This window comes from Kitasatospora sp. NPDC022785 (assembly GCF_055561295.1).
In genome coordinates this window covers 1-57,406 of the sequence record NZ_JBVHHB010000037.1, presented here as the reverse complement: position 1 = coordinate 57,406, position 57,406 = coordinate 1, and the positions used below count along the sequence as shown (strand labels likewise).

General features: G+C 74.4%; 46 protein-coding genes and 1 rRNA gene (1 of these 47 cut by a window edge). 11 read left to right on the top strand and 36 right to left on the bottom strand.

What is annotated here, in order from left to right; all coding sequences use genetic code 11:
• On the top strand, positions 1–334 hold the final stretch of the coding sequence (locus ACZ3YO_RS36940) for an APC family permease (RefSeq protein ID WP_465578263.1). The gene continues 1,076 nt to the left of window position 1, outside the view; only the last 334 of its 1,410 coding nucleotides appear in the window; its start codon lies off the left edge, out of view; its stop codon occupies positions 332–334.
• 91 nt (positions 335–425) lie between these two features.
• Here ACZ3YO_RS36940 and ACZ3YO_RS36935 read toward each other — a convergent pair whose 3' ends face one another.
• The 6 genes from ACZ3YO_RS36935 to eccB all read right to left on the bottom strand — a co-directional run bounded on the left by ACZ3YO_RS36935 (position 426) and on the right by eccB (position 6,328).
• Entirely contained in the window at positions 426–1,676 is a 1,251-nt protein-coding gene (locus ACZ3YO_RS36935; protein WP_465578261.1) for a hypothetical protein, read from the bottom strand.
• Between the two features lie 158 nt (positions 1,677–1,834).
• The gene (locus ACZ3YO_RS36930) at positions 1,835–2,377 is read right to left on the bottom strand and encodes a SigE family RNA polymerase sigma factor (RefSeq protein ID WP_396326075.1); all 543 of its coding nucleotides are present in this window, start codon (positions 2,375–2,377) and stop codon (positions 1,835–1,837) included.
• Between the two features lie 87 nt (positions 2,378–2,464).
• A complete protein-coding gene (gene mycP, locus ACZ3YO_RS36925; protein ID WP_465578259.1) occupies positions 2,465–3,694 on the bottom strand; it encodes a type VII secretion-associated serine protease mycosin in 1,230 nt (409 codons plus the stop codon).
• Between the two features lie 116 nt (positions 3,695–3,810).
• Complete coding sequence (locus ACZ3YO_RS36920; protein WP_465553077.1) at positions 3,811–4,104, bottom strand: WXG100 family type VII secretion target; 294 nt, start codon at positions 4,102–4,104, stop codon at positions 3,811–3,813.
• Between the two features lie 75 nt (positions 4,105–4,179).
• Positions 4,180–4,470, bottom strand: a complete 291-nt coding sequence (locus tag ACZ3YO_RS36915; protein ID WP_396325588.1) for a WXG100 family type VII secretion target — start codon at positions 4,468–4,470, stop codon at positions 4,180–4,182.
• 178 nt (positions 4,471–4,648) lie between these two features.
• Positions 4,649–6,328: a type VII secretion protein EccB gene (eccB, locus tag ACZ3YO_RS36910; protein ID WP_465578256.1), complete on the bottom strand. Its 1,680-nt coding sequence runs from the start codon at positions 6,326–6,328 to the stop codon at positions 4,649–4,651.
• A gap of 275 nt (positions 6,329–6,603) precedes the next feature.
• Here eccB and eccE point away from each other — a divergent pair, with 275 nt between their 5' ends.
• The 3 genes from eccE to ACZ3YO_RS36895 all read left to right on the top strand — a co-directional run bounded on the left by eccE (position 6,604) and on the right by ACZ3YO_RS36895 (position 11,360).
• Positions 6,604–7,902, top strand: a complete 1,299-nt coding sequence (gene eccE / locus ACZ3YO_RS36905; protein ID WP_465578254.1) for a type VII secretion protein EccE — start codon at positions 6,604–6,606, stop codon at positions 7,900–7,902.
• Positions 7,902–8,669, top strand: coding sequence for a hypothetical protein (locus tag ACZ3YO_RS36900; RefSeq protein WP_465553070.1), 768 nt, complete (start codon positions 7,902–7,904; stop codon positions 8,667–8,669). Before eccE ends, ACZ3YO_RS36900 begins: the two co-directional genes overlap by 1 nt.
• Before the next feature lie 240 nt (positions 8,670–8,909).
• Entirely contained in the window at positions 8,910–11,360 is a 2,451-nt protein-coding gene (locus tag ACZ3YO_RS36895) for a MinD/ParA family ATP-binding protein (RefSeq protein WP_465578251.1), read from the top strand.
• 76 nt (positions 11,361–11,436) lie between these two features.
• Here ACZ3YO_RS36895 and ACZ3YO_RS36890 read toward each other — a convergent pair whose 3' ends face one another.
• The 10 genes from ACZ3YO_RS36890 to rimP form a co-directional block, all read right to left on the bottom strand.
• Positions 11,437–12,381: a bifunctional riboflavin kinase/FAD synthetase gene (locus tag ACZ3YO_RS36890; RefSeq protein WP_465578249.1), complete on the bottom strand. Its 945-nt coding sequence runs from the start codon at positions 12,379–12,381 to the stop codon at positions 11,437–11,439.
• A 66-nt stretch (positions 12,382–12,447) separates the two neighbouring features.
• Positions 12,448–16,422, bottom strand: a complete 3,975-nt coding sequence (locus tag ACZ3YO_RS36885) for a hypothetical protein (RefSeq protein WP_465578247.1) — start codon at positions 16,420–16,422, stop codon at positions 12,448–12,450.
• A gap of 284 nt (positions 16,423–16,706) precedes the next feature.
• On the bottom strand, positions 16,707–17,636 hold the full coding sequence (truB, locus tag ACZ3YO_RS36880; protein ID WP_465578245.1) for a tRNA pseudouridine(55) synthase TruB: 930 nt from the start codon (positions 17,634–17,636) through the stop codon (positions 16,707–16,709).
• 22 nt (positions 17,637–17,658) lie between these two features.
• Positions 17,659–18,762: a DHH family phosphoesterase gene (locus ACZ3YO_RS36875; RefSeq protein WP_465578243.1), complete on the bottom strand. Its 1,104-nt coding sequence runs from the start codon at positions 18,760–18,762 to the stop codon at positions 17,659–17,661.
• Positions 18,763–18,764: 2 nt separating this feature from the next.
• Entirely contained in the window at positions 18,765–19,205 is a 441-nt protein-coding gene (rbfA, locus tag ACZ3YO_RS36870; protein ID WP_209416822.1) for a 30S ribosome-binding factor RbfA, read from the bottom strand.
• A 153-nt stretch (positions 19,206–19,358) separates the two neighbouring features.
• Entirely contained in the window at positions 19,359–19,655 is a 297-nt protein-coding gene (locus ACZ3YO_RS36865; RefSeq protein WP_396325598.1) for a DUF503 domain-containing protein, read from the bottom strand.
• 141 nt (positions 19,656–19,796) lie between these two features.
• Positions 19,797–22,973 carry a translation initiation factor IF-2 gene (gene infB / locus ACZ3YO_RS36860; RefSeq protein ID WP_465553059.1) on the bottom strand — a complete coding sequence of 1,059 codons (3,177 nt, stop codon included), beginning with the start codon at positions 22,971–22,973 and terminating at the stop codon, positions 19,797–19,799.
• Between the two features lie 251 nt (positions 22,974–23,224).
• Positions 23,225–23,473, bottom strand: coding sequence for a YlxR family protein (locus tag ACZ3YO_RS36855; RefSeq protein ID WP_241002778.1), 249 nt, complete (start codon positions 23,471–23,473; stop codon positions 23,225–23,227).
• 146 nt (positions 23,474–23,619) lie between these two features.
• Positions 23,620–24,648, bottom strand: a complete 1,029-nt coding sequence (gene nusA / locus ACZ3YO_RS36850) for a transcription termination factor NusA (RefSeq protein ID WP_465578239.1) — start codon at positions 24,646–24,648, stop codon at positions 23,620–23,622.
• A gap of 81 nt (positions 24,649–24,729) precedes the next feature.
• Complete coding sequence (gene rimP / locus ACZ3YO_RS36845) at positions 24,730–25,284, bottom strand: ribosome maturation factor RimP (protein WP_465578237.1); 555 nt, start codon at positions 25,282–25,284, stop codon at positions 24,730–24,732.
• A gap of 302 nt (positions 25,285–25,586) precedes the next feature.
• Here rimP and ACZ3YO_RS36840 point away from each other — a divergent pair, with 302 nt between their 5' ends.
• Together ACZ3YO_RS36840 and ACZ3YO_RS36835 are read left to right on the top strand one after the other, a co-directional pair.
• Complete coding sequence (locus ACZ3YO_RS36840) at positions 25,587–26,753, top strand: ferritin-like domain-containing protein (RefSeq protein ID WP_465578280.1); 1,167 nt, start codon at positions 25,587–25,589, stop codon at positions 26,751–26,753.
• A 241-nt stretch (positions 26,754–26,994) separates the two neighbouring features.
• Positions 26,995–27,912 carry an aminoglycoside phosphotransferase family protein gene (locus ACZ3YO_RS36835; protein WP_465578235.1) on the top strand — a complete coding sequence of 306 codons (918 nt, stop codon included), beginning with the start codon at positions 26,995–26,997 and terminating at the stop codon, positions 27,910–27,912.
• Here ACZ3YO_RS36835 and ACZ3YO_RS36830 read toward each other — a convergent pair.
• The 5 genes from ACZ3YO_RS36830 to dxr all read right to left on the bottom strand — a co-directional run bounded on the left by ACZ3YO_RS36830 (position 27,885) and on the right by dxr (position 33,520).
• A complete protein-coding gene (locus ACZ3YO_RS36830) occupies positions 27,885–28,460 on the bottom strand; it encodes a GNAT family N-acetyltransferase (protein WP_465553050.1) in 576 nt (191 codons plus the stop codon). The genes ACZ3YO_RS36835 and ACZ3YO_RS36830 overlap by 28 nt on opposite strands.
• 74 nt (positions 28,461–28,534) lie before the next feature.
• Complete coding sequence (locus ACZ3YO_RS36825; RefSeq protein WP_465553102.1) at positions 28,535–29,410, bottom strand: GNAT family N-acetyltransferase; 876 nt, start codon at positions 29,408–29,410, stop codon at positions 28,535–28,537.
• A gap of 137 nt (positions 29,411–29,547) precedes the next feature.
• A complete protein-coding gene (gene ispG / locus ACZ3YO_RS36820; protein ID WP_396325604.1) occupies positions 29,548–30,708 on the bottom strand; it encodes a flavodoxin-dependent (E)-4-hydroxy-3-methylbut-2-enyl-diphosphate synthase in 1,161 nt (386 codons plus the stop codon).
• Between the two features lie 142 nt (positions 30,709–30,850).
• Complete coding sequence (locus ACZ3YO_RS36815; RefSeq protein ID WP_465578232.1) at positions 30,851–32,155, bottom strand: M50 family metallopeptidase; 1,305 nt, start codon at positions 32,153–32,155, stop codon at positions 30,851–30,853.
• Positions 32,156–32,290: 135 nt separating this feature from the next.
• Positions 32,291–33,520 (bottom strand): 1-deoxy-D-xylulose-5-phosphate reductoisomerase, encoded by a 1,230-nt coding sequence (gene dxr, locus ACZ3YO_RS36810; RefSeq protein WP_465578230.1) that lies wholly within the window; start codon positions 33,518–33,520, stop codon positions 32,291–32,293.
• Positions 33,521–33,606: 86 nt separating this feature from the next.
• Between dxr and ACZ3YO_RS36805 the strand changes: the two genes are divergently transcribed.
• Positions 33,607–34,272 carry an NAD(P)H-binding protein gene (locus ACZ3YO_RS36805; RefSeq protein WP_465553044.1) on the top strand — a complete coding sequence of 222 codons (666 nt, stop codon included), beginning with the start codon at positions 33,607–33,609 and terminating at the stop codon, positions 34,270–34,272.
• A gap of 135 nt (positions 34,273–34,407) precedes the next feature.
• Here the strand turns inward: ACZ3YO_RS36805 and ACZ3YO_RS36800 are convergent, their stop codons facing one another.
• From ACZ3YO_RS36800 to ACZ3YO_RS36790, 3 genes are all read right to left on the bottom strand, one after another.
• Entirely contained in the window at positions 34,408–35,850 is a 1,443-nt protein-coding gene (locus ACZ3YO_RS36800; protein WP_465578228.1) for an aldehyde dehydrogenase family protein, read from the bottom strand.
• Positions 35,851–36,084: 234 nt separating this feature from the next.
• Positions 36,085–37,650 carry a PucR family transcriptional regulator gene (locus tag ACZ3YO_RS36795; protein ID WP_465578226.1) on the bottom strand — a complete coding sequence of 522 codons (1,566 nt, stop codon included), beginning with the start codon at positions 37,648–37,650 and terminating at the stop codon, positions 36,085–36,087.
• 171 nt (positions 37,651–37,821) lie between these two features.
• Positions 37,822–39,891: a type IV secretory system conjugative DNA transfer family protein gene (locus tag ACZ3YO_RS36790; RefSeq protein ID WP_465578224.1), complete on the bottom strand. Its 2,070-nt coding sequence runs from the start codon at positions 39,889–39,891 to the stop codon at positions 37,822–37,824.
• Between the two features lie 240 nt (positions 39,892–40,131).
• Here ACZ3YO_RS36790 and gabT point away from each other — a divergent pair, with 240 nt between their 5' ends.
• Both gabT and ACZ3YO_RS36780 read left to right on the top strand, forming a co-directional pair.
• Complete coding sequence (gene gabT, locus ACZ3YO_RS36785; RefSeq protein WP_465553038.1) at positions 40,132–41,487, top strand: 4-aminobutyrate--2-oxoglutarate transaminase; 1,356 nt, start codon at positions 40,132–40,134, stop codon at positions 41,485–41,487.
• Positions 41,488–42,012: 525 nt separating this feature from the next.
• Entirely contained in the window at positions 42,013–42,618 is a 606-nt protein-coding gene (locus ACZ3YO_RS36780) for a phosphatase PAP2 family protein (protein ID WP_465578221.1), read from the top strand.
• Here the strand turns inward: ACZ3YO_RS36780 and ACZ3YO_RS36775 are convergent.
• Positions 42,615–42,950, bottom strand: a complete 336-nt coding sequence (locus ACZ3YO_RS36775) for a DUF2218 domain-containing protein (protein WP_465578219.1) — start codon at positions 42,948–42,950, stop codon at positions 42,615–42,617. The two genes, ACZ3YO_RS36780 and ACZ3YO_RS36775, sit on opposite strands and share 4 nt — an antisense overlap.
• A gap of 245 nt (positions 42,951–43,195) precedes the next feature.
• On the opposite strand from ACZ3YO_RS36775, the gene ACZ3YO_RS36770 reads away from it, so the two are divergent.
• Positions 43,196–43,804 carry a MarR family winged helix-turn-helix transcriptional regulator gene (locus tag ACZ3YO_RS36770; protein WP_465578217.1) on the top strand — a complete coding sequence of 203 codons (609 nt, stop codon included), beginning with the start codon at positions 43,196–43,198 and terminating at the stop codon, positions 43,802–43,804.
• On the opposite strand, the gene ACZ3YO_RS36765 is transcribed toward ACZ3YO_RS36770, so the two are convergent.
• Positions 43,695–44,636 carry an EamA family transporter gene (locus ACZ3YO_RS36765; protein ID WP_465578278.1) on the bottom strand — a complete coding sequence of 314 codons (942 nt, stop codon included), beginning with the start codon at positions 44,634–44,636 and terminating at the stop codon, positions 43,695–43,697. The two genes, ACZ3YO_RS36770 and ACZ3YO_RS36765, sit on opposite strands and share 110 nt — an antisense overlap.
• Positions 44,637–44,742: 106 nt before the next feature.
• Between ACZ3YO_RS36765 and ACZ3YO_RS36760 the strand changes: the two genes are divergently transcribed.
• Positions 44,743–45,648, top strand: coding sequence for a LysR family transcriptional regulator (locus ACZ3YO_RS36760; RefSeq protein ID WP_465578215.1), 906 nt, complete (start codon positions 44,743–44,745; stop codon positions 45,646–45,648).
• 24 nt (positions 45,649–45,672) lie between these two features.
• Here ACZ3YO_RS36760 and ACZ3YO_RS36755 read toward each other — a convergent pair whose 3' ends face one another.
• The 10 genes from ACZ3YO_RS36755 to rrf all read right to left on the bottom strand — a co-directional run.
• Positions 45,673–46,422 (bottom strand): ZIP family metal transporter, encoded by a 750-nt coding sequence (locus ACZ3YO_RS36755; protein ID WP_465578276.1) that lies wholly within the window; start codon positions 46,420–46,422, stop codon positions 45,673–45,675.
• A 475-nt stretch (positions 46,423–46,897) separates the two neighbouring features.
• Positions 46,898–48,580 (bottom strand): restriction endonuclease, encoded by a 1,683-nt coding sequence (locus tag ACZ3YO_RS36750; protein WP_465578213.1) that lies wholly within the window; start codon positions 48,578–48,580, stop codon positions 46,898–46,900.
• A 113-nt stretch (positions 48,581–48,693) separates the two neighbouring features.
• Complete coding sequence (locus tag ACZ3YO_RS36745) at positions 48,694–50,430, bottom strand: hypothetical protein (protein ID WP_465578211.1); 1,737 nt, start codon at positions 50,428–50,430, stop codon at positions 48,694–48,696.
• Between the two features lie 194 nt (positions 50,431–50,624).
• Positions 50,625–50,939, bottom strand: coding sequence for a cupin domain-containing protein (locus ACZ3YO_RS36740; RefSeq protein ID WP_396325619.1), 315 nt, complete (start codon positions 50,937–50,939; stop codon positions 50,625–50,627).
• A gap of 157 nt (positions 50,940–51,096) precedes the next feature.
• Positions 51,097–51,753: a YigZ family protein gene (locus ACZ3YO_RS36735; RefSeq protein ID WP_465578209.1), complete on the bottom strand. Its 657-nt coding sequence runs from the start codon at positions 51,751–51,753 to the stop codon at positions 51,097–51,099.
• Between the two features lie 92 nt (positions 51,754–51,845).
• Positions 51,846–53,135: a DUF6986 family protein gene (locus ACZ3YO_RS36730; protein ID WP_465578207.1), complete on the bottom strand. Its 1,290-nt coding sequence runs from the start codon at positions 53,133–53,135 to the stop codon at positions 51,846–51,848.
• Between the two features lie 132 nt (positions 53,136–53,267).
• Entirely contained in the window at positions 53,268–54,908 is a 1,641-nt protein-coding gene (locus ACZ3YO_RS36725) for a DUF2637 domain-containing protein (RefSeq protein ID WP_465578205.1), read from the bottom strand.
• Positions 54,909–55,111: 203 nt separating this feature from the next.
• Positions 55,112–55,777, bottom strand: a complete 666-nt coding sequence (locus ACZ3YO_RS36720; RefSeq protein ID WP_465553014.1) for a response regulator transcription factor — start codon at positions 55,775–55,777, stop codon at positions 55,112–55,114.
• Positions 55,729–57,105: a sensor histidine kinase gene (locus ACZ3YO_RS36715; protein ID WP_465578202.1), complete on the bottom strand. Its 1,377-nt coding sequence runs from the start codon at positions 57,103–57,105 to the stop codon at positions 55,729–55,731. Before ACZ3YO_RS36715 ends, ACZ3YO_RS36720 begins: the two co-directional genes overlap by 49 nt.
• Before the next feature lie 233 nt (positions 57,106–57,338).
• Positions 57,339–57,406: ribosomal RNA gene (rrf, locus tag ACZ3YO_RS36710) — 5S ribosomal RNA — on the bottom strand; the annotation flags it as partial.

Below are 57,406 nucleotides of genomic sequence, written 5' to 3'. Positions count from 1 at the left end.
GCCCGGCGCCGCGCTCTGCTTCGTCAAGGGCGAGCTGCTGAGCGAGATCACCGGCGTCGCCGTCACCGGGATGTACCTGCTGGTCGCGGTCGCCGCACTGCTCTCGCGCCGCAACCACCACAAGCACGCCGCCGCCTGGCGGATGCCGCTCTGGCCGGCCATCCCGGTCGTCCTGATCGTGGTGCTGGTCTACGTCATCACGCAGCTGGACACGGTGCCGCTGCTCTGGACCGGCGGCATCACCGCCGTCGCCACCCTCTACTGGCTGTTCTACCTGCGCCCCCGGCAGGCCACCCGCTGGGTGATCACCCTCCCCGAGGACCAGCAGGCCTGAGAACGGCCCGTCAGGACCCCCACCCCTCCCCCACACGGCAGTGCCCCGGGCTCCCCCAGGCCCGGGGCACTGCCGTTCGCCGTGCGAGGCCCTACTTCGCGGCCTGCCACAGCGGGCTGCCGGCGATCGCCGTCAGCTGGTCGAGGGTGAGCAGCGGCTTGCCGGTCGGACCCTGGGCGACCAGGACGCGCAGGTTGCCCGGACGCAGGACGTCGGCCATCGGCGTGCCCTTGGAGTTGGCCGTCCCCGGGCCGTAGAGCTTGAGCCTGCTCCCGTCGGGCAGCGCGGTCGAGCCGTCGAACAGTTGCTCCGTCGACTGGTCGCCCGGCACCAGCTTCTGCACCCGCAGGACCAGGGATCCGGCGGCCGACCCCTGAGCCAGCTGGACGTCGGCGAAGACCTCGTTGCCGGTGATCTTGGTCACCGTCACCCCGGCGGGCAGCAGCTTGGCCAGGATCGCCTGACGGTCCTCCAGGGGCAGGCCGGTGGCCTGCGCCGCGTAGTCGACCCCGTCGTACTGGACCGCCGCGACGATCCGGTCCCAGGACTTGTCGGTGACCACGGCCTTCAGCTGGTCCAGGGTGAACGGCGGGTTCGGACGGCTGTCCGGCGCGCCCTTCTCCTGCGGCGCGTTCCACTCGCTCAGCATGATCTCCCGGCCGTCCGGGCCGGTCAGTGTCGCGTACCACTCCTTGGTGTCGGCGCGGTTGTCCGAGTACTCGTAACCCTGGCTGAGGACGAGCTGGGAGCCGTCCGGCAGCGTGGTGGCGGCGCAGGAGTCGACCCGGGCGAGCTTGAGGTCCGTCGGGCAGGTGTGCGGCTGCGACTGGCCCTTGCGGTGCTTCTGGATCCCGATCTGCACCAGCGACTTGCCGTGGCCGTCGTCGAAGACCAGGTCCGCCCCGGCGAAGGTGCCCGCGGCCGGGCCGTCCCCGGTGCCGCGCCCCTTGCCGTCGGACACCTGGCCCTTGGGCAGCAGTGCCTGAAGGGTGGCGAGCACCTCGTCCCCGCTGACCACGGCCTTGGAGGCGGAGGCCGACGGCGCCTGGGCGGCGGGCGCGGCGCCCGAGCCGCCCGCGGCGCCGCTGCCCGAGGCGGCCGCGGTGAGTGCCGTCCCGCTCCCGGGGCCGTCGGCGCTGCCGGAGAGGTATACCGCGCCCGTCCCGACCAGGGCCAGGGCGGCCGCGCCGCTCACCACGGCGGCGGCCGAACGGCGGCGCCAGCGACGGCGCCCGCGGGCCAGGCCGGCGGTGACCAGTGAGGCCTGCTCGGCACGGAAGCCCTCCCCGGTGCGGGTCATTGCGTAGAGAAGATCGTCTTCGAACTTGTCCTGTTCGGACATGCGCGATCACCGTTTCCTTCGGTCACGGGATGGGTCGATGGGCGGGGCGCCCGCACGCGGCGGGCAGGGAATCCGACGGCGGCGGACCGGTACGCGGCAGACCCGGTGCGCGGCGGACGCCCGGCGTCCGCAGGCCGCGGGCTCAGTGGGCCGCGGGCTCAGTGGGCCGCGAGTTCGGCGAGCGAGTCGCCGAGCAGGGTGCGCAGCCGGCCGAGGGCACGGTTGGTCCGGGTGCGGACCGCGCCCGAGGAGGCGCGCATCACCTCGGCCGTCTCCTCGACGCTGCGGTCCTCCCAGTAGCGCAGCACCAGCACGGCCCGGTCCTTGGCGGGCAGCCGGCCGAGCGCGTCGAGCAGGGTCAGCCGCAGTGTGCTGTCCGCCTCGCGGCCCTCGGGCTCGGGCAGCTCGCCGGTGGGCCGCTCGCCGCTGGAACGGCGGCGCTGCTGGGCGAGGAAGGTGCGCACCATCACGGTGTGGGCGTACGCCCCGGGGTTGTCGATGCGGTGCCGCCCGCCGGTCCACGCGCTGCGGCGCCACAGCACGTACATCCGGCTGAGGGCCTCCTGGACGAGGTCCTCGGCGTGGTGGGTGTCGCCGCTGGTGAGCAGGCAGGCGGAACGGTAGAGGTGGCCGGTTCGGCTCGACACGAGTTCCAGGAACTCCGCGTCCTTGCTCTCACGTGTGGCACCGATCCGCCCCATCCCCCGCGCCCCCTGCTCTCGTCGTCGACATCTCTTGGATGCGGCGGGCAGGGCCGGATGTTACAGACGGGCCGGAAAGTCTCCGGTTCAGTTCGAGGGGCGGCGGCGGTGGTCGCGCAGCACGATGCCGCCGCCGACGAGGAGCGCGACGAGCAGGGCGCCGATGCCCAGCACGTAGGTCGCGGTGCGCCCGTCGCGGTCGGCCTGGGTCTCGCCGAGGCCGACCGGCTGCGGCACGATCGGGGCGGCGGCCAGCTCGACCGGCGGGTCCTCCTGCGCGGCCTCCGGCGCCACCTCGGGCGCCTTGGTGACGGCCTTGACCGGGTCGACCACGCCCCAGCCGACGTACTCGTTGGCCTTGCGGTCGGTGCGCTGCGCGGTCTGCTCGATCCAGGCGCGGACCTGCCGCGCCTTCCACTTCGGGTGGGCGCCGACCAGCAGCGCCGCCAGGCCGGAGACGTAGGGCGCGGCGAAGCTGGTGCCGTTGTCCACGCACTGGCCGCCGTGGGGAACGGTGGAGAGCATGTCGACGCCGGGCGCGGCGACGTCCACGAAGTCGCCGTACTGGGAGAAGGGGGCGCGCTCGTTGTTGCGGTCGGAGGCGCCGACGGCGAGCACGGTGGGGAACGCCGCCGGGTAGGTGTCGCCCTCCTTGCCGTCGTTGCCCGTGGAGGCGACCACCACGACGTCCTTGGCCTCGGCGGCGTCGATCGCGGCCTTCAGCTCGGGGTAGCCGGCGAAGCCGGCGTCGCCGGCTCCGCGCACGTCCTGGGAGATGTTGATGACCTTGGCGCCCTGCTGGACCGCCTGGCTGATCGCGGCGGCCAGGGTGTGGACGTCCCCGCTGCCCTCCGCGTCGTTCTGGCGGATCGACAGGATGCGGGCGCTCGGGGCGAGCCCGACGAAACCGGTCACGTCGCTGCGGGCGGCGGCGGCGACGATGCCGGCCACCTTGGTGCCGTGGCCGACCGGGTCGACCTTGCCACCGCCCTCGGGCTTCTGCCCGTCCTTCTCCTTCAGCAGCGAGCCGCCGTCGAGGACCTTGTCGGCAAGCTGCGGGTTGGTGTCGTCCACCCCGGTGTCGATGACGGCGACGGTCACGCCCGCGCCGGTGGTCCGGCCGCCCTGCCAGAGCTCGTCGAGCACCATGCGCTGGAGCGACCACGGGACGGCCATCACGTTCTGGGCGGACTTGGAGCAGTCACCGGCGGCGGCGAGGCCGGGGCCGTCCGCGTGCGCCGGGCCGGCCAGCGGGCCGCCGAGCACCGCGAGTGCCGCCGCCGTCGCGGCCGCCTTCCGGTACCTGACTACGGACACCCTGCCACCCCTCATGTCTTCCACCCCGTGGTTGCGCGTCAGGGGCGGGTGCCCGGTACCGGGCACCCGCCCCTTCGGCGGAGTCACTCATGCCCCCGACGGGGGCTCAGGCTCCGTCAGGTCCAGAGCTTCTTGTTGCTGTTCTCGGTGTTGTTGTAGCTCTCCGCCGCCTGGTCCAGAGCGGTGGCGATCTTCGCCAGCGTCTCCTGCAGGTGGGCGGCGCGCTGGTCCCACTGCGTCTGGTGGGCGCGGTAGCCCTCCTGCGCAGCACCCTGCCAGCTCTGGGCGATCTTGTTGACGCCGCTCTTGAGCTCGTCGAGCTGGTTCTTGATCGTGTTGGCGGTGTTGCGAACCTGAGTACCGGCACCTCGCACGGTCTCGAAGTTCACCAGAATCTGGCCGTCGGACACAGTGTCTCCTTGTCGAGATGGCGACGTCGACCCTCAGCCGGGGACGTCGATGACTGACCTGGCAGAAAGCAGGGATCAGGCCTTGAACGCGGTCTGCTGGTCCGCGTCGGTCTGCGAGTACTGCTTGGTCGTGATCTCGATCGCGCCCTTGATGGCCCGCAGCGACTCGTTCAGCTTGGCCGCGTCCTGGTTGAACTCGGTCTGGAGGTTGCCGTAGGCGGCAGCCGCCTGGCCCTTCCAGCCGCCCTTGACCGAGTCGACCAGCGCGTTGAGGCTCTTGATCTCGCCGTCAATCTTGCCGATGACCTCGTCCATGTGCTTGGCGAAAGCCAGCATCTCCTGAGCGGTCGTCGTGAACTGACCCATGCTCTACCGTCCCCCATGAGACAGACATTGTGTCCGGGCAGCCGTTTCCGGCCACTCCGCGCATCACGGTGTGATGTCCTGCAGCACTGTAGTCGGCGTACGCAGCTGGCCCAACACCGGGCAACTGCTAGTTACGAGACCATGACACTGTGACCAATTCCTTTACCGGGCAGGGCCGTCACGCGTTCTGCTGCTGGGCCGCGCTCTTGGAGTTGAGCGCCGGGCCGGCCGGCACCAGGTTCGACCACTGCTGCGGCACCGGAACGGGCTGAAGCCCCTGGTAGCCGAGCCGGGCCTGGTTCCCGCCGGTCTCCTCCTGCTGCGGAGGCGCGGCCGGGTCGGTGGGCTGGGCCGACGGGGTCTTGGTGGCGCTGGGGCTCGGCTGCCCGGGCGGCGCCGTCGCCGAACCGCCCTTGCCGCCGGTGCTGTTGGCCGGCACCGCGTAGCGCAGACCGGTCTCGGTGATCAGGTAGTCGCTGCCGGAGCCGTCCACGCCGCTGTCCAGCGCCCGGTAGAACAGGCCCAGACCGGGCGTCACATGGGCCGAGACGGCCGCGCCGGTACCGGACTTCACCGGGTAGTCGGAGCCCGCCCAGACGCTGCGACGGGGGGTCTTGCCGTCCTCCGCCACGCCGTCGAAGGTGCTGCAGAGCACCATCTTCGCGTCCTTCTGCGCCTGCCAGTTGTTGGCGGGCGCACCGGTCCTGCTGGGCCAGTCCTTGCCACCCTCCCCCATCAGCGGCGCGTCGCTCTTGAGCGCGGCGTGCTCCGCCGGCGTGATGTCGTCGATCCGGGGGTTCTTGTTCGCGTCCTGGTTGTACAGCGGCTGCAGCGCCGGGTTCTGACGGATCAACTCGGCCTGGAACTGGGTGATCAGGTACAGCTTGTCCTTGCCCACCACGTAGTACCGGTCGCCGGCCTTGACCAGCCGGCCGACCTTGCGGTCCTCGGCGTTCTGCAGCGCCACCGAGGAGTTGGGGGCCTTGGCGTCCGGGACCAGCCCGTCGATCTTCGGGAAGGCGATGTCGCTGCCGTTCGACAGGGTGTCCAGCCACTCCTTCTTGACCGGCTGGGAGGTCGCGGTCGTCCCGAAGATGGCACCCATCAGCTGCGTCTTGGTGTCGTCCGGGTCGTTCGGCGCGATGGCGTGCTTGCGGCCCTTCGCGTCGATCAGGAAGAGCTTCAGCTTGCTCTGGCCCGCCGCCGGCTGGCCCGCGCCGGGCTGCACGGTCACCTGCTGGTCGTCCTTCTGCTCCACCAGCAGCGCCTGGTCGACGTCGAGCACCCGGTCCTTGGCCTCCAGCGCCTTGGCGTCGGCGCCGCCCGCCACGAACACCGCCTGGTTGACGGTCGCCTGCTTGTCGTCCGAGCCGGGGCGGTCACAGACCGACCACTTCATCGCCCTGCTGACGTTGTCCTTGGTCGGCAGCTTGTCCGGCGCGTACGGGATGCCGATCGTCGGGCCGTGGTTGGGGTACTTGTCGAGCACGTCGTCGGCGACCACCACCACCTTGGCGTCGGCCGCCAGCACCAGCCGCGCCGAGGCCATGTTGAGCACCTGGTGCAGCCGCTTGGTCTTGCCGTCAGGGTCCTTCAGCACCACGTAGCGGGTGGTGCTCTGCTTGCCCTGGATGATGTTCTTGCCGTCGTCCCAGCCCACCGGCGCGCTCGGCTTGAACACGCCCCAGAGCCCGAACCCGCCGACCACCAGCGCGCCCACCACCACACTCGGCAGGATCGCCTTGACCGGACGCGGCGCGTCCTCGTCACTGCCTCCGCCGCCGGGCAGCAGAAAAGCCCCGACTGTGCGCTTGCGGGCGAACGTGTAGGCGTTCAGCTCGTCCCGGCGTGATGCCATCCTCGTCGTCTCCCCTGTCCGACCGACCTGCCCCGTGAGTCCGCACCCGCCGGGCGAGAGCGACCTCGAACCCTCTACGATGCGGCAGCAGACGGTGAGTACGGTACGGGTACGGTTCGCGAACCGGCCAACCGGGCCGCGACAACTGATCAGAGAGGGCCACTCGGGGGATGCCAAGCCAGACCGCTCAAGGGCGCCGCAGCACGGCACAGGGCAGGGGGTCGCGCCGGTCCGGCCGGCGGGCACAGCACGACCCGGGCTCCGCCTCCGCGCCCGTGCCCACGCCCGCCGGCGGGCCCGGCTCCGCCGTCCCGGTGCGCGTCCACCCCCGGCCCGGGCTGCTCGGCGGCCGGCTGAGGCTCCAGCAACTCGTACTGGTCGAGGTCGCGGTGGCCCTGGTGGCGGTCGGCTGGACCATCAGCAAGCCGATGGCCGGCGCCTTCGGCGCGGTCGCGCTGACGCTGGTCGTCCTCGCCGTGATCCCGCTGCGCGGCCGGACCATCCCCGAGCTGCTGCTGGTGCGCTCGACCCTGAAGGCCCGTCGCAAGCAGGCCCGGACCAACGTGCCGCCGGCCGGCACCGACCCGGCCCTCGCCCCCGCGCTGGAACTCGAACCCGCCCTGCGCACCTACACCCACGCCACCGAGACCGACTTCGGCGGCCGCCCGATGCGCCGCGAGACCGGCATGGTCGGCGACGGCACCTTCCTCAGCTCGGTCCTGCTCGTCCAGGCCAAGGACCAGCCGCTGCGCCCGGTCCGCACCGCGCTGCCGCTGCCGCTGGACGTGGTCTGCTCGGCGCTGCAGGTGGACGACATCACCCTGGAGTCGATCCAGGTCGTCCAGCACACCCAGCCCGCTCCCGCCCCGCACCTGCCCGAGCAGTCGCTGGCCTCCCGCGCCTACCGCGAGCTGCCGGACGGCACCGCCACCCCCGGCCTCCGGCTGACCTGGGTCGCGCTCAAGCTCGACCCGGAGCGCGCCGCCACCGCCGTCCTCGCCCGCGGCGGCGGCGAGGACGGCGCCCGCAAGGCGCTCCAGCGGGTCACCGACCAGCTGGCCGGGCGGCTCAACAGCGCCGGCTTCAACGCCACCGTGCTGGACGAGCGGGAGCTGATCGCCGCACTCGCCATCTCCAGCTGCGCCAACCCGCTCGCCGTGGCCGGACGCCAGGGCACCGGAAGCGGCGGCGGCAGCGGGCGCCGCACCCAGGAGAGCAACCGGTTCTGGCGGATCGACGACCGCTGGCACAGCACCTACTGGGTCTCCCGGTGGCCGCAGCTCAGCCGCCCCGGCGGCTCCCCCGGGCGGATCGCCGCCCCCGACCTCGTCAACCTGGTCACCGGCTCGCCCGCGCTGGCCAGCACCTTCAGCCTGACCGCCGGTCACGGCACCGGCGGCTCGGTGACGATCAGCGGCCACGTCCGGGTGACCGGGCGCAGCGAGAGCGAGGTGGTCCAGGTCGGCCGCCAGGTGGAGGCCCGGGCCCAGAGCGCCGGCCTCGGCCTGACCCGGCTCGACCTGGAGCAGGCCCCCGGCATGCTCGCCACCCTGCCCCTGGGAGGTGTTTCCTGATGGCTTACCAGACCTATCCGGCCCCCGGCCCGCAGCCCGGCGCCGAGCAGCCCCGGGTCCGGCCGCGCATCCTGCCCGGCTTCGGGCTGCGCGGCCCGCGCCGGGAGAAGCACGTGCTGACCGTCGAGGACCTCGGCGCGCTCTCCTTCCCCGTCGGCGACGACGGCGTGCTGATCGGCGAGGACGTGCAGCAGCAGCCCGCCGTCCTCGGCCTGTTCCGGCCCAGCGCCTACGACCTCGTCCTGGTCGGCGGCGTCTGGACGGCCCAGATCATCGCGCTGCGGGCGGCCGCCACCGGCGCCCGGATCGCCGTCGAGACCGCCCGCGCACAGCTCTGGGGCCCGATGGCGCAGGCCGCGGGCGGCGGCCAGCCGTGCGTGACGATCCACCAGGTCGGCCGGCTCGGCCCGCAGGGCGCCTCGGTGAACTCGCCGGTGCTGGTCGTGCGCGACCTCGGCGTCCGCCCGCCGCGCAGCAGGCTCTCCGCCGCACCCTGGCAGACCACCCTGACCCTGCTGCCCTACCTGGGCCCGAACGCGGCCCGGGTGCTGAACGCGGCCGACCTGGTCGGTGTGCAGCGGGTCTCGCCGCAGGAGGCCGAGCTGATCGGCCGGGTGCTCTCGCTCGGCCCGCAGGACGTCGCCTCGCTGCCCACCCTCGGCGACGACATGACGCTCTGGACGACCCGGATGCGCCGCCAGTACGTCCGGGCCATCGCCGGGCAGGCCGAGCAGCAGGTCCTGGGCGGTCCGCGCCGGATCGACTGACCGCGGTGCGCGCCCCCGCCGGTGCCCCGGTGCTCCCCGGCCGTGCTTCCGGCCGCGCCCCCGCCGTTGTGCCGGTGCCGCCCCGGTGTCCGCCCGGATTCCCCCGGTTCCGGCCCGGTGCTCGCCCGCCGGTTGCCCGGCGAGATGAGACTCCGCCTTCAACGGGGGCTGGTGCACGGCCTAGTCTTTGATGCGGCAACGGCACCGCGAACAGCGGCGGCGAACACGAGGGAGCCCTAGGTGAGCAGCGATCGGGACGGCGTCTACGTCGGCGACAACGCGGCGGAGGACGACGACGACTGGTCCGACGCGCCCGACTACTCTCCCCCGTCCTGGTACGTGCAGACGGAGGCCGCCGCGGCTCCGGCCGCGCCGGTGACGCCCGGGCCTGCGGCCGGAGCGGCGGGCGGGCCACCGGGTACGGTGGGCGCGCCGGCGGCGGGGGCCGCCGCGGCGGGGGCTGGTTCGGGAGCTGCGGCCGCACCGGTGCCCGCTCCTTCTCCCGCACCCGTGCCCGCCCCTGCGCCCGTACCCGCGTCGGAGGCGGCGCCGGTGGCGACGCCTGCGCCGACCCCGGTGGGCGCGCCCGCGCCGGTGGCCTCGCCCGAGCCTGCGCCGACCGTCCTGGCCGCGCCGCCCGTCGTTCCGGGGGTGGACGGTCCTGCGGTGCCGCCGCAGGCGGTCGCCGGTCCGGCCCCCGTCCCGGGCCCGGAGACGGCCGCGGCCCCCGCGCCCGCCACCCACGTCGAGGCGCAGCACGTCCCGTTCGCCGCGCCGTCGGCCGAGGCGGCCGCGCCGGTCCCCGGCCCCGCGCCGGTCCCAAGCCCCACGCCGGAGCAGCCGCAGGCCGCCGCGCAGTCCTGGCCGCCGGCCGCCCCCACGACGCCCCAGCAGCCCGGGCCGTACGCGGACCCGCAGCAGCAGCCGCAGCCGTACGCGGACCCGCAGCAGCCCGTGCAGCAGCCGGTCCCGCAGGTGCAGCCGCACCAGGTCCCGCAGCAGGCACACCCGTACGCCCAGCCCGTGCCGCCGCAGGACCCGCAGGCCGCCTGGGCCCAGGCCCAGCAGGCACCGGGTCCGCAGGCACCGGGTCCGCAGGCGCCCGGTCCGCAGGCGCCGCCGGTCGACCCCCGGCAGGCCGGCTGGCCGCAGCCGAACACCTACCAGCAGCCCCCGCAGCAGGTGCAGCCGCAGGCGCAGCAGCAACCGCAGCAACCCCAGCAGGCCCAGCCGCAGCCCCAGCAGGCCCAGCAGCCGGGTCCGGCCCAGCCGTGGCAGCAGGCGCAGCAGCAGCCCCAGCAGCAGGCTCCGGCGGCGTTCCAGCAGGCCGCAACCCCGCAGCAGACCGCGCACGGCGCCCCGCTCGGCTACACGGCCGCGGTCGAGCTCTCCTCGGACCGCCTGCTGCGCAGCCAGCCGAAGCAGCAGCGCCAGCAGCCGCGCTTCCAGTTCGGCGGCAAGGCCGCCGCGGCCGAGAAGGCCCGCAAGCTGGAGGTCATCCGCACCCCGGTGCTGAGCTGCTACCGGATCGCCGTGATCAGCCTCAAGGGCGGCGTCGGCAAGACCACGACCACCACCGCGCTCGGCGCGACCCTGGCCAGTGAGCGCCAGGACAAGGTGATCGCGATCGACGCCAACCCGGACGCGGGCACCCTCGGCCGCCGGGTCAAGCGCCAGACCGGCGCGACCATCCGCGACCTGGTGACGGCCATCCCGCACCTGCGCAGCTACATGGACATCCGCCAGTTCACCTCGCAGGACCTGCACTCGGGCCTGGAGATCCTGGCGAACGACGTCGACCCGGCCGTCTCGACGACGTTCAACGACTCGGACTACCGCCAGGTGATCGACGTGCTGGGCCGCCAGTACCCGATCATCCTGACCGACTCCGGCACCGGCCTGCTGTACAGCGCGATGCGTGGGGTGCTGGACCTCGCCGACCAGCTGATCATCGTCTCCACGCCGAGCGTGGACGGCGCCTCGTCGGCCTCCACCACGCTGGACTGGCTCTCCGCGCACGGCTACGCGGACCTGGTCCAGCGCAGCATCACGGTGGTCTCCGGGGTCCGCGAGACCAGCAAGATGATCAAGGTCGAGGACATCGTCGCGCACTTCCAGACCCGCTGCCGCGGCGTCGTCGTGGTGCCGTTCGACGAGAGCCTGGCGGCCGGTGCCGAGGTCAACCTCGACATGATGCGGCCCAAGGTCCGCGAGGCGTACTTCGATCTGGCCACCCTGGTCGGCGAGGACATCATCCGCGCCCAGCAGTCCGCCCAGCAGTCCGGCTGGCAGCAGCAGGCGCAGCAGCCCCCGCAGGCCGCCGCGCCGTACCCGGGCCAGCCCCAGCCGTACGCGGACCCGCAGCAGCAGGGCTACCCGCAGCAGGCACAGCCGCAGCCCTACCCGCAGCCGGGCCAGCCCGGCCAGGGCGGCTACCCGGCCAACCAGCCCGCGCCCGGCGCGCCGTGGTCCCCGCAGCCGGGGCAGACCCCGCCGCCCCCGCCGGGCTACGGCTACCCGCAGGCCCAGCCGCAGCCGGGCACCCAGCCGCCGCAGCAGGACTGGCAGCAGCAGGCCCAGCCGCCGGCCGGCTACGGCTACCCCCAGGGGCAGCCGCCCCAGGGCCAGCCGCAGCCGGGTGCGCAGCCGCCTGCCGGGTACGGCTACCCGCAGCCGCCCCAGCAGCAGTAGCAACGCGGAAGGGCCCGCCGGCCGTCTCGGGATCGAGACCGGCCGGCGGGCCCTTCGGTGTCCGCGGACGCGGGCGTCAGTCGGCGTCGGTGAGTTCGCGGGCCTGCTTGACGTCGTCGGCCATCCGGTCCAGCAGCGCGTCGATGGAGTCGAACTTCTCCATCCCGCGCAGGTACGCCAGGAAGTCGACGGCGACGTGCAGCCCGTAGAGGTCCAGGCCGACCCGGTCGATCGCGTAGGCCTCGACCGTGCGGGCGGTGCCGTCGAAGGTCGGGTTGGTGCCGACCGAGATCGCCGCCGGCATCCTCTCGCCGTCGGCCGTCAGCCAGCCCGCGTAGACGCCGTCGGCCGGGATCGCGCTGTGCGGCACGGTCTCCACGTTGGCGGTCGGGAAGCCCAGCTCGCGGCCGCGCTGCGCGCCGCGGACCACCACGCCCTCGACCCGGTGCGGGCGGCCCAGCACCTCGCCGGCGCCGGTCATGTCGCCGGCCGCGACCAGCCGCCGGGTCAGCGTCGACGAGAACGGCTCGCCGTCGCCGGCCGCCCCGCGCACCTCCAGATCGAGCACCTCGACGCCGCAGTCGGCCGCCCGGCCCAGCTCGGTGAGGAGCCGGACGTCGCCGGCCGCCCGGTGCCCGAAGCGGAAGTTGGGGCCCTCGATGACCAGGCACGCGTGCAGCGCGTCCACCAGCACCTGCTGGAAGAAGGTCTCCGGGGACTCCTTCGAGAACTCGGCGGTGAACGGCAGTACCAGCACGGCGTCCACGCCGAGCGCCTCGATCAGCTCGGCGCGGCGCGGCTGCGGGGCCAGCAGCGGCGGGTGGCTGCCCGGGCGGACCACCTCGCTCGGGTGCGGGTCGAAGGTGACGACGACCGAACGGACGCCGTGTTCGCGGGCGCGCTCGACCACCCGGTTGATGATCAGCTGGTGTCCGCGGTGCACACCGTCGAACGAACCGATGGTGACGACGCTGCGTCCCCAGTCACCGGGGATCTCCTCCAGGCCACGCCAGCGCTGCACCCTGACCGCTCCTTGTTCCGTACGGCGCGTACCTTCTGTACGCTCAAACGCTCAAAACCCGAACCCCTATAGCGTGCCATGCGCCTGCCCCTGCTTCGGCACCGGAAGGCGGGTTGGGCGCACCGCCGGGTACCGGGCCGGGCCGGCCGGTGTGCGAACGGTCACCTGCTCGTCCTCCCAGGCGTCCTCCTGCCCTGCACGGCGCCCGGTTTCGGGCCCTTCGCCGCGCGCTTCGCCCCGTTCGGCGTCGGCGGCGGCGTACTGCGGGTCGCGCCCGGCCGCCGCCAGCGCCCGCAGCCGGTCCAGCCCGGGCCCGCGCGGCGGGAGCGGCCAGCCGTCCTCGGGCCACTGCGCCAGCAGCAGCGCGAACTCCGCCGAGCGGACGGCGCAGCGGACCAGCAGCCCGTCCGCGTCCGGCAGTCCGGCCACCACCCGGGCCAGCACCGTCCGGGCCCGGGCCGGCCGTTCGGCCGCGCAGTGCCCGGCCAGCCGCTCCACGACGGCTCCGAGCACCTCCGGGTCGCTCTCGGCGGCCAGCAGCGTGTCGAGCAGATCACACCGCAGGGCGTCCGCCGCGGCCTGGGCCACCGGCACCGCCAGCACCTCCGCGAACGGCCGGCGCACGGCCGCCTCCCGGGCCGCCAGGGCGCTGCCGAGAAGCAGCCTCAGCTCCAACCGGGCGGCCGGCTCCTCGGCCGCCCCGTGCCGCAGCCGGCGGCCCAGGTAGTCGACGGCGACCGGGCCCCCCGACGCCGGCTGCGCCCGCAGCAGCCGGGCGGCCAGCTCGGCGCCCCGCCGGCCGGCCGGTGGGGCGGCGTCGGCCAGCACCCGCAGGATCTCGGCGACCGGGGTGCCCGGCCGCTCCAGCCGGTCGGCGAACGCGGCGACCACCGGCTCCGGGTCGCTCTCCAGCGCCGGGGCCAGCGCCCGCGCGGTGAGGAAGCCGTCCTCGCCGTGGCGGTAGACGGCGAGCGCCGCCGGCAGGTGGGCGGCCCTGGTCCGCCCGTCCCGGACCAGCAGGGCCAGGGCGGCGCCGTGCAGCCCGGGCTCCTCCTCCCGGGCCAGCAGGGTCAGCGCGGTGAACCGCAGCAGCTCCGCACCGGCGCCGCGCGCGTGCGGGGCGGCCCGCAACGCGTGGACGGCGGCGGCGACATGGCGCTCCGGCCGCCGGTCGTGGCTCCAGCGGTCCACCGCCCGGCAGAGCGCGGAGGGCTCCTCGGAGGCGAGCACGGTGAGCAGCGCGTCCGCCCCCGGGTGCGCGGCGTCGGCCAGCGCCTCCGTCAACTCGTCCAGCGCCAGTGCCCGGTGGGCGTACAGCAGGTCGTGGGCGAGGTCGGCGACGGTGGTGCCGGGGCGGCCGGGCAGGCCGCGCGGGTCGTCGAACCAGCCGCAGAGCAGCGGCAGCACGCCTGCCGGGTCGGCGCGCAGCCGGCCGGCCGCGGCGGCGAGAAACGGCTGCCCGGGGCCGTCCGCGGTCACCAGGCGGCGCAGCAGCTCCAGTTCCTGCTCCGCAGGCAGGCCGAGACCGGTCCAGAACGCCGGGCCGAAGCGGCCCAGACCGTCGGCCGGCAGCCGCTCGAACCCTCCGGCCGCCGGGGCGACTTCGGCGATCCGGACGGCCAACTGGCCGAGCAGCGCGCGGTGTTCGGCGAGGTCCGGACTGGCCGCCAGCCCGGCCACCAGCAACCGGCCCGCCCACCAGCCCGGTTCACTGCCCGGCGGGCGCAGGTCCAGGGCCCGCCAGATCCGGTGCAGCCAGGGATCCAGGGCGGGCGCGCCCCAGGTCTGCGCCAGCCGCCGCAGCGCGGCCGCCACCGGGCCGACCCGGTGCCGGGCCACCGAACGGGCCTCCCCCGCCGGCCTGGGCCCCTCCTGCCCGGTGGCGGGCGAGGGGGGCGTGTCCTCGGCCTCGCCGAGCAGCAGGCGCAGCGCCGCGTCGAGGTCCAGGTGCAGGCCCTGCAGCCAGTCGGAGAACTCGCCGTGGGCGAACCGGTAGCCCGGCCCGGCGGGCACGAACAGACCCTCCGCCAGGACGGCCGTCGCCCAGCCGCCCGCCACCGGGAACAGCTCCTCGAACACCGCCCGGCCGAGCCCGCCCTGCTCCGCCCCCAGCATCCGCCGGGCCGCCTCGTGTACCCGGCCCGCCACCGCGGCCGCCAGGCGCCGCACCCGGCCGTGCGACAGCCCCGCCGGCCGCCCGGCGCCCCGCCGGTGGGCCCCCGGCCGCCGGGGCCGCCCGTCGAAGGCGAGCCGCTGGGCCACCCGCAGACAGCGCAGGTCCAGCTGCGCCGCGAACAGCTCGCCCCGGCCCGGCGGCTCGCCGCGCACCCCCTCCGCCCACAGCTCCCCGGCCAGCCGCACCGCCAACGGATGCCGGGCGTCCGCCGGCGCCGGCCATCCCGGCGGCAGCCCGTACCGGCGCCGCACCCGGTCCGCCGCCTCGGCCGGCAGCGGCCCGAGCCGGTGAACGGCGAGGGCCCTGCGACAGCGGCAGCCCGCGCCGTCCGGTAAGCCGCCGGACGGGCCCGCCGGCCCGCCTACGACACCACCCGGCGCATGGCGTTCCCCGGCCGCCGCCCAGGCGTCACCCCCCTCCGGGACGCACCGGCCGGCGGCCGTGGCCCCCTGCTCCACCGCCGCGTCCCCTGAACCACCCGGCAGACGGTGCTCCCCCGGCACCGCAGCCCCGCCGCCCCCGCCCGGCAGGCACCGGCCGGCGGCCGGGCCGCCGCACCCCGCCGCCCCACCGCCGACACCACCCCCCGCATACCGCTCCCCCCATGCCACGCCGTCGTCGGCCCCGTCCCCGTCCGGCGCCAGCCGCTCCCAGGCCTCCTCCCCGCAGGCCGTGACCAGCCGTGCGCCGGTGGCCGTCAGCCACTCCCCGGCCGCCCGCAGCCAGGCCGAGTCGAGCGGGACGGGCGCCTCCTCGGGCCCGTCCAGGATCACCAGCAGCGGCCGCCCCGCCGCCGTGCAGAGACCGGCCACGGTGTCCGGCCCGGGCACCGGGCGGCTGCCCAGGGCGGTCGCGGCCGCCGCCAGTGCGCACTCCACCGCGTCGGCGAGCGCGGCGGACTCCGCGCGCAGGTCGGCGCCGCGCAGCCAGAGGGTGGGCAGCGGACGGTCGCCGCCACCGCGGCGGGCGGCGAGCGCGGCCAGTTCGGTGCTCCGGCCCGAGCCGGGCGCGCCGACCAGGGCGGTGACCGTCGCGGCCGGCTCGTCCCCGGCCAGGCCGTCCGGACGGTCGACCCGGTCGGCGGCCAGGGCGCCCACCCGGTCGGGGCCCGCACCGGCGGACGCCACCTGGGCGGCGGTGAGGCGCAGGACACCCGCCAGGTTGAGCGCCGGCCCGTACGCCGGGACACCGGCGTCGTTGCGCGCCAGCGCCTCGGCCAGCTCCGGCGCGCGCTCCCCCGCACCGCCCCCGTACGCGGGGACGGCCGCGAGCGCGCCCGCCTGCTCGGGCGCGCGCACGGCCGGCGCGGCGACGCCGATCACCACGCCACTGCGGGCGTCCAGCACGGGCGCCCCGGCGGGCACGGCCACCGCACCGCCGCCGGCCGGCAGACCGAGCAGCAGCACGCCGCCGAGCAGGTGGAAGCGGTCCGGCCCCACGGCCGGCGCCGAGGGCACGTAGACCGCCCCGGTGGCGCCGAGGAGGCCGCAGGCGAGCGCCACCACCCGGCCGTCCTCCCCGCTCAGTGCGGGCAGCACCACGTCGCGGCCGGTGAGCACGCCGTCCGGGCGGGCGACGGGCAGCGGCGGCACCGGCAGCCCGCCGACGCCGTCGGTCCACAGCAGGGCGAGGCCCTGCCCGGGCAGCGGCAGGACGCACTCCGGGCCCAGGACGCGGGTCTGCCCACCGGGGGTGTGCAGGACGATCCGGTCGAGGCCCGCGACGCTCTCGTGGGCGGTGAGGACGGTGCCCTGCGGGTCGGCGACGAACCCCAGCCCGTGCAGCCGTCCGTCCAGGTCGCGGATCCGCAGCAGGTACCGCCCCGGATCGTGCGCCGCCTCGTCTCCGTCCAGGGTTCCCGGCATTCGCGCAGCCCTCCCCGCAGGGCCCCGCCGGCCCGGGAGCGGACTCGTCGCGGCGACCTGCTCGCCGCCCGGGAGCCTGCCCGCCGTGGGCGCGCCCCGACCCCGCCCACGCCGCCCACCACCATGGTTCACCTCGCGCGCTCCCCCGTGCGGGTGAACCTCGGCATCGGCCCGCCCATGCTCCCCGTGCGTGGCCCCGCCGCCGCGCGCCGCGGCCGTACCGGGGCAGCAGAAAGCCCCCTGCCGCCCGCAGGGGCGCCAGGGGGCTCGTACCGCGGAAGGTCTCAGCCGACGAAGACCGCGACCGGCTTCGCCTGGCCGCCCTTCTCCTCCACCAGCGCGAGGAACCGCTCGTCCGGCCCGAACACCGCGATCGGCCCGTCCACCCCCAGCCCGGGCGCCTTCAGGCGGGCGCCGTGCGAGAGCAGCTTGGCCTGCTCGGCGTCGAGGTCCCAGCGCGGGAACGCCGCCGCGGCGGCCTCCCCGATCGGCAGCACCTCCAGCCCCGCGCCGGAGTCGCCGGTGACGGCGGCCTCCAGCTGCTCCAGCGTCCGCGCCGACTCCACCCCGTACGGGCCGACCTTGGTCCGTCGCAGCGCGGTCAGGTGGCCGCCGACGCCGAGCCCGGCGCCGAGGTCGCGGGCCAGCGCCCGGATGTAGGTGCCGGACGAGCACTCCACCGTGACGTCCAGGTCGAGCACCGGCGTGCCGTCCTCGGCGACGGCCTCCCGGTACGCGTGCACGGTGAAGGAGTGGATCGTGGTCGGCCGGGCCGCCAGCTCGAACTCCTCGCCCTCGCGCACCCGCGCGTACGACCGCTTGCCGTCGATCTTGATCGCGCTGACCTTGGACGGCACCTGCATGATCTCGCCGGTGAGCGCGGCGATCCCGGCCTCGACGGCCTCCCGGCCCACGCCGTCCGCCGCCGTGGACGAGGTGACCTCGCCCTCCCGGTCGTCGGTGACGGTGGTCTGGCCGAGCCGGATGGTCGCCTCGTAGGTCTTGGCGGTGAGCATCAGGTGCCCGAGCAGGCGGGTGGCCCGCTCCACGCCGATCACCAGCACGCCGGTGGCCATCGGGTCGAGCGTGCCGGCGTGGCCGACCTTCCGCGTCCCGGCCAGCCACCGCAGCTTGGCGACCACCCCGTGCGAGGTGATGCCCTCCGGCTTGTCGACGATGACCAGGCCGTCCGGACCGGTGCCTTTGCGCTTCATCAAGTTCTTTCTCTAAAGATGATCAACTGACGGGCCGCAGTGCGGCCCGGAACCGCTCGACCACGGCCTCCACGCCCTCCCGGGCGCTGAACCCGGCCGCGAAGGTGTGCCCGCCGCCGCCGAGTTCGGCGCAGGCGGCCGCGACGTCCACCGCACCCCTGGAGCGCGAGGAGCCCCGCAGCGTACCGTCCGGGTCCTGCTTGAGCACCAGCGCGACCTCGGCCTCGGCCGGGCGGCGGACGATGTCGATCAGGCCCTCGATCTCCTCGACGGTGACGCTGAACAGCGCGAGGTCCTGGTACGGCACCCACGTCCACACCAGGCCCAGGCCGCCGGCCGCGTCGGGCTCGTAGACGGCCCGGTCGAGCGCGGCGGCCAGCACCTTGAGATAGCCGAAGGAGGAGGTGTCCCACAGCTGGCGGGAGATCAGGTCGTGCCGGATGCCGGTGGCCAGCAGCCGCCCGGCGAGTTCGTGGGTCGCGGGCGTGGTGGCCCGGTACTTGAAGGAGCCGGTGTCGGTGGCGACCCCGGTGTAGAGGCAGGTGGCCAGCGGCTGGTCGAGTTCGACGCCGAGGCGGCGCAGCAGCTCGTCCACCAGGACGGCGGTGGCCGGGGCGGTCGGGTCGATCAGCTGGTGGGTGCCGAAGCCCGGGTTGGAGGCGTGGTGGTCGATGACCACCAGCACGGGCGCGGCGAAGGCCTTGTCGTGCAGCAGGCCGAGCCGGCTCTCCGCGGCGACGTCGAAGCAGAGCACCAGCTCGGGGATGTCGGGCACCTCGGAGGCCGGCACGATCAGCTCCTGGCCGGGCAGGAAGGACAGCGACTCCGGCACGATCTGCGGGTCGTCACCGAAGGAGACCCGGACGTCGTGGCCGAGCCCGCGCAGGGCCAGCCCGGCCGCCAGGGCCGAGCCGAGCGCGTCGCCGTCGGGGCAGATGTGGCAGATCAGGTCGATCGAGCGAACCCGCCCGATCTCCGCGACCACCTGCTGCCAGACCAGCTCGAAGCCGCTCTCCTCGGCGCGCGGCCCCGGAAGCACCGCGAGGGCACCCTCCACCGTGCTGGTGGAGGACGCCCCCGTGGTTGATCCAGCTGTCGAACCGGCCGCTGCCGGCTCACCCGCCATGACTACTCGTCCTCGTCGTCACGCTCGGACGCCGGCACCTTGTACGGGTCGGCGTCGCCGGCGAAGGTCGCGCCCGCCGCGGTGGTGCGCACCGCGGCGTCGATGGCCCGGGCCCGGTCGAGCAGGTCGTCGATGTTCCGGGCGTTCTCCGGCAGGGCGTCCGCGACGAAGGTCAGCGTCGGGGTGAAACGCACCCCGATCTTGCCGACCTCGGAGCGGATCACGCCCTTGGCGCTCTCCAGCGCGGCGGCCGAGGCCTCGCGCTCGGCTTCGTCACCGAAGACGGTGTAGAAGACGGTGGCCTCGCGCAGATCGCCGGTGACCCGGGTGTCGGTGATGGTCACGAACCCCAGCCGGGGGTCCTTGATCCGCCGTTCCAGGGTCTGGGCGACGACCACCTGGATGCGGTCGGCGAGCTTGCGCGCCCTTGCGGTGTCGGTCACGTTGCCTCCTCGTGCAGTGGGCCGGGTGCCCGGGCGTACTGCCTGCCCGTCGGGGCCCATGCCCCAAAGTACCGGCCCGCGCCCAGCCTTGTGGGCGCTCTCGGTCCTGATCTGTGTGAGAACGGCGACTCGCGCCGGTCCCTTCCGCAGACCTCATTCATCGTCGTCGTTGTGGTAGCGCCTCCTGGCGGAGAGCAGCTGAACCTCGGGGCGGCCGGCGACCAACCGCTCACAGCTGTCCAGGATCTCTGTGACGTACCCGGCTTCGCCGGACACCACCGCGAGGCCGATCTCGGCCCTGCGGTGCAGCTCCTGGTTCCCGGTCTCGGCAGCGCACACGCTGTACTTGCGCTGCAGTTCGGCCACGATGGGCCGCACGATCGAACGCTTCTCCTTGAGCGAGTGGACGTCGCCCAGCAGCAGGTCGAAGGTGAGTGTTCCCACGAACATGTATGACAGGTCTCGCCGACCTGGAAGGCCTCGGGGACAGCCCTGAACCGGGCTGGTACTGCTACTCCCGGACCCTACACAGCGAGACCGGGGCCGGTCGACGGGAATTCCACCCGTCGACCGGCCCCGGACACCACTCGCTTACGCGCGCGGCTTCTCGCGCATCTCGTAGGTCTCGATGATGTCCTCGACCTTGATGTCGTTGAACGACCCCAGGGTCACACCGGCCTCGAAGCCCTCGCGGACCTCGGTCGCGTCGTCCTTGAAACGACGCAGACCCTCGATGGTGAGGCTCTCCGCCACGACCTTGCCGTCGCGGATGAGGCGGGCCTTGGCGTTGCGGCGCAGCAGGCCCTCGCGGACGATGACACCCGCGATGTTGCCGAACTTGGAGGAACGGAACACCTCGCGGATCTCCGCGGAGCCGAGGCGCACCTCCTCGTACTCGGGCTTGAGCATGCCCTTGAGGGCGTTCTCGATCTCCTCGATCGCCTGGTAGATGACCGAGTAGTACCGGACGTCCACGCCTTCCTTGTCGGCCGCGGTACGCGCACGGCCTTCGGCGCGCACGTTGAAGCCGATGATGATGGCGTCCGAACCCATCGCCAGGTTGACGTCGGACTCGGTGATCGCACCCACACCGCGGTGCAGGATGCGGAGCTCGACCTCCTCGCCCACGTCGAGCTTGACGAGGGCGTCCTCGAGGGCCTCGACCGAACCGGAGACGTCACCCTTGATGATGAGGTTGAGCTGCTCGATCTCGCCTGCGGCGATGGCCTTGTCGAGGTCCTCGAGGGACACCCGGACCCGACGCTGCGCGAAGGCGGCGTTGCGGTCGCGGGCCGAGCGCTTCTCGGCGATCTGACGGGCGGTGCGGTCCTCGTCGACGACGATGAAGCTGTCGCCGGCGCGGGGCACCGAGGTCAGACCGAGCAGCAGCACCGGGCGGGACGGGCCGGCCTCGGCGAGGCTGTTGCCGTTCTCGTCCAGCATCGCGCGGACGCGGCCGTAGGCGTCGCCGACCACGATCGAGTCGCCGACGCGGAGGGTACCGCGCTGGACCAGGACGGTCGCCATGGCGCCGCGGCCCTTGTCGAGGTGGGCCTCGATGGCGATACCCTGCGCGTCCTGCTCGGGGTTGGCCCGCAGGTCCAGCGAGGCGTCCGCGGTCAGGACCACGGCCTCCAGCAGCTGGTCGATGTTGAGGCCCTGGCGCGCGGAGATGTCGACGAACATGGTGTCGCCGCCGTACTCCTCGGCCACCAGCCCGAACTCGGTCAGCTGACCGCGGACCTTGGTCGGGTCGGCGCCCTCGACGTCGATCTTGTTGACGGCGACCACGATCGGCACACCCGCGGCCTTGGCGTGGTTCAACGCCTCGACCGTCTGCGGCATGACACCGTCGTTGGCCGCGACCACCAGGATCGCGATGTCGGTGGACTTGGCACCACGGGCACGCATGGCGGAGAACGCCTCGTGACCCGGGGTGTCCAGGAAGGTGATCGGGCGCTCTTCGCCGTTCACGATCGTGGCCACCTGGTAGGCACCGATGTGCTGGGTGATGCCACCGGCCTCGCCGGCCACCACGTTCGACTTGCGAATGGCGTCCAGCAGGCGGGTCTTACCGTGGTCGACGTGACCCATGACGGTGACGACCGGCGGGCGCGGGGCCAGCTGGTCCTCGTCGCCCTCGTCGGCGCCGAAGTCGATGTCGAACGACTCCAGCAGCTCGCGGTCCTCGTCGTCGCGGCTGACGATCTCCAGGATGAAGCCCATCTCGCCGGCAAGCAGCTCGAGGGTCGCGTCGGAGACCGACTGGGTCGCGGTGACCATCTCACCGAGGTTGAACATGACGGAGACGAGCGCGGCCGGGTTGGCGTTGATCTTCTCCGCGAAGTCCATCAGCGAGGCGCCGCTCGACAGGCGAACGGTCTGGCCGTTGCCGCGAGGCAGCATCACACCGCCGACGGACGGGGCCTGCATGGCCTCGTACTCCTGGCGCTTCGCCCGCTTCGACTTGCGACCACGGGCCGGACGGCCACCGGGGCCACGGCCGAAGGCACCCTGCGTGCCACCACGGGCACCCGGGCCGCCGGGACGGCCGCCGAAGCCACCCGGACGCGGGCCGAAGCCGCCACCGCCACCGGGGGCACCGCCACCGGGACGGGGGCCGCCGAAGCCGCCACCGGCCGGACGCGAGCCCGGACCGGCCGGACGGCCGGCGAAGCCCGGACGGGCGCCACCGGCGCCACCCGGACCACCGGGACGGCCGCCGGGGCCACCGGGGCCACGGCCGCCGGGGCCCGGACGCGGGCCCGGAGCCGGACGCTGCGGCATCATGCCGGGGTTCGGACGCGGCATACCGGACGGGGTCGGGCCGCCGGGACGCGGACCGGCCGGACGAGGCATGCCGTCGGGACGCGGGGCACCACCCGGACGGGGGGCACCGGCACCGGGGGCACCGGGGCCACCGGCCGGACGCGGACGGTCGCCACCGGGGCGCGGGGCGCCACGGTCGGCACCGGGAGCACCGGCGGGACGCGGACGGTCACCACCGGGGCGCGGGGCGCCACGGTCGCCACCCGGACGTCCACCGGCCAGGCCCTCGGGGCGCGGGCCGCGGTCGCCGCCCGGACGCGGGCGGTCACCGGCGGGAGCACCGGCACCCGGACGCGCACCCGGCGCGGCCGGACGACGGTCACCGGGACGGGCCATGCCCGTGGCACTGCCCGAGGTGAACGGGTTGTTGCCCGGACGCGGACCGGCCGGACGCGGGCCCGGACGGGCGCCGCCACCGGCGGGGCCGGCAGCCGCCGGACGCGCGGCCTGGGCGGCCGGACGCTCGGTGGGCGCCTCGGCCGGAGCCGGCGAGGAGAACTCGGCCGCCGGAGCAGCCGGAGCCGCCGGTGCGGCGGGGCGGGCCGCCGGGCGCGGGCCCGGGGTCGGCGCGCCCGCGGGGCGCGGGGCGGCAGCAGCCGGGGCGGCGGGCGCCGGTCCGGCTGCGGGGGTCGGACGGGGGCCCGGCGCCGCGGCAGGGCGCGGACCCGGGGTCGGGGCACCCGGCTTGGGTGCGGCCGCACCGGCGGCGGAACCACCGGCGGGCTGGGGCGCCGCGGGCTTCCGCGGGCCAGGCTTGGCAGCGGAACCACCAGCGGTGGGGGCCACTCCCAGAGCGTCAGTCAACTTGCGCACGACCGGCGCCTCGATCGTCGAGGACGCCGAACGGACGAACTCACCGAGCTCGGTCAGCTTGGCCATGACGGCCTTGCTCTCCAAGCCAAGCTCCTTGGCGAGTTCGTAAACCCGGACCTTAGCCACTTCACTCCTGATCTATGAGTCCGGGGGGTCTCGTCCGCCGGACTGTCGCTACTTCATGGGCGTACCCATCGCGTACTCATCGCGTACTCATCGAGTGCTCATCGCAATCTCGACCTACTTCCACATCGCGAGGTACCTGACTGGTGGCACGGCGCGCGGCTGCCCGCGCACTGTGCTTGTTGCGGTGGTTCTCCGCCGCGTGGAGCGGCGGCCGTAACGGGGAGGTGCCCGCCGGGCCGGCCTGAGGAAGCTCAGGGCGCCGGGGTGTCGCCTGCCCGCTCCTCGATGTACCCGCGGAGCCGCTCGGTGTCGAGCGTGCCCTGGAGCCGGAAGGCCCGGGGGAACGCCCGGCGGCGGACCGCGAGGTCGAGGCAGGCCGGATCGGGGTGCAGGTGCGCGCCCCGGCCCGGCAGTGCGCCACGGGGATCGGGGACGCAGACGCCCTCGACCGCCGTGACACGCAACAGCTGGTGCTTGGCCGCTCGCTTGCGGCAGCCCACGCAGGTGCGTTCCGGGCGTGCTCGGACATGCGTCCGGCCAGACGAAGGCAAGTCTACCCCTCCGAAGGGACATGGCGCCGCCCCGCCGATCCGGGGTGGAACGGCGGGGGGCCCGTGACAACGGTTATGACTGGGCGAAGCCGCTCTCAGACGTCACTGGCACCGTTCTCGGGCCGGCCCTCCGGCTGACCCTCGCCCTGGCCCTCGGTGTCGGGCCGGATGTCGATCCGCCAGCCGGTGAGGCGGGCGGCCAGGCGGGCGTTCTGCCCCTCCTTGCCGATCGCCAGCGACAACTGGTAGTCGGGCACGATCACCCGTGCGGAGCGCTGGTTGTAGTCCACGATCTCCACGCTCGTCACCCGTGCGGGGGACAGCGCCGCGGCGACCATCTCGCGCGGGTCCTCCGACCAGTCGACGATGTCGATCTTCTCGCCGTGCAGCTCGCCCATCACCGCGCGCACCCGGCTGCCCATCGGGCCGATGCAGGCGCCCTTGGCGTTCAGCCCGGCCCGGCGCGACCAGACCGCGATCTTGGTGCGGTGGCCGGCCTCGCGGGCGATCGCCGCGATCTCCACGCTGCCGTCCGCGATCTCCGGGACCTCCAGCGCGAAGAGCTTCTTCACCAGGCTGGGGTGGGTGCGCGAGAGCGTCACCGACGCACCCCGGACACCCCGGCGCACCGCCACCACGTAGCACTTGAGACGGGTGCCGTGCCGGTAGTCCTCGCCCGGGACCTGCTCCTGCGGCGGCAGGATGGCCTCCAGCTTGCCGATGTCGACAAGCACGTTCTTCGGGTCGTTGCCCTGCTGGACGACACCGGTGACGATGTCGCCCTCCTTGCCCGCGTACTCGCCGAAGGTCTGGTCGTCGGCGGCGTCACGCAGGCGCTGCATCATCACCTGGATGCCGATGCTGGACGCGATCCGGCCGAAGCCGCTCGGGGTGTCGTCGAACTCCTTCGGCTCGACGCCCTCGTCCAGCTCCGCCGGGTCCTCCGTCGCCCACACCGTGACGTGGCCGGACTTGCGGTCCAGCTCGACCCGGGCGCGGCGGCGCGAGCCCTCGGTGCGGTGGTACGCGGTGAGGAGGGCCGACTCGATGGACTCGACCAGCAGGTCGAAGGGGATGTTCTTCTCGTTGACCAGCGTGCGCAGGGCACTCATGTCGATGTCCACGGCTACGCCTCCTCGTCTTTCGTCACGTTCATGTTGCTGGGGCTCATGGCCTGAGCGGCCCTCCGGTCGGTGCGCGGAGCGTCACTCGGCACCGTCGTCCCCCTCGTCGGAAGCGTCGTCGTCGGCGAAGTCCGGGGTCTCGTCGAGGAGCTTCTCGTCCTTGCGGTTGAACTCCACCTGGACGCGCGCCCGGTCCACCTCGGTGTACTCCAGAGGGCGCTCCTTGGGGCGGCCGCGGCCCTTCACCGGCTGCACCTCGACCAGCGCGCCGTCCTCGTCCGCCTCCAGCACGCGGGCGACGATCTCCCCGCCGTCGACCAGGTGGATCTTGGCCAGCCGGCCCTCGGCCCGGCGCCAGTGGCGGGGCTCGCTCAGCGGACGCTCGGCGCCCGGCGAACCGACCTCCAGCACGTACGCGCCGGCGCCCATCACGTCGGACTCGTCCAAGGCCTCGCCGACCACGCGGCTGAACTCCGCGATGGCGTCCAGGTCCACGCCGCCGTCCGCGTCCACGTCGATCTGCACCTGCCGGCGGCTGCCCGCCTGGGTGACCTTCACGTCCTCCAGGTCCAGGCCCTCCCGGGCCGCCAAGGGCTCCAGCAACGCACGCAGCCGGTCGATGTGGGTGGTGCTCATCCGGGTGGACTCCTCGGCCGCGTCTGCTGTTGTCAGGAGGGGTACCGCGCCCCCTGGCGCCGGTACGGCACAGGCCGGGTCGCGGCAGCTCGGCCCAAAGCCTATCCGGTGAAACCGCCAACCACCGATTCCGGACGGCGCGCGGCAGCCTGCGCGACACCCACTGCGAGCAAGGTCACACCGGCCCGGCCGGGCACCGGCGGACCCAATTCACCCCCACAGACATGGGGATTCTGTAATCATTCACGCCAACGAGGCAGACGGGCAGGCCGTCCTCCCGTACACGCCCCGGAGTGACGACGATGCAGCCGCCCAGCCGACGGACCTTCCTGGCCCTCGGGCTGCTCCTGACGACGGGCGGCGCCCTCGCCGCGTGCACCGACTCGCACGACGACGGGCACGGCACCACCGAGGGCGAGCGGCGCCGCCCCGACCCGGACGAGCCGGTCCGGCTGCGCGCCGTCACCGCCACCGACACGCTGCTCGCCGGGTACGACGCCCTGCTGGCCGGGCCCGGTGCGGGGCAGGCCGCACAGCTCCAGCCGCTGCGGGCCGAGGTGGTCCAGCACCGGGCCGCCCTGGCGGCCGGCCTGCCGGGGGCATCGCCGTCCGCCACCACCCCGGGCGCCGCCTCGGCCTCGGCCTCGGCCTCTCCGTCGGCCCCCGCCTCCGCCACCGGCGGGACCGCCTCGGCGGTCACCACCACCGCCGCGCTCGCCTCGCTCGAACGGCAGACCGCGCAGGCCCGGCTCGCCGACCTCGGCGCCGCCTCGCCGCAGCTGGCCCGGCTGCTCGCCTCGGTCTCCACCGCCGGGGTGCTGCACGCCGTCGCGCTCGGTGACGCCGCCCCGCCGACCGTCCCGGCCCCCGCGCCGACCGAGCCGGCGGGTGCCTCCGCGTCCGCCTCGCCGTCCGCCGCCCCGTCCGGGTCCTCGTCCGTGTCCCCGTCCGGTCCGGGCAGCGCGGCGGCCGTCGGCCCCGACGCCGTCACGGCGTTCCAGGGCGCCCTGAGTGCCGAACACGCCGCGATCTACGGCTACGGCGTCGTGGGCGCCCGGCTCCCCGACGACCAGCAGCGCACCGACGCCCGCGCCGCCTACGCCGCCCACCAGACCCGGCGGGACGCCTGGCAGCGGCTGCTCGGCGGGGCCGGCGCCACCCCGAGCGCGGCCGCCGCCGGGTACCAGCTGCCGTTCGCGGTCAGCGACGCGGCGGGCGCGGGCCGGCTCGCCGCCCACATCGAGAGCCGGCTCACCGCCGTCTACGCCGACCTGGTCGCCGCCGTCACCGGCACCCAGCGCACCACCGCCGCCGACGCGCTCCGTGAGTGCGCCCTGCGCGCCCGCCGCTGGGGTGCCGCCCCCACGGCCTTCCCGGGCCTTCCCGACCCCGCCACCACCCCGGCACCCGGCGCCCCCACCGCCGGCAGCCCCACCGCGGGCAGCCCCGCGCCGACCGCCGGCGCCTGACGCCGCGGCCGCACGAAGCCGGCCCGCCGGCCTCCCACGCCCGGCCCCCTCACCCCCCGCCTCCCGGCCCCGGCGCCCCGCACCGGGACCGGCCCCGCCGGCTTCCCTCCCCCATCGCCCTGACCTGCAGATACCGCCCTCACCTCGCCCCACTCCCTTGCGTCGCTGACCTGCGGTTTCGCCGCCATGGCCGACAATGGACGGGTAGCACCACGGGGGAAGCACCAACCGGAAGGCCAGCATGTCGGCAGCATCAGGGCAGATCACCGTCCCCGAGTGGCTGGCGCGAAGCGTCGGCGCGGACGAGGAGGGGCGGAGCTGGCTGGCGGAGCTGCCCGGCCTGGTCGCCGACGGGCTGGCCCGCTGGGATCTCACCCTGGAACGGGTGCTCGACCCCGGTGGCAGCCTGAGCCTGATCGGCTACGTCCACCGCGACGACCTCAGCCCCGCCGTCCTCAAGGCCGGCCTGGTCACTCCCGAGACCGCACAGGAGCACGCCGCGCTCGCCCACTGGGCCGGCCGCGGGGCCGTGCTCCTGCTGGCCGCCGACCCGGCCCGGGGGGTGCTGCTGCTGGAGCGGCTGCACGGTGACATCCCGCTGCGGTCGCTGGCCGAGCCGAAGGCGATGCTGGAGGCCACCAGCCTGCTGCACCGGCTCTGGGTGGAGCCGTCCGAGGGCCACCCGTTCCCCCCGCTCGCCGACCGGGTCGCCGCCACCGCCGAGCGGCTGCGCCGCCACCCCGAACTGCCCGGCGCCGCCGAGGTGTCCGCCCTGGCCGCCGAGGCCGTGGAGACCGCCGAGGGGCTGCTCGGCTCCGCCACCGAGGTGTTCCTGCTGCACGGCGACTTCCACCACGGCAACGTACTGGCCGCCGACCGCGCGCCCTGGCTGGCGATCGACCCCCGGCCGCTGACCGGCGAACGCGCCTACGACCTGGCCCGGCTGGCGCTGGACCGGGCGGACACGCTGGTCGGCTCCCCGGGCGTGCCGGCCGCCGTCCGCCGTCGGCTGCACCAGCTCTCCGACGCCCTGGACGTGGACCGGGACCGGCTGCGCGGCTGGACGCTGGTCCGCGCCGCCGACCTCGGCCTGCGCGCGCTGGCGGCGGGCCGCCGGGAGGACGCCGAGCTCTACCTGGAGTTCGCCGGCGCGCTCTGAGGCGCCGGCGGCTTCAGCAGCGGAAGCCGGGCGCCCATGACGGCGTAGAGGCGCTCGGTGTTGGGGAAGTGCACCGCGCGCGCGAGGTCCTGATAGCCGAGGGAGCGGTAGAGGCGCCGGGCGGGGGTCTCGGCGTCGATCGCGGAGAGGATGCTGCGGCGCAGGCCGGACCGCTCGCAGAGGGTCCGGATCAGGGCGGAGCCGATGCCCCGGCCCTGGTGGTCGGGCAGCACGTGCAGCTCGGTGATCGCGAAGACGTCGTCCAGCCACTCCCCGTACCCGTAGGCCTCCAGGTAGGGCTGGATCACGGTGCTCCACCAGTGCTCGCGGCGGTTGGGCATGCCGTACCCGAAGCCGACCAGCCGGCCGCCGCTCAGCGCGCCCAGCGCGATCACCCCGGGCTGCTGCGCGTGCCGCCCGACGATGTGCAGGCGGACCATGACCTCCTCGGGCGTCAGCCCGAACGCCACCGCCTGGACATCGAGCGCCTGCGGCGCCCACGCCGCAAGGTCGATGGCCTCGATCGTCACCCCGGTCAGCTGATCCATGACCCGGACGTTACTACCGGCGAAGGCCCGGTGCGGCCCTGGGCCCGGAACCGGCTTCCCCCACGGCGCACGCCTCAGAAAAGGACGCTCATGAACGCGCCGACCTCGCGGAAGCCGACCCGGCGGTAGGCCGCGCGGGCGCGCAGGTTGTAGTCGTTGACGTAGAGCGAGACCACCGGGGCGACCTCGCGCAGGGCGATGTCGAGGACGGCGGCCATTCCGGTCTCGGAGAGCCCCTGACCGCGGTGGGCGGGGTCGACCCAGACGCCCTGGATCTGGCAGGCGCCCTCGGTGACGGCTCCGATCTCGGCCTTGAAGACCACCTGGCCGTCCTCGGCGAACCGGGCGAACGAGCGCCCGGCGGCGACCAGTTCGGCGACCCGGGCCTGGTAGAGCAGGCCGCCGTCGCCGGCCAGGGGGGAGACGCCGACCTCCTCGGTGAACATCGCCACGCAGGCCGGCATCAGCGTCTCGACCTCGGTGCGCCGTACCCGCCGTACCAGCGGGTCGGGGGCGATCTCCGCGGACGGCACGGTGGTGGCCATCAACGGCTGGTGGCCGCGGACCTCCCGGGCCGGGCCCCAGCTGCGTTCCAGCAGTGCCCAGAGGGCCGCGGTGGGCTCTGCGGGCCCGACGATCGAGGAGCACCGGCGGCCCTGGCGGCGGGCCCGTTCGGCGAAGGCCTGGACGGCCTGCGGCCCGGCGTTGACCAGCACGAGGTTGGCGCCGGCGTAACAGAGCGCGTCCAGTTCGCCGTGCTCGTCGTACCAGCCCCACATCTCGCCGCCGAGGCGCCAGGGGTCGAGGCCGACGGCCTCGACCCGGGTGGCGACGAAGGCGTTGGCGACCGGGTCCCGGTGCAACACCTCCAGGGTGTCCGCGAGGTCGGGGGCCTCCAGGACGCGCGTGGTCACCAGGGCGCGGGCGGCCTGGAACGAGCTGGGGAGCATCACACCTCGATCGAGCATCGAGACAGCACCTCACTGAGACGACTCTGGCCGCACCCTACTCCGTGGCCCCACCCGGCTACGGCCGCGGGGCCGTCCGCGCACGGACGACCCCGCCTCCGGAAACTACCGTCCGCTGGTCACTCCGCAGCGGTCACGGTCGGGGCACCCGACTCGACGCCCTCGGCCTGCATCTGCTCGGCGAGCTTGAGGGCCTCCTCGATCAGGGTCTCGACGATCTTCGACTCGGGGACGGTCTTGATGACCTCGCCCTTGACGAAGATCTGGCCCTTGCCGTTGCCGGAGGCGACGCCGAGATCGGCCTCGCGGGCCTCGCCCGGACCGTTGACGACGCAGCCCATGACGGCGACGCGCAGCGGCACCTCCATGCCCTCCAGGCCGGCGGTGACCTCCTCCGCGAGCTTGTAGACGTCGACCTGGGCGCGGCCGCAGGACGGGCAGGAGACGATCTCCAGGCCCCGCTCGCGCAGGCCGAGCGACTCCAGGATCTGGTTGCCGACCTTGATCTCCTCGGCCGGCGGGGCGGAGAGGGAGACCCGGATGGTGTCGCCGATGCCCTCGGCGAGCAGCGCGCCGAAGGCGACCGCGGACTTGATGGTGCCCTGGAACGCCGGGCCGGCCTCGGTGACGCCGAGGTGCAGCGGGTAGTCACAGGCGGCGGCGAGCTGGCGGTACGCGTTGATCATCACGACCGGGTCGTTGTGCTTGACCGAGATCTTGATGTCGCGGAAGTCGTGCTCCTCGAACAGCGAGCACTCCCAGAGCGCGGACTCGACCAGCGCCTCGGGGGTGGCCCGGCCGTACTTCTCCAGGAGGCGCTTGTCGAGCGAGCCCGCGTTGACGCCGATCCGGATCGGGACCCCGGCGTCCCTGGCGGCCTTGGCGATCTCGCCGACCTTGTCGTCGAAGGCCTTGATGTTGCCCGGGTTGACGCGGACCGCGGCGCAGCCGGCGTCGATCGCGGCGAAGACGTACTTCGGCTGGAAGTGGATGTCCGCGATGACCGGGATCTTCGACTTCTTGGCGATGATCGGCAGCGCGTCGGCGTCGTCCTGCGACGGGCAGGCCACCCGGACGATCTGACAGCCGGAGGCGGTCAGCTCCGCGATCTGCTGCAGCGTGGCGTTGATGTCCGCCGTCACCGTGGTGGTCATGGACTGCACCGAGACGGGCGCGTCGCCGCCGACCGGAACGTTGCCGACCATGATCTGCCGGGAGAAACGGCGCTTGGCGAGCGGCTTGAGCGGCAGGGACGGAATACCGAGCGAGATCGCGGTCATGTGCGCAGGGTTCCCCGGGGTTGAGGTGAGGTCGGTCCGGCCGTTCGGGAAGGCCGGGGCCGGGCGCGCCGATGAACGCGCACCCGGCCTCCAACGGTACGGCACGGTGGTGGCCCCGGGCACACCAGCCGTACCCGCACCGTCAGCTGATCTTGACGGGGTTCACCAGGTCGGCTACCAGCACCAGCAGGGTGAAGCCGATGAAGATGCTGGCCACCACGTAGGCGAGCGGCATCAGCCGGGCCACGTCGAAGGGGCCCGGGTCGGGCCGCTTGAACAGCTGTGCGAGACGCCGGCGGACCGACTCCCAGACCGCGCCGGCGATGTGGCCCCCGTCCAGCGGGAGCAGCGGCAGCATGTTGAACAGGAAGAGCGACAGGTTGATCCCGGCCAGGAGGTTCACGAAGAACGCGATCCGCTGGCTGCCGGGGATGTCGAGGGAGAAGACCTCACCGCTGACCCGGGCGGCACCGACCATGCCGATCGGCGAGTCCGGGTCGCGGGGGGCGTCGCCGACGACCGCGTTCCACAGGCCCGGAATCTTGCCGGGCAGGGCGGCCAGCGACTTCACCCCGTTCTCGCCCATGTCGTACATCCGGTCGAGGGACTGGCCGAAGGTCTGCTGGACGATCGCGCGCTTCGGGGTGAACCCGAGGAAGCCCGCCTGCACGGTCTCGCCCTTGACCGGCAGATTGTTGCCGTCGAACTTCTGCACGGCGTTGACGGCGATCGTGGGGGTGAGCGTGAGCTGCTGCCCGTCGCGCTCGACCACGATCGGCACGACCTTGCCGGCCGACTTGCGGATGTCGGCCTGGAGCCGGTCGTAGTCGCGGATCCGGTCACCGTCGAAGGAGACGACCTTGTCGCCCTGCTTCAGGCCGACCTGGAAGGCCGGGGTCGGCGGCGCGTCGGCCGGGCAGACGTCGGTGGGCTGGCCGGCCTTGACGATGCACTGGGAGACCGAGCCGATGGTCGGCAGCGCGGTGGGCTGCCCGAAGCCCATGTTGACCGTCAGGAACAGCCCGAACGCGAGGATCAGGTTCATGAACGGGCCGGCGAACATGACGATGACGCGCTTCCACGGCTTGCGGGTGTAGAAGAGGCGGCTCTCGTCACCCTCCTGGAGCTCCTCGTAGGAGGCCTCCCGGGCGTCCTCGATCATCGTCCGGAACGGCGAGCTGCTGCGCTTGGTGATCCGCCCGTCCTCACCGGGAGGGAACATCCCGATCATGCGGATGTACCCGCCCAGCGGGATCGCCTTGAAGCCGTACTCGGTCTCGCCCTTCTTCCGGGACCAGACCGTCGGGCCGAAGCCGACCATGTACTGCGGCACCCTGATGCCGAACAGCTTGGCCGTGGAGAGGTGGCCCAGCTCGTGCCAGGCGATCGAGATGAGCAGCCCGACCGCGAAGACCAGGATGCCGACCACCGTCAAAACCGTTGCCACAGCTGGCCCTCCGTCATGCCGCTCCGCTCGTCGTCTTGTCATACCGCGTCGTGCCGTAGAGCGTCGTACGGCAGGGCGACCTACCGTACGACGGCCCGTCGGTCCCGCGGTACCGCTGCACTGCGGCCGGAGCCGTCAGCCCGCCGCCAGCTCGCGGGCCCGGGCGCGGGCCCAGTCCTCCGCGTGCAGGACGTCCTCGACGGTCAGAGAAGTTCCCGACGCCGGCGCCCCGTGCTCGGCGACGACCTTGGCAACAGTGTCCACGATTCCCGTGAAGGCGAGGCGGCCGTTCAGGAACGCCTCCACGCACTCCTCGTTCGCCGCGTTGAAGACGGCCGGGACGGTGCCGCCCAGCGACCCCGCCTCGCGGGCCAGCTCGACCGCCGGGAAGGCCTCGTTGTCCAGCGGGAAGAACTCCCAGGTGGCCGCCTTGGTCCAGTCGCAGCCGGGCGCCGCGTCCGGGACCCGGTCCGGCCAGCCGATGCCCAGCGCGATCGGCATCCGCATGTCCGGCGGGCTGGCCTGCGCCAGCGTCGACCCGTCCGTGAACTCCACCATCGAGTGCACGACCGACTGCGGATGGACCACGACCTCGATCCGCTCGAACGGCACGTCGTAGAGCAGGTGCGCCTCGATCACCTCCAGGCCCTTGTTGACCAGGGTGGCCGAGTTGATCGTCACCACCGGGCCCATCGCCCAGGTCGGGTGCGCCAGCGCGTCCTTCGGGGTGACGCCGGCCAGCTGCTCACGCGTCCGGTTGCGGAACGGGCCGCCGCTGGCGGTGACCACCAGCTTGCGGACCTCCGCCCGGGTGCCGCCGGCCAGCGCCTGGAACAGCGCGGCGTGCTCGGAGTCCACGGGCACGATCTGCCCGGGCTTCGCCACCGCCTTCACCAGCGGACCGCCGACGATCAGCGACTCCTTGTTGGCCAGCACCAGCACCCGGCCCGCCTCCAGCGCGGCCAGAGTCGGACGCAGGCCGATCGAACCGGTGATGCCGTTCAGCACCGAGTGGCACTCCATCGCCGCCAGCTCGGTGGCCGCGTCCGGGCCCGCCAGCACGGCGGGCACCGGCCGGCCGGCCGCCTTCGCCGCCAGCGCCTCGCGCAGCGCCGGCTCGGCCGCCGGGTCGGCGACCGCCACCGTGTGCACGCCCAGCTCCAGGGCCTGCTCGGCGAGCAGCTCCACCCGGCCGCCGGCCGCCGACAGGGCGACCACACGGAAACGGTCCGGGTTGCGGCGCACCACGTCGATGGCCTGGGTGCCGATCGACCCGGTGGAGCCGAGGATCACCAGCTCCCGGGGAGCGGAAGGGTCCTTCACCGCGGGGGTGAAGCGCAGCTGCGGGTGGGCGAGCGAAGTCATGCGCCCATTGTGTCCTGCCCGTCGGCCTCCCCGGGACGCCCCTCCTCCGCAGGACGCCGCCGGACGCCCCGGCTACCGTCAAAGCCATGCGTACCGTCATCGCCGGAGGCCACGGACAGATCGCGCTCAAGCTGGAAAGGCTGCTCGCCGAGCACGGCGACCGGCCCGCCGGGATCATCCGCCGCCCCGAACAGGCCGAGGCCCTCGAGGCCGCAGGCGCCGAGCCGCTGCTGCTCGACCTGGAGGCCGCCACCGTCCACGAACTCGCCCCCCTGCTCACCGGCGCCGACGCGGTGGTCTTCGCCGCCGGCGCCGGACCGGGCAGCGGAGCCGCCCGCAAGAACACCGTCGACCGCGACGCCGCCGTCCTTTTCGCCGACGCCGCCGAACTCGCCGGCGTCCGGCGCTACCTGATCATCTCCTCGATGGGCGCCGACGCCGGCGCCCACTACCCCGCCGACCCCGTGTTCGAGACCTACCTACAGGCCAAGGGCGCCGCCGACGACGCCGTCCGGGCCCGCACCACGCTGGACTGGACGGTGCTGCGCCCCGGCCGGCTCACCGACGGACCGGGCACCGGACTCGTCCGGCTCGCCCCGTCCGTCGGGCGCGGCGCGGTGGACCGGGCCGACGTGGCCGCCGTCCTGGCCGCGCTGCTGCACGAGCCGGGCACCGCCGGGCAGACCCTGGAACTGGTCTCCGGCAACGCCACCGTGGCGGAGGCCGTCGCGGCGGCCGCCGGGCACGCCTGACCGGCCCGGACGTCGGCATGCCGAGGGCCCGGCACCGCGCTGAAGCGGTGCCGGGCCCTCGGTGCGCCGTCCTGTCAGTGGGCCGTCCTGTCAGTGGGCCGTCCTGTCGGTACGCCGTCCTGTCGGTGCGCCGTCCTAGAGGTCCAGGCCGGTGAGGACCAGGACCTTCTCGACGGTGTAGTCGTCCATCGCGTACTTGACGCCCTCGCGGCCGACGCCGGAGTCCTTGACGCCGCCGTACGGCATCTGGTCGGCGCGGTAGGACGGGGCGTCACCGATGATCACGCCGCCGACCTCCAGCTCCCGCTGGGCGCGGAAGGCGGTCTGCAGGTCACGGGTGAAGACGCCCGCCTGCAGGCCGAAGGCCGAGTCGTTGACGGCGGCGAAGGCCTCGTCGGTGCCGTCCACCTTGTGCAGCGACAGGACCGGGCCGAACACCTCGGCCGTGGCCAGGATCGCGTCGGCCGGCAGGTCGGCCAGCACGGTCGGGGCGTAGGTCGCACCCTCGCGGGTACCACCGGTGAGCACCTTGGCGCCCTTGGCGACGGCGTCGTCCACCCAGGACTCCACCCGCTTGGCGGCGTTCTCGTCGACCAGCGGGCCGACATCGGTCGCGTCCTCGTTGGGGTCACCGGTGACCTGGGCGCGGACCTTGGCCACGACCTTCTCCACCAGCACGTCGTACACGGACGCGTCGGCGATCACGCGCTGCACCGAGATGCAGGACTGGCCGCCCTGGTAGTTGGCGAACATCGCGATCCGGGTGGCGGCCCAGTCCAGGTCGGCCTCGGAGGACCAGTCGGCGAGCACCACGGCGGCGGCGTTCCCGCCCAGCTCCAGGGTGGTGTGCTTGCGCGGCACCGAGTCCATGATCTGGTAGCCGACCTTGTCCGAGCCGGTGAAGGAGATCACCGGCAGACGCGGGTCCTGCACCAGGGCGGGCATCCGGTCGTTCGGCACCGGCAGAACGCTCCAGGAGCCGGCCGGCAGGTCCGTCTCGGCCAGGATCTCGCCCAGCACCATCGCCGAGAGCGGGGTGGCCGGAGCCGGCTTGAGGATGATCGGGGCGCCGACCGCGATCGCCGGGGCGACCTTGTGGGCGACCAGGTTCAGCGGGAAGTTGAACGGGGCGATGCCCAGCACCACGCCGCGCGGGAACTTGCGCACCACCGCGAAACGGCCCACGCCGCCCGGGTCGGTGTCCAGCCGCATGGTCTCGCCGTTGGTCCGGCGAGCCTCCTCGGCCGCCCAGCGGAAGACGGAGACGGCACGGCCGACCTCACCGCGGGCCCACTTGATCGGCTTGCCGTTCTCGGCAGTGATCAGCCGGGCGATCTCCTCGGTGCGCTCGGCCAGGCGCTTGGCCACGTGGTCCAGCGCGGCGGCACGCACGTGCGCGGGGGTCGCGGCGAACACCGGGAGCGCGGCGACGGCGGCGTCCAGCGCCTCCTCGACCTGGGCCTCGGTCGGCACGCTGACCTTGCCGACCAGGCGGCCGTCCCAGCTGTTGTGCACCTCGAAGTCGGCGTCGCCGCTCGCCCGGCGGCCGGCCAGCCAGAATTCGTACGTGGTGGTCACCGTGGTACCGGCCCTCTCCTCGTCGTCCTCACGGCCCCACGGACGTGGAACCTGAAACCGAGGGTAGGGCGGCGGCACGCCGACCCGGATTGGCCACGGAGTAGCGTTCGCCTCCGCGCGCACTCCACGGCGTCCAGCCGGACGGGTCCCGGGGGGGCCGGAGGCCGGGGCTGGACGGGCCGGGGTCCGTGGGGCCGGGGCCGGGGAGCCGGGGGCTCGCTGCCGGAGCCGGTGTTACTCCTCGCCGGATCGGAGCGCCAGCCAGAGCTCCATCCGCACGTCCGTGTCGTCCAGCGAGCGGCCCAGCAACTCCTCGACCCGCCGCATCCGGTACCGCAGGGTGTGCCGGTGAACGCCGAGATCGGCGGCGGCCGCGTCCCACTGCCCGTGTCTGGAGAGCCAGGCCCGCAGCGAGGCCACCAGGTCACCACGCGCCGTACGGTCGTGCTCCCGCAGCGGACGCAGCAGCCCCTCCGCGAACGCCGTCACCGCGTCCTCCCCGAGCAACGGCAGCAGCGAACCCGCGCCCACCTCCTCGTGGTCCACCGACCGGCGCCCACCACGCAGCGCCACCGCCAGCGCCCGCTCGGCCTGCGCGTGCGCCGTCCCGGCCTCCTCCAGCGCGGCCGGCGCCGAGACGCCCAGCGACAGCCCCTCGTGCTCCTCCACCACACCGAGACAGGCCCGGTGCACCGAACCGTTGTCCAGCGCCAGCACCATCAGCCGCGCCCCGTGCGCACCGTCCTCCCGCGCCACCAGCAGCTTCTCGCCCACCCGGGCACCCGCCTGCTCGGCCCGGTCCCCCAGCTCGCCCAGCGCCTCCGCGGCGTCCACGCCCTGCCCGGCTCCCGCCACCATGACCCGGACCGTCCCCTCCGGCAGACCGCCGAACAGCCCGGCCGCCACCTGCCGGGCCGTCGCCACCTCGCCCGCCAGCACCATCCGCAGCAGCGCCGCGCCCATCCGCTCCTCCGCCTGCCGCAGCTCGCGCGAGCGCTCCAGGGTGAGGGTCAGCAGCGCCACCGCCGCATTCAGCACGTACCGCTCGGTCGGGGTGATCCGGTCCTCGGTCCCCACCGCCAGGAAGCCCCGGGCCCGCCGGTCCGCCCCCAGCGACTGGACCACCACGTAGTCCTCGTCCGCCGTGTCTATCCCCGGCGAACGCCCCTGCAGCGCCGCACTCGACGGCGCCGGGCGCCGGCGCAGCCGGTCCACCTCGGCCGCCAGCCGGCCGGCCCGGCGGGCCGCCCAGTCCGGCGCCACCACCGACAGCGCACCCGACCCGTCGTACAGCGCCGCCCAACCACCCAGCCGCGCCGCCAGCCGGCGCACCACCGCCGTGGTGCCGTCCTTGCCCAGCGCCGCCCGGGTCAGCTCCTCCTGCGCCTCGAAACTGGTCGTCACCGCCTCGTACTGCTCGGCCGCCAGCGCCGCCGACACCACCTTGCTGATGGCGATGAACGGCGTCGGCTCCGGCACCCGCAACAGCGGCAGCCCGCGCTGCGCCGCCGCGTCCACCAGCGGCTGCGGCACCTCCGTGTGCGACAGCCCGACACCCAGACCCAGCCCCACCACGCCCGCGTCGGCCAGCCGGTGCACGTACGCCTGCAGCTGGGTGGCGGTACGGCCCAGCTTGATACCGGTGGTGAGCAGCAGCTCACCGCCCTCGAGGAACGGCGTCGGGTCGTCCAGCTCGCTGGTGTGCACCCAGCGGACGGGCCGCTCCAGATGGTCCGCACCGGCGAGGACCGTCAGATGGAGCGAGGTGTTGCGGACGACGGAGGCGAGTGTGGGAGGCATGGCACCTTCGAGGGAACGACCTGACCGCGCCGTTGCGGCCGGGCGAGGAGAGGGAGGGAGCTGGGGCTTCAGTGGCTTCTGGTTCGGTGTGGGGGTCGAGGGAGGAGTCTCTCCTCTCATTATGGACGCCCCGGACAACCGGCACTGCCGAATCCACCTCGAAGGCGAGCTTCAGCCCCGCAGATCCACCAGCAGCGGCGGCACCTGCTCACCCGACACCGCCGTCAACGACACCACGGCATGCCCCGCCGGCAACGCGTGCGCCAGATCCGACGGCGACCAGCGCAACCGCTCCACGTCCCGGGTGGTCACCGACTCGGTCTGCGCGGTCGTCCCCGACAACGCCTTCCGCCCCAACCGCCCGGCCCGCCGGAGGGCGCCGCCGGAGGTGTCGGGTGCGTGCGTCACCGCCGTCTCCCGGACCAGATGAGTGCCCCAGGCCTCGGAGAACAGCCGCCCGTCCCACGGGGCGATCCCCGGGAACGCCATCCGGCAGCCGACCGCCCCGAACAGCGGCGCCCGCAGCGCCTCGGGCAGATCGACCAGTGTCCGCAGCAGCAGGACGGCCCCCGCGTTGGCCGCGCGCAGCCGCTGCAATCCCCGGACGATGTGCGCGTCCAACGCCGCCGAGGCGTCGTCCACCACCAGGCCGGCGAACAGCGAACGGTCCTCCCGGGCCGCCGCCGCCTGCACGAACTGGCCCACCACCAGCCGCGACAGCATCCGCGCCGCCTCCGGGTGGCTGCGCTCAGGCAGCTTCACCCGGACCCGCAGCGGGTGGTCCAGCACCCGCATCGCGAACGGCGGGCGGCCCGTACCGTCCGTCGTGAACGCCCCCTCGAAGGCCGGCCGGTCCAGCAGCGTCAGCCGGTCCGCCAGCAGCGCTCCCGGGTCGTCCGCCCGGCCGCGCTGGCGTTCCCGGTGCTCCAGGTCCCGCTCGTACGACCCCAGCCGGCCCGCCGCGCGCAACGCCTTCACCAGGGACTCCAGCGCCTCCGGCTCACCGCCCAGCAGCGCCCGCAGCTCGCGGACCCCCGGGTAGCGGCCGAACGCCGCGTGGAACGGTCCGACCACCTGCTGCACCGTCGTCCGGGCGTTCTCGGCGCGGGCGGTCAGCTCGTCCGGCAGCAGCGCCTCGGCCAGCCGGGCAGCCGCCTCGTCCGGGTCCTGCGCCGCGCCGTAGAGGTCCAGCCCGTACACCGACCGCTGGTCCCCGGGGGCGATCACCACGTCGTACCAGGCGTCCGGCCCGAGATCCGCGTCCGCCGCACCGATCACCACCGCACAGGCGGTGCCGGCCAGCGCCTGGAGGCAGAACGCCTCGGCCACCGGCCGGGCCAGCCGCGCCGTCTTGCCGGTGCCCGCCGGGCCCACCGCCAGCAGCGAGGTACCCAGTACCTCCGGATCCAGCGCAAAACCGGCGGTCCGGTGCGTCAACGGGTTCTTCGGCACGTCCTGCGCGGTGCCGAGCCGCACCTGGCGCAGCAGCAGATCGTGCCGCTCCACCCGCCCGGGCAGCTCGCGCGCCTCCGAAGGGTGGGCGAACGCCGCAGCGCCGCGAGCCGTCACCTGCTCGACGAAGGCCGGCACGAACACCGGATCCGCCTGGGCCGACTCCCACGCCCGCTGGATCCTCGTGTAGTCGACGTCCCCGACCGGCTCGGCGTCCAGCAGCCCCGCCGCCGCACCCGCCCCCCCGCGTCGCAGCTCCGCCCACGGGTCGTCCGGCCGCTCCACCTCCGCCACCCCGACCGGCTCGGCGGGCTCCTCCCGAGTCACCGTCCGCGACAGCACCGGCGCCGCGTACCGCCGCCACACCTCGGGCCAGCGGCCCATCCGGCCGAAGATCCTGATCACGACGGCGAGCACGACGGCGTTGACGACCAGCAGCGTCAACATCGCCTCGGACTGCGACGGCTCTGCCAGCGGGCCGATCCCGGTCTGACCTCCGAACCAGACCAGTACGTACGTCAGCACCTGCGTGCCGTAGAGATACGCGAACCACCCCACCACCGCATTGAGGCCCGCGCGGAGCAGCAGGGGCCAGGTGGGGACCTTGGCGTCCTCCGCCCGGTCGGGGTCGACCTGCTGGTAGCCCTGGCGGTAGATGCCCGGGGGGGCTTGGGGGCGGGGGGCGGCGACCCAGGTGCGGAGGTCGAAGGCGGGTCGGGGGTGGGGCAGGGGTGTGGGGGGTCTGGTGGTGGTCCGCTCGCCGTGGCCCTGCGCCCCGTCCAGTTCCATGTACGGCCCCGCTCCCTCGCCCGCCCGGCCCGACCGTCGTCGGTCCCGCCATACCCATGCCGCCGTACCGGCGACACGCCCGCGCTCAATGTAGTGGAGCGAAGCCTGCGGGTAGTCGCACCACCCGCGCTGGCCGCCCCGGACAAGTCGGACGGCCCAGTGCTACCGAGTGGCGCATGCCTGGCCGGGGAGGGCGGCCGTAGCCTGCGAAGCACCGAGCCGAGAAGTCTGGAGAAACCCATGAGCGCCGCAACGCCGCTCCCGCAGGAGCGCCGCCTGGTCACCGCGATCCCCGGTCCGAAGTCGCAGGAGCTGCAGGCCCGCAAGCTGGGTGCGGTGGCGGCCGGCGTCGGCACCACGCTGCCGGTGTACGTGTCCCGCGCCAACGGTGGCGTGCTGGAGGACGTGGACGGCAACTCGCTGATCGACTTCGGCTCCGGCATCGCCGTGACCAATGTCGGCAACAGCGCCGAGGCCGTGGTGGCCAAGGCGACCGAGCAGCTGGCCGCCTTCACCCACACCTGTTTCATGGTGACCCCGTACGAGGGTTACGTGGCCGTTGCCGAGCAGCTCAACGAGCTGACCCCGGGTGACCACGACAAGCGCACCGCGCTGTTCAACTCGGGCGCCGAGGCGGTCGAGAACGCGGTGAAGATCGCCCGCGCCTACACCAAGCGCACCGCCGTCGTGGTGTTCGACCACGGTTACCACGGCCGCACCAACCTCACCATGGGCCTGACGGCGAAGAACATGCCGTACAAGCAGGGCTTCGGTCCGTTCGCCCCGGAGATCTACCGGGTGCCGGTGGCCTACCCGTACCGCTGGCTGACCGGTGCGGAGAACTGCGCCGCCGAGGCCGCCGCCCAGGCGATCGAGATCATCACCAAGCAGATCGGCGCCGACAACGTCGCCGCGATCATCATCGAGCCGATCCAGGGCGAGGGCGGCTTCATCGAGCCGGCCAAGGGCTTCATGCCGGCGATCGTGGAGTTCGCGAAGGCCAACGGCATCGTGTTCGTCGCGGACGAGATCCAGACCGGCTTCTGCCGGACCGGCCAGTGGTTCGCCTGTGACGACGAGGGCATCGTCCCGGACCTGATCACGACCGCCAAGGGCATCGCCGGCGGTCTGCCGCTGGCCGCGGTGACCGGTCGCGCCGAGATCATGGACGCCGCGCACGCCGGGGGCCTGGGCGGCACCTACGGTGGCAACCCGGTGGCGTGTGCCGCCGCGCTGGGCTCCATCGAGACCATGAAGGAGCTGGACCTCAACGGCAAGGCGCAGCGGATCGGCGAGATCATGCTGGACCGCCTGCGGGCGATGCAGGAGAAGTTCGACATCATCGGCGACGTCCGCGGCCGCGGCGCGATGATCGCGATCGAGCTGGTGAAGCCGGGCACCAAGGAGGCGAACGCGGAGGCCACCGCGGCCATCGCCAAGGCCTGCCACGCCGAGGGCCTGGTGGTGCTGACCGCCGGTACCTACGGCAACGTGCTGCGCTTCCTGCCGCCGCTGGTCATGCCGGAGCACCTGCTGAACGAGGGCCTGGACATCCTCGAGGGTGCCTTCTCGCTCCAGGGCGTCACCACCGCCTGAGCCGGCGGCGCCCACAGGGCGACACCGGCCGCCCCACGGGGCGACCCAGACCCGCCGGAGGGATGTCCGGACAGCGCTGAACGGCCCGTGGGGACTCTCGTCCCCACGGGCCGTTCGGCTGTCGCGGCCCGGTTCGGCCCCGTTCGGCCTGGTGTGCGGGGGTGTCCGAACGGTGGCCCGGCCGGGGTGAAGATGCTGTGCGGAATCGCTGAAGCCACTCGGAGCGGCAAAGCCGTTGACGTAGTGTCATGACAGATGGACAGCGAGCCTCAGCCATTGGCGGACCCGTCCGCGGCACCGCCCCCAGCGGCGGGTCCGCGTGTCGGCCGTGAGGACAACCAGGCCGTCCCGCAAGGGCCGGTGCACACCGAAGGCCGATCGACCGACCGTCCGACCCACACCCCCCGGGGCGCGCGGAACGGCGATCATCAGAGCCGCCCCGGAGCTCTCCCCCCTGCTCCGGGGCGGCCACTTCGCGTTCTCGGCCGGTTCGGTGCCTCGGCCGCGCTGCCGGTCCTGCTGGGCGTGGTGCTCGTGCTGGTGTCCTGGCAGGTGGCCGTGGACGGGCCGCTGCTGGGGCTGGACCGCTGGGCCCGGCACGCCGTCCGGGAGACCCGCCACGAGCTGCACAGCACCCTGCTCAACCACCTCGGCAAGGCGCTCTCGGACCTGGGCAGTTCGGTGCCGGCGATCCCGGTGCTGCTGGCCGGCGGGGCACTGGCCGGTTGGCGGGCCCGCCGGGCCGGGGCGCCGCGCTGGTGGCTGCCGATGGTGGTGGCGGTGCTGACGGCCGGGCTGATCCCGCTGCTGGTGGTGCCGGCGAAGGCCTGGTTCGCCCGACCGGGCCCGTTCGGGGTGCCGCTCGCGCCGGACCAGTGGGGCTGGTACCCGTCCGGGCACACGGCGACCGCGACCTTCTCGTACGGCGTGGCCGCGCTGCTGCTCGCCCGTACGGTGGGTGCCGCGGCCCGCCGCCGGCTGTACGCGGCAGCCGCGCTGCTGGCGGCCGCGGTCGGCCTCGGGCTGGTGTGGAGCGACTACCACTGGCTGCTGGACGTGGTGGCCGGCTGGTGCCTGGCCGGGCTGGTGCTCTGGGCGCTCGCCCGGTGGCTGCCGCCGCGCAGGGGCTAGGCTTCGGCGGGCTCGTCGTTGCGGTGGACGAGGCCGGCGTCGCCGTTGTCGCGACGCCATTCGACGACCAGTTCGTCGCGGGCGCCGAAGCGGACGAGGTGGCGGCCGACGACGTCCTCCAGGCCGGGCAGGTTCTCGGTCTCGCCCTCGACGGCGAGCAGCAGGGCGTCGGGCGCGGCCTCCAGGGTGGCGGTGCCGGCGCCGAAGGTGAGGGTGCCGCGGCCGGTCTCGTCGGACCAGTGGGCTTCGATCTTGCGGCCCATGTGGGCGGCGAGCTGCTTGGCGTAGCGGGCGGGGCGGGCGGTGGCGACGCGGGCTTCGGAACGGGGCACGGGTCCTCCAGGAATCGACGGAGGGCACTTAGGGTGCCCTCACTTGCGGCTACGTTAACCCAGATACTGAGCTTTACTCAACATTTTTTCCGGCCCCGTTCGGGTCCGGTTCCGCGCCCGCCCCCGCGCCCGCTTCCACGGCCCGTCCGGTGGCGGGTCCGCACCGCACTCCACCGCCCGGACCGCACTCCACCGCCCGGACCGGCCGATACCCTTGGTCGGACACCTGCCGAGGAGAGCCGCCCATGACCACCACGCCGACCGACGACGCGGCAGGCTCCTCCCCGGCCCCCGACGCGGCCGCCGGCCCGGAGACCGCCGGCCCGGAGACCGCCGGCCCGGAGAGCGCCGACCGGGAGAGCGCCCCCCAGGACACCGCCGCCGAACTCGCCGACGCGATGACCCGGGCGATCAAGCGGATCCGGCGCCGCACCAGCGAGCGGCTGGAGCCCTACGGCATCACCCCCGGCCAGGGCCGCGCCCTGCGCACCCTCGCGCACGCACCCGGCTGCGAGCTGCCGGACCGGGCGATGCGGCTGAGCGACCTCGCGGACCGGCTGCACATCGCCCCGCGCTCGGCCACCACCGTGGTCGACGCCCTGGAGGAGGCGGGCCTGGTCGAGCGGACCCCGGACCCGGCCGACCGGCGCGCGGTGCGGATCGTACTGACCGCGGCCGGCCACTCGGCGGTGGAACGCATCGGACTGGTCCGGCACGAGGTGGCGCAGGAGTACTTCGGCCCGGTCAGCCCCGCCGAGCAGGACGCGCTGCTGCGGGCACTGCGCTCCGCCGAGGCCGCGTACGCGGCCGCCACGCCGCCGCGGCGGGCAGCACCCCCGGCCGCAGCGCGGTGATCCCGATCCCGGCGATCACCAGCAGCGCTGCGCAGGCGGCCGGCGGGCTGACCTCCTCCCCGAGCAGCAGCCAGGCCGAGGACATCCCGAACACCGGCACCAGCAGGGAGTAGGGCGCCACGGCGGTGGCGTCGTAGCTGCGCAGCAGGAAGCTCCAGGCGACGAAGCCGAACAGGGTGGAGACCAGCCCGACGTAGCCGATCGCGCCGACACCCGCCGGGGTGATCTCGCGCAGCGCCTCCAGGTCGGCGGCCGGCCCCTCGACGATCAGGGAGAGCCCGAGCAGCGGCAGCGGTGGGACGGCGCTGACCCAGACCATCCAGCGCAGCGCGTCCGGTGGGGCGGCCCTGCGGGTCAGCACGTTGGAGAGCCCCCAGGCCAGGGCGGCGAGGATGACCAGGGCGAACGCGCCGGCCGGACCGCCGAGGCCGTGGTCGACGGCGCTCAGCCCGATGCCGGCGAAGGCGATCGCGAGTCCGGCCAGCCGCTGCCCGCCGGGCCGTTCACCCAGCAGGACGGCGGCGAACAGCGCGGTGAAGACCGCCTGGCTCTGGAGGACCAGCGAGGAGAGCCCGGCCGGCATCCCGGCGTGCATGCCGAGGAAGAGCAGCCCGAACTTGACCACCCCGAGCACGCATCCGACCGCGAGCACCCACCGCCAGGCCACCCGGGGCGGCCCGACGAAGAAGACCGCCGGGACGGCGACCACCGCGAAGCGCAGCGCGCAGAAGAGCAGCGGCGGGAAGTTCTCCAGGCCGACGTGGATGAGCACGAAGTTGAGGCCCCAGACGGCGGCGACCAGGACGGCCAGGGCGATGTGACGCGGTCTCATGCTGCCGCCGGTGGCGGCCGGTGTTGCGGTCATGCACCGAGGATGGCCGCCGGCAACCGTGTAGCACCAGCGATGAATACTGAACCTCACGCTTTAGCATTGCTGCATGATGGATCTGGGACGCCTGCGGGCGCTGCACGCGGTGGCCGTACACGGTTCGGTCGGCGGGGCGGCGGCCTCGCTCGGGTTCACCCCGTCGGCGGTCTCGCAGCAGATCGCCAAGCTGGAGCGCGAGACCCGCACGGTGCTGCTGGAGCGTCAGGGCCGGGGCGTGGTGCTGACCGACGCCGCGCGCGAGCTGGCCGCCACCGCGCAGGCGGTGCTGGGGCTGGTGGAACAGGCCGAGGTGCGGCTGGAGGAGCAGCGCGGCCAGGCGGTCGGACGGCTGCTGGTGGCCGCCTTCGCCACCGGCGCCCGGGGCCTGATGCCGGGTGCGCTCGCCGACCTGCGCGAGCGCTGTCCCGAACTGGACGTCCGGCTGCTGGAGAGCGACCCGTACCCGGCGGCCGAGCTGGTGGCCCGGGGCGAGGTGGACCTCGCGCTCGTCCAGGACTGGCCGACCGTACCGCTGCCGGTTCAGGAGGGCCTCTCCCGGCTGGACCTCGGCACGGACCCGGTGGACCTGCTGCTGCCGGCCGCCCACCCGCTGGCCGCCGTGGCCGTGGTGCCGGTGGGGCGGCTGAGCGGACTGCGCTGGATCAGCGTGCCGCCCGGCAACATCTGCCACGACTGGCTGGTGAGGACGCTGCGGGAGGCCGGTGAGGAGCCCGAGGTGTGCTACCAGGTCGGCGAGTTCGAGACCCAGATCGCGCTGATCGCGGCCGGGCTGGGCGTCGGCCTGGTACCGCGGCTGGGCCGCAACGCGCTCCCGCCGGAGGTGGTCGCCCGGCCGGTCGTGCCGGAACCCTCCCGCCGGGTGTTCGCGCTCTGGCGCACCCAGGCCTCCCGGCGCCCGGCGATCACCGCGGCGCTGACCGCGATCCGCGCCCGGTGGGCCGCGCTCGGCGGGTGAACGCGCGGCCGGCCGCACGGCCGGTCAGCTCGCGAAGCCGATCACCAGCCACATGAAGCCCACCCCGGCCAGCGTGCAGAGCAGCGTGGTGCGCGAGGGGTGCGGGCTGTGCGCCTCGGGGAGGATGTCGGAGGTCGCCAGGTAGAGCAGGAAGCCGGCGAAGAACCCGAGGTAGAGGCCGAGCAGCCGCTCCGGGATGGTGAACAGCAGGGTGATCGCGGCGCCGGTCACCGGTGCGAGCGCGTCCGCCGCCAGCAGGGTCAGCGCCCGCCGCCGGTCGTTCCCGTACAGCCGCGTGATCGTGTACGTGTTGAAGCCGTCGGCGAAGTCGTGCGCGACCACGGCGATGGCGACCACCGTCCCGACGGTGGTACCGGCCTGGAAGGCGGCGCCGATCGCGAAGCCGTCCATCACGCTGTGGCCGACCAGGGCCAGCGCCGCGGTCAGCCCGATGCCCGGCGCCCCGTTGCCGCCGGACATGCGGCCGTGCGCGTGCCCGTGGGCGGCCTGGTGGCCGTGGGTGTGTTCGGCGTACTCGCCCTCGTGACCGCGGTGGATGGCCACCGCCCGCTCGACGACGTGAATGGCCAGGAAGCCCGCCGCGAACATCAGCAGGGCCTGCGGCACGCCGTGGACCTCCTCGGGCGCCTGGTGCAGTGCCTCCGGCAGCAGGTCGAAGGCGACCACACCGAGCATCAGCCCGGCCGCGAAGCCGAGCACCAGATGGCGGCGGTCGCCGGTGCGCTGGGCGACGTAGCCGCCGATCAGCGTCATCAGGAACGCCCCGGCGGCGACCAGGATCGCGGTCACCGCATCTCCCCCGTACCGGGCACCCTGCCCACCCTGCCTCCCCCGTCCTGCCCGCCGCCGGGCCGACCGCCGACCGGTGCCGGACGGCTGTGCCGGCGGCCACCGTACAGCGCCACCACCCGGCCGGGCTCCGGCAGACCGGCACCCGCGCCCACCAGCCTCACGCGCCGCCCGGGCAGCCGCCCGCCGGGCGGGCCGTCAGGGTGAGCGGCGTTCTGCCCTGCTCCTGCGCCGGTTTCGCCCCTGCTCCTGCGCCGGTTTCGCCCCTGCTCCTGCGCCGGTTCCTCCGCGGTCCCCCGCCGGTTCCTCTCCCGCCCGCGAGCCGGCGGCCGACGGCTCAGGGGCCTCCGGTTCGGTGGCGTCCGGGCTGTGGCCTCGGGGCCGCGGCTTCCGCGTCCGCGGGCTCCGGTTCGGTGGCCGCGCCTCGGTGGCCGGCGCCTCAGTGGCCGGCGGCGAGCGGGAGTCCGAGGTGGGTGCGCGTCAGTTCGCTGACACCGCCGCCGTCGACCAGATGGATGTGCTGGTGGCCGTCCTCGGCGGTCAGGTCGAGCGCCTCGTCGGTGAACCGCCCGGTGGTCAGCCGCAGGCCGCGTTCTGCGGACTCCTCGCGGACCGCCTCCGCCAGCGTCCTGATCTCCTCCTCCCCCACCGGCTGGTCGCCGCGGGAGGCCCAGACCACCCAGCGCCCGGGCAACGCGCTGCCGGCCGGCCCCTCGCCGGTGGCGACCAGCCCGGCCGGTCCGCGCAACCGTACGCTCCACTGCGCCAGCCCGCCCCGGGTGAGCAGTTCGCGGACCAGCTGGGCGAACTCGTTCGCCGAGAGGTCCGACGCGGACGGCACGGCGGGCCCCGCGACGGCGGCCGGTTCGACGCCGGCCCGGGCGTACGGGCCGGGGGTGACGGCGGCGCCGAGCTGGCGCAGCCGTACCAGCGCCTCGTCCTGTTCCGCGTCGGCGTAGACGCCCTCGCCGTCGTGCTCCTCGTAGGGGGCGGCCGGCGGCAGCAGCCTGGTGCGGGCCAGGGCGTCGCGGTCGGCGTCCACGCTCACCAGGCAGAGTGGCTCCGCGCCGCCGGGCTCGCGCAGCCAGCCGTTGAGCACGACGCCGGCCAGTATCTCGTCGGTGTCGACGGCGTCGGCGGCCTGGAGGGCGCGCAGCGCCAGCCGGGCGACCAGCCGCAGGTAGTCGGTGGCCCGGTCGGCGGGCGGGCGCGGCACCGGGAGGATCTCGCCGTCCGTGCCGAGCCGGTAGCCCGTCAGCGAGGGCACCAGGTCGAGCGAGGGCAGGTCGAGGTCGAGGACGGCGGTGCGGGTGAGCGGGCGGAACACCGCCCGGCAGGGGGCCGGCAGGTCCTGGGTGGCCGTCTCGGCGGCGGCCAGGGCGCGCTCCAGCAGCGACTCGACGGCGGCCGGCTCGGCGAGCCGGTAGGCCCGGCGGCACTCCTCCAGGCTGTCGTTGTACTCCCGCACCGCGCGCGCCCGGGCCTGCTCGGCCTGCTCGTGGGCCCGCCGGGACTCGTCCGCGGCCGGGCTGCCGGCCTCGGCCTGCCGGGTGCGCCACTCCCGCAGGGCGCGCTGGTGGGTCAGCCGGGCCCGGGCCAGCTCGCGCTGGTAGCCGGAGTCCAGCAGGCGCCGGGACCGGCTCTCGTCGGGGGCGGCGGCGGGTGGCTCGGCGGGCGCGTAGTCCTCCCAGCGCGGCTCGGCCTCCGCGGCTGCCGGTGCCGGGCCGTCGGCCGGGTAGGGCCGCGGCTCGTACTGGCGCAGCTGGCTCTCGAAGTCCATGGCCGAGACGGGCAGCGCGGCCCGGCGCAGCAGGTCGGCCAGCCGCTTGTGCTCGGCCTGGACGGTGACCGTGCGGTGGTGCGTCAGCGCGGCGGCCCGGGCGTGCGCGGCGACGGCCTCGTCCCCGCCGGCGCCGGACGGGGAGGCCGACGACCCGTCATCCGGTGGGCCGGCCGAGTCGCCGTCGGGCGGCCCGGCCTGTGTCGGCGGGCCCGGCGGACCGTCCGGTCCGTCGGGCCCGTCGGGCACGTCCACGCCGAGGTCCCGGAAGACCGAGGCCAGGAAGCCGGGTTGGGGGGCCATGACCGTGCCGTCGGAGTGGCCGTCTGCTGAGTACTGCATCGGTGGTCGTTCCCCCATACTCGTCCGGCGCCTGCCCGGGCCGGCCGGCGACCCCGCGGCCCACCCCTGCCGGCCATTGTCCACCGAACGGGCGCACCGGTCAGCCAAGCCTCTCAGTTGGTCCGGGTGTTGGTCAGGTGCAGGCCGATGTAGCCGACGTAGATCCGGCCACTGCCGGAGCAGTCGTCGAGGTAGTGCAGCCTCGGTGCCGTGCGCCCGCCGCCGATCCGCAGGTGCGCGCCCATGAACGCGCGCCGGGAGGCGTCCACACACTCCGGCACCGGCAGCATCCGCTCGCGCTTCCACTTGGTGTGGCTGAAGACCGTCCGGGACTCCCCGCGCACCGCCTTGCGGGGCGGGAAGCGGTGGCAGCCGGCCGGGGTCCGCTCGCACCACTGCTTGAAGTCGCCGCCGGACTCGCCGCGCACGGCCGCCTCGGCGTACTCCTGAAGGGCCGTCAGGCCGTCCCAGGTGAGCCGGGCCCAGCCGGCTCCGGAGCACCGCAGCTCGTCCAGGGCGAGCGCGGCCTTCTGGTCCCCCGTGAAGGTGAGCAGCGGGAACTCGCCCAGCCTGGCCATCAGTTCGGTGAAGGTGCCGGGTGTGCCGGCTGCACCGGGCGCGCCGGAGCGGCGACCGGTCCGGCCGGGTGCGGCCGTGCCGCCGGGGCCGGCGCAGAGGCGGCCGGTCAGGGCGCGCACCTGGGCGGCGCCGCGGCGGCGCTCCCGGCGCAGGCTGTGCCGGGCCCGCTCCAGCTCGTCGGCCCTGGCCTGCTGCTCGGCCCGGTCCAGCTGCTCCTCGTGGGCGAGGGCCGCGGCGTCGTCCGGACCGGTGCCCGCGCGGGGTGCGGGCGGGGGGACCCGCAGCACGGGGACGGCGGCCAGCGGCAGGGGCAGCGGCTGTTCGGCGGCGAGCCGGCGGGGCTCGCGGGCCAGCAGGCCGGCCGCCCGGCGGAGGTCCTCCTCGATCCGGCGGCGGGCCAGCACGGGGTGGCGGGCTCCGTCGTGCCGGGAGGCCGGGTCGACCTCGGGCAGGTAGGTGCGCACCGCCCCGCCGTAGACGGCGTGGTACTCCAGCGCGACGTTGAACTCCGTGCGGGCGCCCGGGTCCAGCACGTAGGCGGTGGCGAGGCCGGGCAGCTGTCCGCAGAGCGGGCGGACGACCTCGGCGACCCATGCGTCGAGCCCGCGGTCGGCCGGCACGCTGGCCACCACGGTGGGCAGCCGGCGCTCCGGGTCGCAGAGCTCGTCGATGAGGGCGTCGACGTCGCCGGCGGCCAGCACCCGCGGCGCGAGCTGGACGGCGGCGGGGCCGTCGGCGGCGTCGAGCAGCGGCAGCAGGGTGCGGGCCAGCTCGGGCACCGGCACCCGGCAGGGCGTCCGCACGCCGCTGCCGGTGGTGTGCGTCTCGGCCTCCAGCCGGACCCAGGTGGGGCCCTCGCCCCCGGTCGCTATCGTCAGGGTGAGCTGGTGGGTGCCGTGCGGGGCCGGGGTGCGAAGCCGGCGGCGGTCGTAGCGGCCGGTGCCGGGGCCGCCGCGGAGCAGGCCGCCGTCGCGGTCGAGCAGGACCCGGCCGCCCAGCCGCAGGCGCTCGATGGGGGCCGTGGGGGGATCGGCCGCGAGGTCGGGCCCGGGGGCGGGCGCGCCGGGATCGTGGCCGGGGGGCTCGCGGAGCACCCGCGGGGGCTCGTCGCAGCCCTCCTGTTTCAGCCAGTCGCCGAGGCGCTGGTCGGCCAGGGCGACGGCGTCGGCGTGCGGGAGAGCGGTGGTGACGGTCATCCGGTAGGGCGTCGCGGGGCCTCTCGGGCCGGGCAGATCGGCACGGGCGGGCGACGGGGAGCGGTCTGAGGTCATGCGCATACCTCCGTGGTGCGGTGGTGGGGTCTCTCGTCCTCCATCGATGGGTGGTTCGTCCGGTTCGGCCGGATCCTTGCCCAGGAAACGCCACAACCCGGAGTGGAAGTTCCAACTCCGGGTCACGTCAATACGTTCGAGTGAATCTGCTCAAGCCGCCCGCCGCCGCGGGCCGTCATCTGCTGCGGCCGCGCTCAGCCGTCGTCACGCCCGGCGCCGCTGCGACTCCACTCCGGCGCCGCCACCGGGACCGCCAGCGGGCAGCCGTCCGGGATGTCGTAGCCGGCGATCAGGACGACGGGGACGCTCCCGTGGTTGCGGCCGACGTGGACGTGGACCGGCCCCGCCTCCTCGACCAGCGAGTCCCCGGCACGGCTGACCTCGACCCGGCCGTCGTGCAGCGTCCGGGTCAGCGTCCCGGAGAGCACCACCACGTCGACCCGGCCCGGATGGTAGTGCCAGCCGGTACTGGCGCCCGGGGGCAGCGTGATGGTCTGGACGACGGGCATCTCGGCTCGGCCTCCTGGTCGGCGGTGCGCCCAGGCTAGGCAGGCCCGCCGGGCCCTGAAACCGGCCGGACCCGGACTGTCCGGAAGTCTGTCCGAAAGCCGTGCGCGCGGATCCGCGGTCGCGGGAGGGCCCGGAGGCCCGGCGCGGGGACCGGCCTCAGACCGGCACCTCGACGTACGTCCGCCCCGCCGCCACCGCAACCGCGGTACCGCCGGTCGCCTCGGCCAGCCAGGTGTGGAACGCGGCCACGTCCGGCTCCGGAACCCCGACCTCGATCCGCACCCCGGTGGCCCCGTACGCCAGGTCGCTCACCGTGTACCCGGCCGCCCGCAGGTCGTTCTCCACCCGCCCGGCCCGGGTGTGGTCCGCCGTCACCGCGAGCAGTGCCACCGGCCGCCGCTCCAGCAGCCCGACCGCGTCCACCGCCTCCGACACCGCGTTCCCGTACGCCCGCACCAGGCCGCCGGCGCCGAGCTTGATCCCGCCGAAGTACCTGGTCACCACGGCCGCCGTGTCGGTCAGCCCGCGCCGGCGCAGCACCTCCAGCATGGGCACCCCGGCGGTGCCGCCGGGCTCCCCGTCGTCGCTGGAGCGCTCGCGCCGCTGCTCGTCGCCGACCACGAAGGCGGTGCAGTTGTGCCGGGCGTCCCAGTACTGCTTGCGGATGCCCGCGATGAACGCCTGCGCCTCGTCCTCGTCGGTGACCCGGGCGAGGTGGCAGATGAAGCGGGACTTCTTGATCTCGGTCTCGTGGCTGCCCGCGCGCCGGATGGTGAGGTACTGCCTGGGGGTCGGCTCCGGCGTGGCGGACATGGCGCGGTGGTTCTCCCGGGGGACGAGGGCGGCACAGGGGCCGGCGGGGCCGGCGGAGTGGCCCCCGGCGGCCCCGCCAGCCTAACCCCCGGTCAGCGCCCGGCCAGCGCGTCCAGCTGTGCGCGGTCCAGGCCGGTCAGCGAGGTGACCTCGACGAGGTCGACCGCTCCGCAGTCCAGCCCGCGCAGCACGTAGCCGCTGAGCGCCCGGGCGGTCGCCGGCTCGTCCATGACGTCGCCGCCCGCCTTGGCGACGTACGCGGCCAGCCGGGCGGCGGCGGCCTCCAGACCCTCGCGGTAGAAGGAGTAGACGGCGACGTACCGGGTCGGCAGGTGCGCCGGGTGCATGTCCCAGCCCTGGTAGTAGGCGCGGGCCAGCGAGCGGCGGACCAGGTCGTGGTGGAGCTTCCAGGCGGCGTGCACCTGCTCGGTGGAGCCGGTCGGGACGACGTTGGTCGAGCCGTCGGAGAGCCGGACGCCCGTCCCGGCGGCGGCCACCTGCATGACCGCCTTCGCGTGGTCGGCGACCGGGTGGTCCATGCTCTGGTAGGCGGCGCTGACCCCGCACGAGGCGCTGTAGTCGAAGGTCCCGTAGTGCAGGCCGGTCGCCCGGCCCTCGGCGGCCTCGATCATCAGGGAGACGGTGGCCCGGCCGTCGGGGCCGAGGATCGCCTGGGTGGTCTCGATCTGGATCTCGAAGCCGATCCGGCCGGCCGGCAGACCGGCCGAACGCTCGAAGTCCTCCAGCAGCCGGACCAGCGCGGTGACCTGCTCGGCGTAGGTGACCTTGGGCAGGGTGAGCACCAGGCCCTCGGGCAGGCCGCCGTTGGCCAGCAGGGTGGCGAGGAACAGCTCCAGGGTGCGGATGCCGCGGTCCCGGACGGCCGCCTCCATGCACTTGATCCGGATGCCGATGTACGGCGGGGCGCTGCCGTCCGCCACCGCGGCGGCGACCAGCTCGGCGGCCCGGACGGCGGCCGCGTCCTCCTCGGCGTCGGGCCGCGGGCCGTAGCCGTCCTCGAAGTCGATCCGCAGGTCCTCGACCGGCTCCCGCTCCAGCTTGGCCCGGACCCGGGCGTGCACGTCGGCGAGCAGCGCGTCGTCGGCCACACCGAGCGCACGGGCCAGCTCGGCCGTGGTGCCGGCGTGGGTGTCGAAGGCCTCCAGGGCCTGGCGGCCCCAGTCGCGGACGGTGTCGGCACCGAAGGCGTCGGCCGGGACGTAGACGGTGTGCACCGGCTGCCGGGTGCCCAAGTCACCCGGGTAGCGGCGGGCCAGGTCGGCGTCGACCGGGGCGAGCAGCGCGTCGACGGCGGCGCGCGCCTCGCCGGAGAACGAGGCTCCGCCCGCCGGCCCGGTACCGTCCAGCTCGACCTGCGACATCCGCACTCCTCCGCGCCTCGCCGGTCCGGGACGGACCGACGCTTCAACAGTTTGTTGAGGCGAAGGTAACCCCGCCGCGGTCGGGCGTCAATGGCCGACCGAGCGATGGACGGGCAGGTCGCGGCCGGTCGGTCAGTCCCTCCCGGCGGCGGCGTAGCGGTCGCGCAGCTCGGGGAAGAGCTCGGCGACGTCCTTCGGGTGCACCGAGCCGTCCGGGCGGGTGCCGGCCACGCCGTACTCCTTGGTCAGCCAGTCGGCCAGGCGCTGCGGATCGGGCTGGTGGTCGAAGGTGTCGATGTAGCTGACCAGCGCCTCGTAGCAGAGCTCCGGGTCGAGCCGGGACGGCACCGGACGCGCGACCGTGTCCTCCTGGTGGGCGGGCGCGGCCGGCTCCTGGGCGCTGCCCGCCTGCTGCGCGAACTCGGCGGCCTGCTGGTACTCGGCGGCCTGGGAGTACTCCGCCTCCTGCTGGTACTCGCCGTCCTGGGCCGGCTCGGGCTCGTGCAGGACGGCCTGCGCGGCCGGCCGCACTGCGGACCGGGCGGCAACCGGCTGGGCGGCCACCGGCTGGGCGGCCGGGCCCGTCGGCTGCGGAGCGGGCTGTGCGGCCGACGGTCCGTCCGGCTGCGGACCGGTCGGGCGCGGCGGCTTGAACCACGGCGACGCCTGCCCGGGGACCCGGCCGCCGGGCGAGCCGTCGCCCTGCGGACCGGTGGTACGGACCGGGCGCTCGGTCCAGACGTTCAGCTCCTCCCGGGGCTGCGGCGGAGCCTGCTGCTCCGCGCCGGCAGGCTCCTGCGCCGCCCGCAGCCGCACCGCGGCCAGCTTGGCGAGCATCGGCGCCGCCACCTCGGCCGGCACCGGCGCCACGGCCGACGCGCCGGCCTCGGGCTGGGGCTGCTGGGCCTGGGACTGGGGCTGTTCCACCTGAGGCTGCTGGAGCTGCTGGGCCTGCGCAGCCTGCCGAACCGGGGACTGCTGCGCCGAGGGCTGGAGCTGGGACTGCGGCTGCGGCAGCGCGGCCTCGGCGGTGGCGGCCGGCGGAATCGCGGCGGCCGCCGTCCGGTCGGCCCGAAGCTCCTTGGCCTCGCGGGCCTCGTCGTCCAGCCGGTCCAGCACCGCCGGGTCCAGCGGAACCCCGTACTTGGCCAGCTTCAGCGGCAGCAGCGCCTGGATCGGCGCCGAGCGGCGCCAGCCACGCCCGTACCGGAAACGCAGCTGCGCCCGGTAGACCAGCCGGTTCTGCTCCAGCCGGACCACCTCGTCGTAGGAGCGCAGCTCCCACAGCTTCATCCGCCGCCAGAGCCGGAAGGTCGGCACCGGGGAGAGCAGCCAGCGCATCACCCGGACCGACTCCATGTGCCGGTCGGCCGTGATCGCGGCGATCCGGCCGACGGCGTGCCGGGAGGCCTCGACGACGACCACGAAGAGCACCGGGATCACCGCGTGCATGCCCATCCCGAGCGGGTCGCCCCAGGAGGCGGCCGCGTTGAACGCGATGGTGGCGACGGTCAGCAGCCAGGCGGTCTGCCGCAGCAGCGGGAACGGGATCCGCAGCCAGGTCAGGACCAGGTCCAGCGCGAGCAGGACGACGATGCCCGCGTCCACGCCGATCGGGAAAGCGTAGGAGAAGGCGCCGAATCCTTTCTCCGAAGCCAGCTCCCGCACGGCGTTGTACGACCCCGCGAAGCCGATCCCCGAGATGAGGCAGGCTCCTGCCGCGACCAGCCCGAGCAGGCCACGATGGGCCTTGGTGAGCGATGGGCGTGCCATTACGTCTATCAACCCCTGCATGTCGGCTGCGGCCGTACGCTGCCCCGGCGTGCCGGTTCCCGCTTGTCGGGGCACCGGACGGCTGAGCGACCTCCGGGCTCGGCCCACCGGAGTTTACTCGTACACCTGTATCAGCGTTCCCGCAGCCCAGGGTGTCACTGCCCGCCCCGCACCCGGGCCCGCGGCCGTGAGCGGTCGACCCGTCAGCCGGCCCGCTCCACCGTGCCGTTGAGGTAGGCGAGCACGGCCAGCACCCGGCGGTTCGCGTCGTCCGCAGGGGCCAGTGCGAGCTTGGTGAAGATGTTGGCGATGTGCTTGGCCACCGCACCGTCGCTCACCACCAACCGGGCCGCGATCGCCGAGTTCGAGCAGCCCTCCGCCATCAGTTCCAGCACCTCCCGCTCGCGCGGCGACAGCCGCTGGAGCGGACCCGGGCGGCGTGCGGTGCTCTGCATCAGCTTGGCGATCACGTCCGGGTCCATCGCCGTCCCGCCGGCGGCCACCCGGCGGACCGCGTCGATGAACTGCTCGGCGTTGAACACCCGGTCCTTCAGCAGGTAGCCGACCCCGCCCGTCCCGTCCGCCAGCAGCTCCCGCGCGTACAACTGCTGCACGTGCTGCGACAGCACCAGGACCGGCAGGCCCGGGATCTCCCGTCGTGCCTGGAGCGCGGCCTGCAGCCCCTCGTCGGTGAGCGTCGGCGGCAGCCGCACGTCCACCACCGCGACGTCCGGACGATGCGTCAGCAAGGCGTCCAGCAGGTCCGGACCGGTCTCGACCGCCGCCGCGATCGTGAAGCCGTGTGCTTCCAGCAGTCGGATCAGGCCTTCTCGAAGGAGGTAGAGGTCCTCGGCGAGGACAACTCGCACGGCAGCTCCAAGGTGATGGTGGTCGGACCGCCCGACGTGCTGTCGATGGCGAGGACACCGTCGAAGGTACCCAATCGGCGCTCGATCCCGCGCAGCCCGGTACCCCTCGTCGGATCGGCCACGCCCACACCGTCGTCCGTCACCGTGACCCGCAGCATCCCGGCCCGGTACAGGATGTCCACCCAGACCTGCTCCGCGCCCGAGTGCTTCGCCGCATTGGCCAGCAGCTCACAGATGCTGAAGTAGACGGCCGCCTCCACCGGCGCCGCCGGGCGGTCCGGCAGGCTCACGCACACCTCTGTCGGCAAGGCGCTGTCCAGCGCCAGCGCCCGGACGGCGTCGCCCAGCCCGCGCTCGGCGAGCACCGGCGGGTGAATGCCGCGGACCAGGTCGCGCAGCTCCTGCAAGGCCCGGGCCGAGGACTGCCGCGCCTCCGAGAGAAGCTCGCGCGCCGCTACCGGGTCGGTGTCCATCAGGTGCTCGATCGTGCCCAGCGTCATCCCGATCGCCACCAGTCGCGCCTGCGCGCCGTCGTGCAAGTCCCGCTCGATCCGGCGGAGTTCGGCCGCCTGGTTGCCGACCGCGTCCGCCCGGGTCTCGGTCAGCTCCGCCACCCGCTTGGTCAGCTGCGCACGCGAGGCCAGACCGTCCCGGTCCAGCACCCGGCGCGCCAGCTCGACGTACCCGCGCACCGCGAACGGGGCGACCAGCACGCCGAGGGCCAGCAGTGCCAGCCCGAAGACAGCCGAGAGCAGAACGGAGGAACCACCGAGCTCCATCGGGACGGGAGCCCGGGTCTCCAGCAGCGCCGCGACCGCGTAGGCCGCACCGCCCACCAGCAGGCAGGCCACCGGCGCCGCCAGCGCGAACGCCGCCACCGGGCTGACCACCAGCCAGACGATCTCCGACCGCGTCGTCGTGTCCCGCGCCGCCCAGTGCAGCAGCTGCGCGAGCCTGGCGACGGAGCGGGAGCGGTGGTACGAGTACCCCGTCCACCAGTGCCCGCGCTCGTCCGACTCCAGCACCGGCCGGGGCCCGTACTCGGCCGGCAGCCGAACCCCGTACCAGCGGACGAGCTGCGCACGCGTACGGTCGGCGACCCGGCGGACGAAGAGGCCGGCGGCCGCGAGGCCCGCACCGACGCCCGCCACCAGGGCGATCAGGTCCCCCGGGTAGTACGACTGCAGGACGGAGGAGACCGCGCCACCGGTGAACAGCGTCACCAGCAGCGGCAGGGCCACCGCCGGGACGGCACCCAGCGCCAGCAGCGACAGCCGTGCCAGCCCGCGCACGCCCGACACGAAGGCCGCTTCGGTCTGGTCACGCATGCTCGCGCCGCTCGTTCGACTCGCTGTTGTCACGGATGCTCCTGAGGCCGGTCCCGATCGTCCTGGTTCAGTGTTCCCGAGGCGGGCTGCAGGGGCACTGGCTGTCACACCCCATTGCCGGGGTGGACCTAGCACCACCCCGGTGGACCGGCGTGCGCCAAAAGTCATCGGGGAAGGCATAAACGCAAAGAACCCCCACCCGGATCCCGGGTGGGGGTTCTTTGTGAATGATTGTTCGGCGGCGTCCTACTCTCCCACAGGGTCCCCCCTGCAGTACCATCGGCGCTGTGAGGCTTAGCTT

Excerpts from the sequence above, each read along its gene's own strand:
- ACZ3YO_RS36930 (WP_396326075.1), bottom strand. The coding sequence starts at position 2,377 with ATGGGGCGGATCGGTGCCACACGTGAGAGCAAGGACGCGGAGTTCCTG.
- eccB (WP_465578256.1), bottom strand. The coding sequence starts at position 6,328 with ATGGCATCACGCCGGGACGAGCTGAACGCCTACACGTTCGCCCGCAAG.
- ACZ3YO_RS36935 (WP_465578261.1), bottom strand. The coding sequence starts at position 1,676 with ATGTCCGAACAGGACAAGTTCGAAGACGATCTTCTCTACGCAATGACC.
- ACZ3YO_RS36740 (WP_396325619.1), bottom strand. The coding sequence starts at position 50,939 with ATGCCCGTCGTCCAGACCATCACGCTGCCCCCGGGCGCCAGTACCGGC.
- ACZ3YO_RS36830 (WP_465553050.1), bottom strand. The coding sequence starts at position 28,460 with ATGGATCAGCTGACCGGGGTGACGATCGAGGCCATCGACCTTGCGGCG.
- ACZ3YO_RS36765 (WP_465578278.1), bottom strand. The coding sequence starts at position 44,636 with ATGAGACCGCGTCACATCGCCCTGGCCGTCCTGGTCGCCGCCGTCTGG.
- truB (WP_465578245.1), bottom strand. The coding sequence starts at position 17,636 with ATGAAGCGCAAAGGCACCGGTCCGGACGGCCTGGTCATCGTCGACAAG.
- gabT (WP_465553038.1), top strand. The coding sequence starts at position 40,132 with ATGAGCGCCGCAACGCCGCTCCCGCAGGAGCGCCGCCTGGTCACCGCG.
- ACZ3YO_RS36835 (WP_465578235.1), top strand. The coding sequence starts at position 26,995 with ATGTCGGCAGCATCAGGGCAGATCACCGTCCCCGAGTGGCTGGCGCGA.
- ACZ3YO_RS36805 (WP_465553044.1), top strand. The coding sequence starts at position 33,607 with ATGCGTACCGTCATCGCCGGAGGCCACGGACAGATCGCGCTCAAGCTG.
- ACZ3YO_RS36915 (WP_396325588.1), bottom strand. The coding sequence starts at position 4,470 with ATGGGTCAGTTCACGACGACCGCTCAGGAGATGCTGGCTTTCGCCAAG.
- ACZ3YO_RS36900 (WP_465553070.1), top strand. The coding sequence starts at position 7,902 with ATGGCTTACCAGACCTATCCGGCCCCCGGCCCGCAGCCCGGCGCCGAG.
- ACZ3YO_RS36755 (WP_465578276.1), bottom strand. The coding sequence starts at position 46,422 with ATGACGCTGATCGGCGGCTACGTCGCCCAGCGCACCGGCGACCGCCGC.
- ACZ3YO_RS36745 (WP_465578211.1), bottom strand. The coding sequence starts at position 50,430 with ATGACCTCAGACCGCTCCCCGTCGCCCGCCCGTGCCGATCTGCCCGGC.
- ACZ3YO_RS36750 (WP_465578213.1), bottom strand. The coding sequence starts at position 48,580 with ATGCAGTACTCAGCAGACGGCCACTCCGACGGCACGGTCATGGCCCCC.
- ACZ3YO_RS36795 (WP_465578226.1), bottom strand. The coding sequence starts at position 37,650 with ATGCCTCCCACACTCGCCTCCGTCGTCCGCAACACCTCGCTCCATCTG.
- ACZ3YO_RS36875 (WP_465578243.1), bottom strand. The coding sequence starts at position 18,762 with ATGGCGGGTGAGCCGGCAGCGGCCGGTTCGACAGCTGGATCAACCACG.
- ACZ3YO_RS36790 (WP_465578224.1), bottom strand. The coding sequence starts at position 39,891 with ATGGAACTGGACGGGGCGCAGGGCCACGGCGAGCGGACCACCACCAGA.
- ACZ3YO_RS36735 (WP_465578209.1), bottom strand. The coding sequence starts at position 51,753 with ATGTCCGCCACGCCGGAGCCGACCCCCAGGCAGTACCTCACCATCCGG.
- ACZ3YO_RS36760 (WP_465578215.1), top strand. The coding sequence starts at position 44,743 with ATGATGGATCTGGGACGCCTGCGGGCGCTGCACGCGGTGGCCGTACAC.
- ACZ3YO_RS36825 (WP_465553102.1), bottom strand. The coding sequence starts at position 29,410 with ATGCTCCCCAGCTCGTTCCAGGCCGCCCGCGCCCTGGTGACCACGCGC.
- ACZ3YO_RS36770 (WP_465578217.1), top strand. The coding sequence starts at position 43,196 with ATGACCACCACGCCGACCGACGACGCGGCAGGCTCCTCCCCGGCCCCC.
- ACZ3YO_RS36730 (WP_465578207.1), bottom strand. The coding sequence starts at position 53,135 with ATGTCGCAGGTCGAGCTGGACGGTACCGGGCCGGCGGGCGGAGCCTCG.
- rimP (WP_465578237.1), bottom strand. The coding sequence starts at position 25,284 with ATGAGCACCACCCACATCGACCGGCTGCGTGCGTTGCTGGAGCCCTTG.
- ACZ3YO_RS36840 (WP_465578280.1), top strand. The coding sequence starts at position 25,587 with ATGCAGCCGCCCAGCCGACGGACCTTCCTGGCCCTCGGGCTGCTCCTG.
- ACZ3YO_RS36885 (WP_465578247.1), bottom strand. The coding sequence starts at position 16,422 with ATGCCGGGAACCCTGGACGGAGACGAGGCGGCGCACGATCCGGGGCGG.
- dxr (WP_465578230.1), bottom strand. The coding sequence starts at position 33,520 with ATGACTTCGCTCGCCCACCCGCAGCTGCGCTTCACCCCCGCGGTGAAG.
- ACZ3YO_RS36715 (WP_465578202.1), bottom strand. The coding sequence starts at position 57,105 with ATGCGTGACCAGACCGAAGCGGCCTTCGTGTCGGGCGTGCGCGGGCTG.
- ACZ3YO_RS36725 (WP_465578205.1), bottom strand. The coding sequence starts at position 54,908 with ATGGCACGCCCATCGCTCACCAAGGCCCATCGTGGCCTGCTCGGGCTG.
- ACZ3YO_RS36865 (WP_396325598.1), bottom strand. The coding sequence starts at position 19,655 with ATGTTCGTGGGAACACTCACCTTCGACCTGCTGCTGGGCGACGTCCAC.
- ispG (WP_396325604.1), bottom strand. The coding sequence starts at position 30,708 with ATGACCGCGATCTCGCTCGGTATTCCGTCCCTGCCGCTCAAGCCGCTC.